Genomic DNA, 40,471 nt, shown 5'->3' with positions numbered 1-40,471 from the left:
GATATTTGGGGCCAAGATGAGGGAGAGAAGGCAGTCCGTAACCTGTTTCATTCTCCCAACAAAAAGGTAGGAGAGCGTTGGTCAGTTACGATAGACGACAATGGGACTCCCCGAGAGGCTGAGTTGGAGTTAACCTTTGTTGCAAAACAAAGGGATGGAAGTATTGTTCATTGCTATTGCCTTTTCCTTTCAGGAGAGAGCCGTCCCCTTCTCGTATACTGTTATGCAGATCACCCTTTTAGACTTGAAGATGAGCTCTATCCCATTGGCGGGACTTTTACTGGCATAGGATGGTGTGATGTCCCACTGAAGGATGCAAATATTGATGGGTATCGAGGCTATGTAGCTCCGGACGGTACAGTCTACGAAACTGATTGGTGGAAGAGAAATCCTTTTCATGATATCGGTATAGATGGTGTATATCATCGTCCGTTGGCTTTGCCGGTTGTTCAGAACCCAGAGGGATGGTACCGCTATGATCGCCTGTCTGGAGTCGCAGTCAGCGAAGTTTCGGGACAATTGTATTTGTACGGCATGGATGGGCGATTGGTCCGTATGGGTTATGGTCAGGTTTCTACCTTGGGCCTTCCGACTGGCATATATGTCTTGAAGTCAATGGATAACCCCCATCGCTATGCAAAAATATTGGTTGAATAGGGCAATGAAGCGAAAATTATGAATAGATACAGATTTATTATTCTCCTACTGGGTTGCTTGTGTTGTTTTTGGGTGATTGACCCGGCACATTCCCAGCAACCTGAGGAGCATTTCTCTTGTGAAATAGAGGGATCTAATTCTGATATTCTACACTCTTCTGCATTGTTGAGATCGGGTACTTTTCCTGATGCATTGGCAGGACAGGCAGATATGAGTTTTGTTGGGAATAGAGAGATCCGAGTGGTATTTCATTTTGTAAACTCTATATCATCCCCCACTCCAAAAAATTTTAGAGCAGTTGCTCCTCCCGGCGAGATAGATGGATATGAATACAGCAGAAGAATTCTTGCTCTGGCAAATACCGGAGATAATGCTACTATGAATCTCCCTTTGGGGAATCAGACCCCGGTATTACCTCCACGCTACCGTTTAGTTTTGTCAGGAGTTTATTTTCATGAAGAAGATAACCCTGACGGAGGTTTTTTTGGCAAATATGATGTTTGTTCAGGGGAGGTCGTTAATGTATATTTTGTTCCCAGAAAAGGGAAGAATAATCGTACTGGGGTTGCTAATATGGAGGGGCCTTATCGTCGTGCACATATTTATGGTGCATATGAGCGATATGCTTCCGATCTCCCGTTTGAGCAAATGGGAGAGAAGGTGTATGGTTATGCAGTCTATGCTTGGGCCCTTATGCATGAGGTTGGGCATAATTTGGGATTACATCATACAGTTCTTTATTCCGGAGGACAAAAGCCTCCGAAATTTGACCAATATGGGAATGTGATAGAGATAGAGGATTATTGTGAGGATACCCCAACTTGGCGAGAAGTTGTGCAATCCTGTGATACTATCGGGTTGGATAAGTGGGCTCCTCCTTTTGGTAGCTGTGCCACAAACAATATGATGGATTACAATGGTTTTTTTGTTCTCACACCGGAACAGATTAATCGAATTCACTATGGATTGCAGACGATAACAAAAAGTTATTTGACAACTTCCTTCAAGACAGAGCATAAGGAGTTTGGCAGTACGGATGGCCCCAGTAATACTGTTGTATCAAAGAAAATTACCATTCCTCGCGGAGCTTCGATTTCCGTGGGAAAGGGAGAAAATTTGATTTTGAATGCAAGGGAAGTGGAGATAAATGGAGCGATTGATATCGGGGAAGGAGGGTGGTTTGAAATACAACCATCACCTATATCCTCGAAATGATTAAATCAGTCTGTATGGCGGTGCATTAGAATACGCAAACTGCTGTGTTACTTGCGACATCCGGCTTCGGTTACGTACTTTCACGGTATGCCTCCTTTAGCCCCAGTCTTAGTACCTTGCATCTTGCGTATTCTGACGCACCCAAACAGGGCTGTGGCAAAGCTGATTTTGCCACAGCCCTGTTTTTTTAGTCGTTGAGACTCTTGCTTTACACCGCACTCGCTGCGTTATTTTTCTACATTCGGGCTTAATCATGACAAGTACATTTTCTGAACTCTCAGTCTCAAATCCGGACAGAGAGTAGGAGAGGAGCGAGTTGTAAATTATAGTTTAATTGAGAGGCCTATTTGTACCCCTCAAAGACGGGTTTTTTAGGGGGAAAATAGGGCAGTGGATACCTATTGAAAAATATCTGGGGAGGGAGCGAAAATTCTCTCCTGAGAGAATTTTTGTTTTCTCCTGTGTTAGCAAAATTTCTCTGAGGAGAGAAATTTGACCCCCTCAGAATGCCGATGAATAGGGCATTTCGGAGAGGCTGTTTTTGACCCTTTTGGAGGATCTGTTCGTTAGTCTTGGTGGAGAGAACTCATGCTTGCCTATCTTAGATTATCTTTGTGGATATTAACAGCCGAGTCGAGCAATCGGCTTCGGCATATAGAGACCTGATCATTTATGCATCACTTAGTAACGATAGATCGGTTGAGTGCTGCCGATATAGAGCGGATCCTGGATCGAGCACGTTTGTTTGAAGCGAATCCCAATCGGTCGCTACTTGAGGGAAAGGTAGTAGCCACACTTTTTTTTGAACCCTCCACTCGTACCCGACTTAGTTTTGAGACGGCTGTCAATCGCTTGGGAGGCCGGGTCATCGGTTTCTCGGATGCCAGTTCGTCCAGTACATCCAAGGGAGAGAGTCTCAAGGATACTATTTCTATGGTGTCTAACTATGCCGATTTGATTATTATGCGGCACTTTCTGGAAGGAGCAGCTTTCTATGCCAGTGAGCTGAACCGGGCTCCGATCGTCAATGCCGGTGATGGGGCTAATCAACACCCCTCACAGACCTTGTTGGATCTCTATACGATTCGCCAAACACAGGGCACGCTTTACGACCACACTGTGGTGATGGTGGGAGATCTAAAGTATGGCCGCACGATCCATTCCCTGATTTCCGGCTTGTCTTCATACAGACCGCATTTCATCTTCGTGGCTCCGGAAGAATTGGCTTTGCCGGAGGAGTATCGCGAGTATTGCCGGCAGCACGATCTCCCTTTCGAAGAGACAGACCAGTTTACCCCCGAATTGATAGCCAAGGCCGATATTCTCTATATGACACGTGTGCAGCGTGAACGTTTTGTAGACATGGAAGAGTACGAGAGGGTAAAAGATGTCTATACCCTTACGGCCGATATGCTCCATTTGGCCAAACCTCATATGCGAGTGTTGCATCCCCTGCCGAGGGTCAATGAGATAGCGACCGATGTCGATGATACCCCTCATGCCTACTATGTACAGCAGGCTCGGAATGGGCTTTTCGTGCGGCAGAGTATTATATGCGAAGTGCTGGGCATCGAAGTAAACAACTAATAGCTACCCGACATAGCAATGAAAAAAGAAAAATTTTTGGTCGCAGCCATTCAGAATGGTACTGTGATCGATCATATCCCTACCGAAAAGCTCTTTTCGGTGGCTGCCATGCTCAGGCTGCACGAGATTGCTACACCGGTCACGTTGGGCAATAATTTGCCGAGTGCTACACTGGGCTCGAAAGGAGTGATCAAGATTTCTGACCGGTTTTTTAGCGAAGAGGAGCTTAGTCGTATCGCTATCTTGGCCCCGAATGTACATCTGAATGTGATACGGGAATTTGAGGTGGTGGAGAAACGTCCGATCCCATTGCCGGAGAATATAGTAGGTCTGGTACGTTGCCCCAATAGCAAGTGTATTACCAACCACGAACCTATGCGCACGCACTTCCTTGTTGTCGACTCCGATACTGAGATTTTGCAGTGTAAGTATTGTGGTCGTAAGATTCATCCGTCACAGATAGAATTATTATGAGTAGACAGGATTGGAAGCCGGGTACATTGCTCTATCCTCTCCCGGCTGCCTTGGTTAGCTGCGGAGACAGCCCGGAGAATTACAATTTGATCACGGTCTCTTGGACTGGTACGATATGCAGCACTCCTCCCATGTGCTATATCAGTGTTCGCAAGGAGCGTCATTCTCATGCGATCCTTTCAGCAACGGGAGAGTTTGGATTAAATCTTACCAATCGAGCTATGGCCAAGGCTACGGATTGGTGTGGAGTGCGTTCCGGAAAAGACTATGACAAGTTTGCTGAGACCGGTCTTCAGCCGGAAAAGGGTAAGCTGATTTCAGCCCCTCTTGTGGCTGAGAGCCCGTTGAGTCTGGAATGTAAGATCCGGCAGGTACTGGAGCTGGGCAGCCATGATATGTTTTTGGCCGATGTGGTGAATGTGAGAGTCGATCCCCGTTACTTAGACCCCGAGAGCGGAGCTTTCGATATGCAGGCTGCAGATTTGCTGGTTTATGCCCATGGCGAATATTTTGCTTTGGGGGATTTTATCGGTTACTTCGGCTGGTCTGTGAAAAAAACTCCCGGAGCTCCACAGCGCAGATACGGGCGCAAAGGATGATGCCTCCGCCTTGCTGAGAGCAAGGATTTGCAGGGAAGAATGAACCTTTATCAGGTGTATATTGTATTGTATTGAGATTAATTAAGAGTTTACTTGGAAGATGAATAGAAATCGTATAGTTGTTTTAGTGCTTGTTCTGTTCCTGCTATTGCTTGGAATATCTACCTATATGAGCTATAACAGGATGGTCGATTTGCAAGAAAAGGTAGAGAGGGATTGGTCTCAAGTGCAAAATGTATATCAGCGACGTGCCGACTTGATCGTCAATTTGGCCAAGGTTGTTAAGTCTTATGCTACTCATGAGCAGGAAACACTCCGTCAGGTGACAGAGGCGAGAGCTTCCGCCACAGCAATGACAGTCGATGCCTCCAATCTCACACCGGAAGCCTTGATGCAGTTTCAGGCTGCGCAGGATGGTCTCTCTCAGGCTCTGGGGCGATTGATGGTGATACGAGAGAATTACCCCACATTGAAAGCCGATGCACAGTACAATACATTGATGATTCAACTGGAAGGCACAGAGAACCGGATCACAGTCGAGCGCAAGCGTTTCAACGAAACAGCACAAACCTATAACACGGCAATACGTCGTTTCCCCACTACAATCATCGCTTCTATGTTCGGGTTTGAAAAGCGTCCGTACTTTGAGGCAAAGACCGGCACTGATGTAGCCCCGGACTTAGATTTGTAACCTTGCTTCTCTTTTCTTTTACTTCTATGTTGTTTGCCCCTTCGGGTGACCTCTGTTGTCATACCTTCTCTCGGTTGCGTTTCCTCTTATTGACTTGTCTTTTTGTTTGGGTAAGTCTATTCTCTCTTTCGGCCGGCATACAGCCCTCGCAGGTGCCGAATGTACAGCTATCGGAGAGAAATCGCCATGTGGTCGATATGTCCGGTACGCTTTCTGCAGGAGAGTTTGCACAGCTGGATAGAGCTTGTGTCGCCCTTCGAGAGACCTATGGTCTGGAAGTGGCTGTCGTATTACTTGATGCGATAGATCATGAGAATTATACAATCAATACGTTCTCCAATGAGCTTTATCAACTTTGGAAGCTTGGCAGTAGAGAAGATGATTTTGGTTTATTGATTGTATCGGAGATGAAGGGGGAGAATGGCACACGAGATTTTCGCATAGAGACCGGATATGGAGCCGAGCCTTATATCCCCGATGCTCTGGCGATGCGTATTGCCAGGTCTGAGATTTTCCCACGTTTCAGAGAAGGGCGTGTGACTGAGGGGCTTTTGGCCGGTTTGAATGCCATAGATGCCGAGCTATCGAGAGTCGGTTACCAGAAAGGGCAAGACAGGAAGCAAACTCTTTCCTCAAACTCAGTAGAAGGCGCAGCTTATTTGAATGGATCCATTGCCCTTGCGGTATATCTCTTGCTATCTCTCTTGCTTTATATACGTTCAATCTCTATTGTCAAGCAATTCTCGATGGCACAGATTGGCCGGAGAAATTCTTTGACCTTGTTTCGAGCCTCAGCCGTATCTCCAGATGTTTTCCTGTTTTTCTTGCCGGCTTGGCCTTTTTACTTGTATTGGTACAAGAAGAAGGAAAAAGAATTGATGTCTTTGGCTATTTCCTGCCCCCATTGTGGGGCGCAAGGAAGCTCGGATAGCTCGGCTGTGGTATTGGATGAAGGGCAGATTCGGGAGAAAGCTCTTGGAACAGCCGGTCACAGAACTTTTCACTGCAATACCTGCGGATATAGTGCAGTGGAAAGTATCCCAATAAGCAGGGAGGTCGAGCGTTGCCCCAGTTGTCATTATTACACAGCTTTGCCGGTGAGATCTCGAGTACAAGATGATAGTAAAGCTCGAATGTCTGCTTCTGTGCGAAAGATGCGTTGCGAGCATTGCTTCTATGAATATGAGCGGACTGTTTCCTCTCAGGGCCGGACAGAAGTCAAGTCTTTTGCAGGAGGCTTTTGGGGCGGTTTTGTTTACATCCTTATTGCCATATTACAGGCCTTGATGTTGGGAGGCAGAGGAGGACGAGGTGGAGGCTCTGGCTCGTCTGGTCGAGGAGGCTGGGGTGGCGGTTCTTCCGGTGGCGGTGGATTTTCTGATAAATGGTGATCGTTTCTGTTGAATACAGCAGCAAAGACGTACTATACCTAAAAAAATACCCCTGAGAGTTTAGAAGAAAACTCTCAGGGGTATTTCTTTTTCGGCTCTTCTCACCTACTTCTTTCGAATGAAGGTAATGCTGGATTTGCCTTCTGGCCCATCGCCGGTGAGTACTAGTACATCTCCAGATAAACTGTAATTCGTGGCCATTTCAAGGCAAGAAAAGAGTGCAAATTCGTAGGATATTTTGTCACATCCCACTTTGGTGGAAACGATTTCCCCGAACTTGATTTTTCCTTCCTTTATTTCTTTTGTGTCTAGGTTGCAAGAGAAACGATTGCAAATACCGATCCCTCCGGCTATTTTTTTCTTGGCTTCGATATTCAGGGTAAGCTGGTCGTGAACAGGCTCTATAGCTTCACCATTCATATTGACTACCTGCCAATTCCCATCAATCTTTTGGTCACAAGATTTACGGCATCCACATTGGGTAGTCAGTAAGATTGTTGTCAGCAGAAGCAGAGACAGTGATACGATTTTTTTCATGTTCATAAGATTGTCGTTATTATGGTTAGTCGATGTTGATGTGTTCGGCCTTGATGTCGTCCGAGAGAAAAACGGAGGCTAAGTCTTTGAATTTGTCGCAGCTCTCCGTTGTTAGATAACGAATACTGCCGTTTCGGCTCAATCGCTTATCCATCTCCGGGTGTCGCTCCAGATAGTCGGTCAGAGACTTGGCTACGATCTCTCCTTGAGGTACTAGCTTTATCGTGGGGGTAAGCAGTCGCTTCATCTTTGGGATTAGGAGGGGATAGTGAGTACAGCCAAGTATGATGGTGTCTATAGAATCGTCCTTGGCAATGAGCTGTTCCAGATGTTTGCGTACAAAGTAGTCGGCTCCAGGGCTTTCGCTTTCTCCTGTCTCCACCAGAGGAACCCACAGGGGGCAGGCTTCTTCGGTCACTTTTACATCGGGGAATAGTTTGTTGATTTCTATTTGGTAGGAATGAGAGGATACAGTCCCTTGTGTAGCCAATACGCCTACGTGTCCGCCCACGGATAGTTTTTCGATAACCTCTACAGTGGGGCGAATTACCCCAAGTACTCTGCGACTGGAATCTCCAGATTGTGGCAAATCCAGCTGCTGTATAGTTCGAAGAGCTTTGGCAGAGGCTGTGTTGCAAGCCAGAATTACTAGGGGACAACCGAGATCGAAGAGCGTATCCACTGCTTGTTTGGTGAATTTGTACACCACCTCACAGGAGCGACTCCCATATGGGGAACGTGCATTATCGCCCAAATAAACGTAGTCATATTCCGGCAGCAACTTGCGTATTTCGTTGAGGATCGTCAGGCCACCGTAGCCGGAATCGAATATGCCGATAGGAGTCTTATTCATAGATTGAAGTATATACTGAGAATTCGTTGTTTGTTGTTTTGGTATTTTCCCCCAAAGATACAACATAATTTGCTCCTTCGAGGGTCTCGTTCATCTAGATATGGAGGAGCAATGCCGGAAAAGGTTCCCCAATGTTTCGCATTGCTTCGTTATCTCTAAGAGTGGTTTGCCAGCTTGTTCCCCACTTGTTTATTTGTTTCCTTTGCAGAGCGTAAGAGATTTGTGTAGTATTTAGTTCGGTCAGTCTTTTTATTCTAACTGATGACCGTATCCTCTCAGCAAGTATATATAAGCAGTTTTTATATTCTCCGTTATGAACACTAATTTTTCTATTTCCTCAGATTTCCCGAATGGTAGTGGCGCATATGACTTCGATTTTCGTGTGTACACATTCAAGGAATTGGCCTCTATCTATTACCCTGATTCATCACCCTGCCAGGCCAGTCGCAATTTGTCTCGATTTATTCATGGAGATCCGGCTTTGCTTGCCGAATTAGAGGCATGTGGCCTTTACAAAGGCAAGCATCATTTGTCGCCACGTATGGTCAGTTGCATTGTTCGTTATATGGGTGTGCCGGCGGAATTTTATAGATGTATGAAGAACTTGTATGGTCGTTGAATAATTCCTTTTCGAGTAGTCTTCAATAGCCGTTTTGATGCAGTCGAGAGGAAAACAATAGGAGTATTGGACTTATTTACGAACCTGCTATCGAAGGAGCTATTTCAGCTACCTTTGCGAAAGTAAAAGCAGTGAAATATGGGTACAGCCAAATCTGAACAGGACAAATACAAATCCTACACAGCCGCAATGGGGCGACTTGAAGAGATCGTACAGCGAATAGAGCATCAAAGCCCTGATGTAGACGAACTGACTGCTTTGGTGGCAGAAGCTGTAGATATCGTCAAATATTGTCGCAATAAACTGACTTCCGCGGATAAGAAATTGGAAGAACTGATTTCTAAATTGGAGTAGGAGAGGGTTATATAATGGGGAAGTGGAAGACCACTATGCCGGTCTATGCCGTCATTACAGCAGCAGGTAAGGGATTGCGTATGGGAGGAGACTTGCCCAAGCAGTTTCTCTCTGTTGATGGACGGAGTATATTGAGCCGTACGATAGATTGTTTCGCTCCTTACGCAGATGAGATCGTTGTTACACTGAACAAGGAAGCTTTGGCTCTTTGGGAGTCGATTGTTTCTGAGGAGTCGGGTGCTGTGCCTACTCACCGTATTGTGATTGGAGGCGAGACTCGCTTCCAATCGATCAAAAATGCTTTGCAAACAATTCCAGACGAAGCTCTGGTTGCAATTCACGATGGAGTGAGGCCTTATGTTGCTCCTGTTACGATAGAAAACTGTTTGTTGGCAGCACAGTCGGCCAATGCTGCCATACCAGTACAGCCTGTAGTTGAAAGTTTGCGCTTACTCGAACCGGACGGAAAAAGTCGGGCTGTGGATCGATCCTGTTATGTGAGTGTGCAGACCCCTCAATGCTTTTGGGCAGATCGGATCAAAAAGGCTTATTGCTGCCCATATCGCAGCGATTTTACCGATGATGCATCGGTCTACGAGGCTCTGTATGGAGTTGGAAGTGTAGTCGTCGTCGAGGGCAATTGGCAGAATATCAAAATTACCCGGCCTGGGGATTTACTTTTCAGGCCGTGGGTGAAAGATCGGTGAAAGAAAAACAATACACTTTTCAGTGTATCATTACCAGTCGGATCCCTTGCTGATTGGGAGCTTCCCAAACGAAACCGATATGCCGAGAAAGGATCCCCTCTGCCAATAGCAAGGTTCGTAGTCGGTTGGCTCTCTGGTTGAGAAAACTGTCCGTTTGCTTACCATTGGATTTGATGAGAATAAAGTTGCAGCGAGCTTGCCGGTATGCCAAGCCTATCACAGCAATCATTTGGCGAGAATCTTCCGATGGTTCGATGTCTTTATCGGAAGTATAGGTAATATCTTCCACCCATTGGCGAGCCACTGGTTTTAGGAAACTTCCATAAGGTATTTCTTGCTCTTTTTCTTCATAGGGGAGGTCATTGCTTCGTCTGTAAATCATTTCGTTGAAAAGCACACGTATAGACTGGCTAATCTCAGCTCTTATACTATCTTTTTTCAGATTACTTGGTAGTTGCTTTTCTACGATTTGGTCGAGCAATTGCAAAACTTGACTTTCGTAAAGCATCAGTGAATGTGATGGGACAACAGTTTGTGTTTGGGTTCGTTGCTCGGTTTTTTTTCTCCGTTTTGTCTTTTGTTGGCACTCGGCTTGTGTTGGGAAAAGGAACAAGGCTCCCAGCAGTAAAATCCAGAGAAAAGATTTGTCAGTCAAGCGTATATAATTCTTCATGTGGCAAATTTAGTCATTCGCCCTCATTCTCTCCTTCTCATAAGAGGAGTTTTTTGTAACTCTCATGTAGCTCTATTGGGGTCGGTTCCTTGTTTTCTTACGAAGAAGCAGGAGGGAAAAGAGGGGTGAGGAGCTTTTTGTACCTTTAAGGCGGTAAAATTGAAAACGATATAATGGAAGCACTCATAAATCCTCCTATCGAGCAGGTGGAGGTATATATAGCCAACCTTGATTTGTACAAGAAGATCCCATTGGGGTTACCTCTGAAAAATATCGCAGATGAGTTTGAGGAACAATTAGGATTTAAGCCGATCAATGTACAGGTCAATCACCGTACACAGGAGCTCACGTGGCGTTGCTACCATTCTGTGGACATTGAGTTTGTGGGCATATCCAAGGAAAGTGGTATGCGCACTTACGAGCGTACGCTCTCATTTGTTATGGCTAAGGCATTGAATGATCTTATGCCCTCGGCCAAGCTCTATATTGAGCATGCACTCTCCAAAGGTTACTATTGTCGCATTGACACAGAGCAGAAGATCACCGAAGAGGCTATCGAGCGCCTGAAAACAAAAATGTGGAGTCTTATAGAGCGAGATTTGCCATTTCGCCTTAAGACAGAGCGTACCGAGCGTGTTGCAGCGATATTTAGAGAGAGGGGATTGATAGACAAGGCCGAATTGATAGAATCTACTGGTGATCCTTATACTTCCTATCACGAATTGGACGGTTATCCCAACTATTTCTACGGCTGTTTGGCTCCAAGTACAGGCTACATACATCTCTTTGATCTTATCCCATGGATGGATGATGGTTTGCTGCTGCAGGTTCCACGTCGGGATGACACTAGTATGTTGCAGCAACCAGTGCCTCAGCCAATGATGAAAGATGTTATCCATAAGCATGACAAGCTGCTGGATATGACTCATTGTAAGTATGTGGGAAGTCTTAATGGAGTTATAGATAGAGGGCGGACGGCCACGTTGGTGCAAGTTTCCGAAGCAATGCAGGAAAAAGAGATTGCGGGTATAGCTGCCGATATAGCCAAGCGTTACCAGTCTGGTGTGCGTGTGATACTTATTTCCGGTCCTTCCTCTTCGGGTAAAACCACTTTTTGCAAAAGACTGCAAATCCAGCTGATTACAAACTACATTCGCCCTCACGGCCTTTCTCTGGACGACTATTTTGTTGATCGCGATAAAACTCCGAGAGATGAAAGAGGAGAGTATGATTTTGAGGATATTCATGCCTTAGATTTGGAACTTTTAGGCCAGCATATCTCTCAAATCCTTTCGGGAGAGGAAGTCTCTTTGCCTTCTTTTGACTTTACTACTGGCAAGCGAGTCTATCGTGGCAATACCATACAGATCAAAGACGGAGATCTGTTGGTAATGGAAGGAATTCATGCCCTCAATCCGGAGTTGCTCCCCTCGATACCTTCTTCTGCCACTTACAAGATTTACGTGAGTGCCCTTACGAATATCGCACTCGATGCGCACAACAGGATCCCTAGTACAGACAATCGTCTTTTACGACGTATCGTGAGGGATTATAAGTACCGGGCCTATTCGGCCATTGACACAATACGTCGCTGGCCTTCGGTGAGGGCGGGGGAGGAGAAGTGGGTTTTCCCATATCAGGAGAATGCGCATGTGATGTTTAATAGTGCCATGGTCTACGAATTAGCTGTACTCAAGCCCTTGGCAGAGCAAATCCTTCGTCAGGTACCACGCAATGTGCCGGAGTTTGTCGAGGCTACCAGGCTTCTTCGTTTCTTATCCTATTTCCACTATCTACCTATGCAAATATTGCCGGATGACTCTCTCTTGAGGGAGTTTGTCGGCGGAAGTATATTCGATTACTAACCCTCGTATCTTCAGCCCCATGAGCAAAAAGAATAGGAGAGATCGGCTTGGTGTCGTGTATAGCACAGCTGATAATTATGGCTATTGCTACGAGGAGGAAGAAATTCTTGATACTCTTCCGGCCGATGAGCAGAAACTACGGGTTTCATTGGATAAAAAGCAGCGCAAGGGGAAAGAAGTTACCCTCGTGAGTGGTTTTGTGGGCACAGACGATGATTTGCAGGAATTGGGGCGCAAGCTCAGGCAGTCTTGTGGTGTGGGCGGCTCGGCTAAGGATGGGCAAATTTTGGTACAGGGAGACCAACGACAGAAAGTTGCAGATCTCCTATCTCGTCTTGGGTATAAGTTGGTTAAAGTAATTTGAGGGCTCTATTCTCTCTTTTTTTTCGAGTAAAAGTAAGTCGTATTACGCGAAGCTGTGTCAGAATGCAAAATCTGGCACAGCTTTTTTATATACTCGTCTTATTTCATTCTTTATTGAATCGTATTTACCTTTGCGAGGCCTTTTTGTTTTTATACAACCCTAGATGTATCTGCAATGTGTCCATCTGTGAATTTTATGAAACCAATGAGTCGTACTTTTCTTTTTTGCCTATTATTATTCCTCCTGCTCTTTGCTCCATTTGGCAGTTTGGCACAGCAGAGAGGTAAGGTGAGCTTAAGCGGTTATATATCTGATGCTCAGACTGGAGAGACTCTCATCGGGGCGACGATTTTTCATCAGGCGTCAGCTACCGGTACTGTGAGTAATAATGCCGGCTTTTATAGTTTGGGTCTGACTCCGGGTGAGGTACGTATTTCTTTCTCTTATGTAGGGTATGCTCCTGTCGATACAACTATATCTTTGAATGCCAACCTACAGTTGGATATTCGTCTTTTCCCCGGTAAAGAATTGCAAGAAGTGGTTGTGACAGGGGATAAGAGGACTGAATTTGCCGGGTTGGAAACTGGGCGCACACGGCTCTCCATGGAAGATCTATCTCGCACTCCCAGTTTTGTGGGGGAGACTGACCTGATCAAATATGCTCAACTCTTACCTGGGATCGCCCGGGGGTATGAAGGATTCTCCGGTCTTGTAGTGCGCGGAGGAAACGAGGATGAGAATTTGTATCTCATAGATGGTAATCCATTATACAGCGTCAATCACCTTGGAGGCTTATTCTCTACATTTAATCCCGATGCTGTCAAGACAGCGAGTATTTACAAGGGAAGTTTTCCAGCTCGATTTGGGGGACGACTCAGTTCTGTATTAGATGTGCATACCAAGGATGGGCATATGAAAGAATATCATGGTTTGATGTCTATTGGCCTTATTTCTTCACGAGCCAATTTTGAAGGCCCTATCATCAGAAACCGAACTTCCTTCAGTGTCGCAGTTCGACGCACTTACGCAGATTTGATTCAACGCTTGTTTCCTCTGGAGCGTAAGCAAGAAACGGGGAAATCGGGAGACTTGCTGGTGACGAATACAGAGGTATCTAACCTGTATTATTTCTATGATTTCAATGTTAAAATCAATCATAAGATCAATAATAGCCATCGGCTTTTCCTTACGATTTATAGAGGTGATGATGTTTTTACTACCGAGGATATTAATTCTGAATCCTACCATAAGCCTAATGGCAACAAGGCTCAGTCTGCCTACACGAGGGAGGAGAGATTCTCATCTCTTTTTAAGTGGGGAAATCAGTTGGCCGCTTTGGGTTGGAATTGGGTTCTCTCTCCCGATCTTTTTGCTCATACCACGGCTTCCTATAGTCATTACCGATCGGATTTAAGCATGAATATGAAAACCAAGTCCAAGGATGGAGACAATCAGACAAGTAGCTCATTGGACTACAGCTTGGATAGCGGTATCAAAGATCTTCGTTTGACTTCGGATTTTGAATTTCGTCGCTGGTCTCGGCAATATATCCGGTTTGGAGGGGGAATTAGCCAGCATTTTTTCTATCCTAATGTTGAGAAAATACAGACTCTTGGCTTTCAGGATATGGAAAATGCTCCCTTGTTGGGATTGAAGCGAGGAGAGCGGATCGATGCACGAGAGTACTCTTTTTATGCCGAAGATGAGATTATCCTTACGCATTCTTTATCTGCCAACATAGGAGGTCGTTTGTCTTTACTATCAGTGAAAGACAAACTCTATTTCAGCCCGGAACCGAGACTTTCGTTGAGACAGCAAATGTCTGACAATTGGAGCATCAAGGCTTCTTATGCCGAGATGAGCCAATACGCTCGCTTGCTTCAGGGAGGATTTTTGTCTATGCCAACAGACCTATGGGTTCCTTCTACAGACAGAATTCCTCCGATGAGATCGTATCAGGGATCCTTAGGGTTGTATTGGCAGAAGAATAGCTACGAGGCCTCTCTTGAGGGGTATTACAAGTATATGTCCAACTTTCTGGCTTACCGTGACGGGGATGGAGTTTTCCTCGGGCAAGGTGACTGGCGAGATCGGGTGGCTCTGGGCAATGGACGAGCCTATGGAGCTGAATTGTTGTTGCGTAAGAATACCGGTCGTCTCTCCGGCTGGCTCTCTTATACCCTTTCTTGGGCGGATCGTATCTTCCCTGGAAAAGAGGTGAACCTTGGCAATAGGTATTTCGATAAGTTCGACAACAGGCATCGGTTTAATGCCTGCTTGATCTATAAGCTTAGTCCCAAGGTCGATCTGTCGGCCGTTTGGGTCTTTTCTTCTGGCAACCGGGTAACGATTCCAGTTCAGGAGTACATAGATATCAATGGAAATGTTCAGCAGTATATTCGTGAGCGAAACAACTTCAAAATGCCGGACTATCATCGTCTTGATTTGGGCCTGAACATCTATCGCCCCAAAGCTTCGGGACGCATGGGTATTTGGAATATAAGTGTCTACAATGCTTATCAACACCACAATTCTTTTCTAATACTCAAGGTTAAGAAAGGAGATGATGGCAAGGTAAAAGCTGTTTCTATCAGTCCCTTTATTTTCAACCTATCTGTCTCTTATACCTTTAAGTTCTAATCCTATGAATACGATGAAACGTACAAGTATATCCAAGCTATTGTTTGCGGAAAAATTGTTTTTATTACTCCTCGTATGGAGCATGAGCAGTTGTATTATCAAGGATATTGACATCGATTTAAGTGAGGACCATCCCCATAGAGTCATTGTAAATGGAATATTGGAGGCTGGCAAATACCCGGAACTACTTGTTATGCACACCATGCGTAAGGATGACCCGGGTTCTTCCATGGCAGAAGGAGAGTTCCCTTTCCGTGTTTCTGAAGCTGAAGTGACTTTACATATAAATGGCCGATTGGTTGAAAAGAGAAAATTGGATTCAAGCAACGAGTTGAAAAAACAAGATACGTATATGCTGTCGTCACCTTCTCTCATTCAGCACAAACCTCTTTTTTACCGAGGACCGGATATCCTTAATCCTGGAGATCAAGTTAAAATAGAGGTGTCAGTACCTGGTTATCCTGATGCCAGAGTAAATCAAACGGTGCCCCTGAAAGCTAATCTGGAACCAGTGTCAGTATTGGAGATAAGAGACAAAAACAATTATTTCAAGCACTTCCAAAAAGATCCGGACGAGAAAGGTGATTACCGTTATTTGAGTTATTGTCTCCGGTACGAAGATCCCAAGCCTGCTGCTCTCCAATACTATGGTATCGCAGCCAGAATGTTCTGGCCGGAAGATCTGTCCGTAGAGTTTTATTCACCCATTTGGCCGGGTGTGGATCCTGTTTTCGGGAAGCGTTGTGTAGACTTTTTCCGTGGAGCTTATGGACGATATCGTTCTGTGGAGGCATACCCCTTGGTTATCCCTTATTTTTCCAACTACGATTTGCCATCGGGTTCTCGCAATTTATGTTTTCTCACACCTATTCTTCCGGAGGGTATGAGACATCGGTTTACCCTGTATACGATAGACGAAATGTATTTTCGCTATGCTTCAATGCATTACGGGCTTGAAGATTGGGTTGACAAGGGCGATTCTTCTCTTTTTGATCCTGATGATTCTTTCCTCGTCGAGAAAACACCTTCCCTCTCCAATGTGGAAGGAGGAAGCGGTTTGGTTTTGGCACGTACAGCAATGACAGTAGAATTATAGTAGAGCCTGTGCAATAATTCCTATGTGCCGTCTTGAAGGGACCGTTGATATATCCTAAAAAAAGGAAAGCCCTGAAAAGCGGCCTTCTTATGCCCTCTCCTCAATTAAATAGGAGCTCCTGGAAGGATCGAAAATCTCTTGAGAGAGCAAATGCTAACTTTTGTATTAGCAAAAGGTATCTCCTCAAGAGATGGTTTTAGCTTTCTCCTCACTGCATTCCTATCAATAGTCTCTCTTTCGCCCTGATTTTGATGAATGAAAATAGAAGACAGATTAATATTGGATTGATATATTTAGGATAAAAAATTTGTGTATATGCTCCTCGTTTACGATATTTGTATCGCAAAGGGGAGCTCAAAGAAATGAGTTACTCGTGTTGTTGGGCCTTGCTGCCTGTATCCGAGTAGGCATGGATATTGCCAATCGGGATCGATGAGATATTAGGTGATGCCTGTGTGTGTTAAAGGAACAAAGTACGAGACTAGATAAAGTTTTTTTGAGAAAGAAAGATTGAGAGAGTATTGTTTTAAAGGCCTATTCGAAACTATTTAGTTTTGATGCAGCACAATAAAGTGAAAAGGATATGATTAAAAAAACTGTATTTTTCCTGCTACTTATGGCCTCCGTTGTTGGGGTCTCAGCACAGAAGGTCGCTATCAAGAACAACCTTGCGTATGACCTGACTGCTACGCCAAACTTGTCTCTTGAGGTGGGCCTAAGCCCGAAGGTAACATTCGACTTGACGGGAGGATTCAACCCGTTCAAAATGAAAAAGGTACTTGATAATGACATGCAGTGGAGGCACTGGCTGATTCAGCCGGAGTTTAGATACTGGTTCTGTGAACGCTTCAATGGCACTTTTGTGGGTCTGCACGGTCTCGGTGGTCAGATGAACTTCGGTGGTATCCAATGGCCCTTGGGTTATCTGACATCCAACTACATCTGGGACAAGAACCCTGAGAAGAACGAGCACGGACAATTTGTTCCTGGCAAGGATCCAGATCCTTTTAAGGATGCAGACAAGTATCGCTATCAAGGCTGGTATGTTGGAGCAGGTCTGAGCGTTGGTTATCAGTGGATTTTGAGTAATCACTGGAACTTTGAGGCCAGTATCGGTGGTGGTTATGTGCACCTCTTCTATGACAAGAGTGAATGTAAGGATTGTGGCGCAAAGCTCTACCGCAATCAGGAGGCTGACTATTTTGGTCTGACACGTGCTACACTATCTATTGTGTACCTCTTCCGTTAAATGACACCAGTCCCGTATTTTCGGGAAGGAATGAAAGATTAACTACAAACAACAAAGGATATGAAACAACTGAAAATGATGCTGGTTGCATTCTTGGCTTTCAGTGCCGGTGCAGTAGCTCAGAATATCACATATAACAACATTACTGTCTCCAACGAAGAAGGAGTGGTGTCTCTGCATACAGAAGTAGATCTCTCTCAATTGGAATGCAAAAGTCAGCAGATGCTGCTCGTAACTCCGGTATTGGTAGCTCCCAATGGAATGCAGGAGAAAGCGTTTAAACCACTGGCTGTATGTGGAGCCAAGAGAGCAAAAGCTCTGAAGCGCCAGATTGCACTTCGCAATGCAAGAGAATCAGTGAAGGATGCTCAAATAGTAAGGCGTGAGAAAGGCAAAGGTCAGGCTGTTACCATGTACGACCGTATCCCTTACGAGCCGTGGATGGTCAATGCTAATTTGGTGGTACGCGAAGAGATGACCGGCTGTGCCGAGTGTCCTGTTGGAATGAATGAGCGTGACCTTGTAAAGCGTCCTCTCTTCGATCCTTCTAAGTGTAACTACCTGCTCTCTCCTGTATGTGAGCTGGGTGGTGAGCGCACCAGAGATGCTGTAGCCAAGGCCTACATTAACTTCATTGTAGACCGTTCAGAGATCAATCCTGATTACATGAACAACAAGGCTGAGTTGGCTAAGATCGATGAGTTGATCTCTAAGATTAAGAAAGACCGCAGCCTGTCTATCCAGAGCATGGAAATCGTGGGTAACGCTTCTCCCGAAGCACGTGTAGAATACAACCAAAAGTTGTCCGAGCGCAGAGCTAAGTCCTTGGCTACGTATCTGAAAGGAAAATATGGCGATGCAATCCCTGGTAATATCTCTACTAAGGGGAACGGTGAAGACTGGGCTACTGTGCGTGAAGAAGTACAGAACAGCGATCTTAAGAACCGTAATCAAATAATCGCTGTAATTGATGGCGACTATCCTAATGAAGATGCTCGTGACCAAGCTTTGGCTCAGCAAGCCAACTATGCTAAGGTGCTCAAGAACATCTTCCCGATGAGCCGCAGAAATGACGTGCAAATCCGATTCACTGCTAAGCCTTATTCAGTAGAAGAAGCTCGTGAGGTATACAAGGAAAATCCTCAACTCTTGAGCGAACCTGAAATCTACCGCTTGGCTATGGCTTATCCTGAAAATAGCATGGAGCGTACCAATATTTTGAGAAGAGCTGTAGAGGTTTATCCCAATAGTGCTGCTGCTCGTGTGAACCTTGCTGTAGAAGCTATTAACAAGGGTATGTCTAATGATGCCGTTAGCTTGCTTTTGCCAGTAGCTGGCCAGAAAGGTGTAAATGGTGTACTTGGTGTTGCTTATGCTCGTCTCGGTATGTATGACAAGGCTGCCGACTGCTTCAACAAGGCCGCTCAGGAAGGCGATGCAAACGCCAATAAAAATCTGGATATGCTCATGGGGCGATAAACCGCTCTCTTGATATTCCAAAATAGATAGATTTCGGATAAACCGAACCACCTCGCAACAGTGTATAACTGATTTGCGAGGTGGTTTTCTTTTTTGTGAAAGTTGCAAGTCTCTGTTTGGTGAGCTTCTTTCTTTTAGTCTGTTCTTAATCGCTTACCACTATCTGGAGACTACCGAGCTCTGTAGCTCTGGCTCAATATTATTACTTTCATTCAATTATGAAATATGTATCCCTTAGTCTCACCTCTCAGTGCTTCGCCATTGTTGTGTTCTACCGAGTTTAGTAGAGAGATTAGGCGATACGGAGCCACAAGATATTCGCCATTGCTATGTTTTATCAAGTCCAGTAGAGAGATTAAGCGATACGGCTCCACAAGGTGCTTCGCCATTACCATGTTCTTATCACGTCAGGCGAAGTCTGCTGAAGCAATCCTATTGAGTAGTTTGTGTAACTGACTCATCCGGCTTTTGTGTGTACTTTTGTATTCGCTTGTTGAGCCCTCTGTCGTGTGGCTTTTGCCTACACAGGGTTCTATTGTGAGGGCTTTTGTGCCCGACAAACCGATACAACGAAAAAAGAATATGGGATTTACAGACGAGATAGCCAGACGACGCACTTTTGCAATTATCAGTCACCCTGACGCAGGTAAGACAACTCTTACAGAGAAATTGTTGCTCTTTGGAGGGGCCATACATGTGGCTGGAGCCGTCAAAAGCAACAAAATAAAAAAGACGGCTACCAGTGACTGGATGGAGATAGAGAAACAGCGTGGTATATCGGTGGCTACCTCAGTGATGGGTTTTAACTATGCCGATCACAAGATCAATATCTTGGATACTCCCGGTCACCAGGATTTTGCCGAAGATACTTTCCGTACCCTTACTGCTGTAGATTCGGTGATTATTGTGGTAGACTGTGCCAAGGGGGTAGAGGTACAGACTCGTCGCCTTATGGAAGTTTGCCGTATGCGTAAGACTCCTGTGATGATCTTTGTAAATAAATTGGATAGAGAGGGGCAGGATGCTTTCGATTTGCTGGATGAATTGGAGGAAGAATTGCAAATAGCGGTTCGTCCACTCTCCTGGCCGATTGGCATTGGAAAAACCTTCAAAGGGGTTTATAATATGTACCGTTCGGAGCTGAATTTATTTAGACCGGATAAGCAACTTGTTACCGAACGTATCACTTTTGATTCCCTCGAAGATCCAGAACTGGATAAGCAAATATCTCCAGCTCTGGGACAAAAGCTTAGGGAGGATTTGGAGCTTTTGAGTGGCGTTTATCCGGAGTTTGATCTTGAGTCTTATTTGGCTGGAGAGTTGGCTCCTGTTTTTTTTGGATCTGCCCTCAATAACTTTGGTGTCAAAGAGTTGCTGGATTGCTTTATTGAAATAGCTCCTGCTCCACGTCCCGTTCAGGCTTTGGAGCGGACCGTGGAGCCTACTGAGAAAGACTTCTCCGGCTTTGTTTTCAAGATACACGCCAATATGGATCCCAATCATCGCTCTTGTATAGCTTTCGTGAAGGTTTGCTCTGGTCGCTTCGAACGCAATAGCTATTACAAGCACATGCGTCTGGACAAGCAATTGCGTTTTAGCAGCCCCACGGCGTTTATGGCACAGAAAAAAGAGATTTTGGATGAGGCTTATGCTGGAGACATTGTAGGCCTGCCCGATACGGGAAATTTCAAGATTGGCGATACTCTCACATCCGGTGAAAATCTGCACTTCCGAGGTTTGCCGAGTTTTTCACCCGAATTATTTAAGTATATAGAGAATGATGATCCCATGAAGCAGAAACAATTGCAAAAGGGGATTGATCAGCTGATGGGCGAAGGGGTAGCTCAGTTGTTTACAAACCAGTTCAATGGTCGAAAAATCATTGGTACGGTAGGGCAATTGCAATTTGAAGTCATACAATACCGATTGTTGCACGAATATGGTGCCAGTTGCAAGTGGCAGCCGCTTAGCCTATATAAGGCTTGTTGGATAGAGAGTGATAAGCCTCAGGCTTTGGAACAATTCAAGAAGCGCAAGGTACAATATATGGCATACGACATTGAGGGTAGGGATGTCTTCTTGGCAGACTCTGCCTATGTCTTGCAGATGGCCCGACAGGATTTCCCTGATATACGCTTCCACTTTACATCGGAGTTCTGAAAATATAGATCCAACTCCTTTTAGAAAACTGTTGCTCCAGCCGCAGATAGCAAGAGACCCTTCCGAGAATATGCTTAAAGGGAAAGCCCTTCGCAATCATTTTGAGATTGTGAAGGGCTTTCTTTTTCCCTACCCAGGAATATGGATTTACCCAGTCAGGAAATTGCTGTCACATCCTCAAGGGGAGCCATCTGCCCCCTCTGAGGATTGGAGCGGTTTTAGTTATTTACGACTATTTCATAATCACTGAAGTAGCCATCCAGATTCTTCACTGAGATGGTCTCGGCAGAAGCCACTTTGTTGGATTTGAAACTTCTGGAGAAACTTTGAGAATCAGGCATATGAGTAAAGAGACATTCGTAGAAGACCTTGCCTCCTTCTATTCCGAAAATCAATCCTTCAGGCTTGGAGGGATAGAAATTCTCTGTATAGAACCGAATGCGTATGGGCAGATAGGCCTGATGGAACTCTACCGGAAACTTGATATCTACCTTGAGCGATTCTCCCTGTCCTGCCTGAACATTGACATTTACACGGTGATTGACTGCTTGAGTGCTGTTGGCAGAAAACTCTCTATAGTCGAATTTTTTTCTGACATGGATCTTCACCAGACGCTTCAATTCCGGATTGTCATTTACAGAGATTACCAATTCTGATTTGAGAGCTTCGAAACCGGGTGTATTGAGCTGCATTGTCACTTTGCCCATGGCATCTACTTGAGCATTGCTTATCGCATTCCCGGAGTGATTCACCACGATGCGATCATTAGCTTTCACATTGCTATTTTGGTCGGGATAGTAGTCCACTTGGAAAGAGGCATTGGCTTCGCCATTGGTGAACAGGAATTCTGTCTTTTCGGCTTCCAACCGTCCTTTGCCATCGGAGAAAGATGGGTAGAGTTGTACTTCCTCGGAGAGACTGATATTGTTGGCTGCAGCTCCGTTGAGAGCTCCCTCCAGTGTATTGTAGCCCTCCGTCCACACTTCGTTGATCTTAACCTTGTAGAGATGGTTGCGTATTAGGTCATAGCGTTTCTTGTCTGCCGAGCGCACAAAGTCAATCTTGTAATACGAATCCTGTCCGCTTCCGTTGTATCTTGCCTTTACAATCAGGCAGGATATTTTTCGATTGGCCGGGCTGGCATTCTTTCTTTCATAACCATAGAGAGGAGTGCCGGGACTGACAAATGAGCTCTCGGTAAACGCCACACCTGCGGGCTCTGTGACTGTCCCTTCCGTAAATTCGCCTGTGTGGGGATCGAAGGGAGACAAAGTGCCTTTGTCCCACGTTTGATACAGAGCAAATGTTGCACCAGCAAGCTTCGGAGTATTGACTACGAGCTCGAACTTAACCTTATTTCTTAACAAAGCTATCGTACCCAAGTCTTGACCTGCCGTAACGGCCGGATATGTTTTGTGTGCCCACATGCGAATTTCTTCTCCTTGCACATTCAAGGCTGGTAGCATCTCCTTTTCATCCTTTCCAATCCAATTCTCGGGGTTGGTAAGCGTGTAGTTGGCAATGAAGTGTATGCTCCTGCTTTTGTCCGAGCGATTGATATTCACAGTGAAGCGATTGGTCGTTGCTTCTTTTTGGGCAACTGACCGCTGGAGGAATAACCCATTTTCATTGAATACCCACAGCTCCAGTGTATTGATAGTGTTTTCGTCCACTGCACGCATGGTGCTGAACTCCGGCATATCTACCGTAAAGGAAACCCTGGCATCATCCTCCGGCCCGAAAGACTCTCTTTCTTCGGACGAACATCCTACCCAAATGAGCGGTAGGAGAAGCATGTATATAAACTTTTTCATAGCAAATATTCCTTTGTCTTTAGAGGGGGGCTGTATTACATATTCTCTTTCACGTCTCTCACACAACGTACGTGAGCTTGATGAGTTGTAGCATTACCAGTCCCATTCCTTATTTTCGTGGTTGTTCCGGAAGCGTTCCAATAATACCTGCCAGTCATGATGGATTGTACAGCTCCTTGAGGAGTGTTTTGTAGTTTATCGACCAATTGGATTTCTGCATCCGTTGGTAAACGCCAATCGTCAAGAACCTTCCCTCCTCGTGTCTCTGTGTAGGAAGCACAAACGTGTAAGGCGTAAGAATTTTGTGGGGAGTCGTAATATACCAAATACCCGTTGTCATGAGTTTCCTTATACTTCATACGAACGGTGGCTCCCAGTTGGGAGGCCAACTCAAAGGAGGGAGAAATCATTTTCTTTGTAGCTTCGTCAGAAAGAGTTATGTGTGGATCTGTATGTTTTGGATCATAGGTGGGAGAGATTAGCCCCTTTTTCTTATAGAAAGTTTTGGTTTCCACTGGTGGAAATCCGAGTATCATCTCTCCAGAGGGGATGAGCGACACAATGTGGTATATGGCCTTGTTGTTCAAGTTGGGTGCCAAAGTACCATCGGGCCTCCAACTTGATTTTTCACCCCAGGTGAAGAGGATATACTCGGCCGGGAATTGTATTACCACAATCTTTTCCATCAAACCGGGGACTCCATTGAATACATGCACCTCAAATTTTTTGGGGACATTGTTCTTCGGTAGTTTACTCTTGATTTTAATCTTACTCCCATCGAATGATACTTCCGGATACATCTCATTTTCGGGAGGGATTGGATCATGGTGCTCTACTCCATTTTTATCCACGAAGGAATAGTGAGGATCTTGGATTACCGCTGTTATGGGTATTTTGGATGTGACATAGGAGACTTCGTACGTCTCGATCTTACTCATCGTCACATTGTGCTCAGCAACCAGCAGATATTCAGTAGCCGGCAATCCAAACTCATCCTCGTTTTTCTCCCACTCCTTTACTGATAGTTCTCCATGTATGGATACCGGCTCTTCTTCTGCGCTACCACCCAGTACCTCTATCTTGGTGTTGATTTCGTAGATACAGTTGCTTTTGAGCTTTTTGTCCGAAGCATCGATGGGGATAGTGTAGTAACTGTCTACCTCTTCACTCGGGTTGTTTTGTTTTTTGAATCGGGCGTGAATCTTTACCTCCGGCTTCAGGGAATTATCGTTGTCCCAAGAGGAGAAGTAAGAATAGTAGTGCGGTTTCCTTCCTACTGCTAATGGGCGGTATTCACTATCCTTGTACTCTGCTGTGTTAGGTACCTCTTCGGCATCAAGATAAGCCTTAGTAACGATATTGTGAGCCTTCGCTTCAAGAGAACCGTCTACCAGATCATATCCGTCCACCCCGATTGAGGTGAGATTTACACGCAGCTTGGAGGCCAGCCTTTTTACCTGCACTTCTCCGAGTACTTTCCCTTCGAGGGTAGACATATCAATGTTCTTGGCCGTTGAGCCATACATTACGAAATCGTTCAGGATGTTTGCCTCTATGCTTTTCTCTACGAGGAGATGTTTCAGATCATTCTCACTCTCAGGAATGGAAGCCGGTTCGATATTGACTAACAAATGGATGTTGAAAGTCTTACTTCCGTCGAACTTGCTTTGTACATCCTGTGGTACGGGTATCATGTAGCGGCTTTGCTCTGCATTGAACAGAGAAGTACAGTTGACATCCCATACGAGCTGGTGGGTTGCATTGTCGTAGACAGCGAGCTGGAGGGAGGATACTTTATTCTCATTTAGAGCATCATCTCCCGGCTCCGTACCGGCTCTGACAACGTTGTTCTCTCCGATCCGAATTTGCAGGCTGAGAGTCTCTATATTTTCTTGTCCCTTCCTTACCAGCTCTTCCTGATTACATCCCTGCCAAATCATTAGGAATGCTAGCACAAGTAAGTAAGAGAATGCGAATCTTGTCTTCATATCTAAAATCTTCATCTTTATATATAGTTACCTCTGGATGATAGAGATGCTCGCCGGGTTTGTATGTGCACCGTTAAGCACTTTGTTGCCTCCTACTGCGAATGACAAGGTTGTTCTGCGTACTCCGCCACCGGGGGCTTTGAGTGGAAGGATCTTAAGGGAATATTCGGTTTCTCCATCGGCATCTCCTTCTGAGACGAAGTCTCCCTCTTCTTTGAAGCCGAAGTCCAAACCGTTGGAGAGCGTTGCCTTCCAGCGAGAATGAGTGGCAGCCTTGATCTTGACTCTAAGTACCAGAGGTGAGCTTTGCGACACTTCTTGCTCTTCTGTGAGTGCACTCTCCGGATCTATCGACACAAGGTAGGGCTTTACAAAGTCGAAATTTACATCCTCCACATTCCACGGCAACACCTTCGTACTTAGCAGTAACACATTGGTTTCTCCCAACTTGCTTATTGTGGCAGAAACTTTGTAGTGATGGTTGCGCAGGATGGAATAGTGGTGATCTGCCGAGGTTGTCTCGTCGTTGATATAGGCTCTATAAGTGGTCGGGATACCGTTAAAGAGAGCTTTTACTTCCAGTCTGGAAGCTCTATCGGTTGTATCTGCTACAATGATCCCGGGGTTTTCGTACACGTATATGCAGCCGTTGTCCATCACACTTTGAAACTCTCCCGTGAGAGAAAGATGTGTGCCATTGTAGTTTTTCTCCCAATTCCAAAGCCCTAAAGCAGGATCATAGGCTCCCAATGGACTCGCAGCGAAGAGCGTCCCCGTCTTGGCGTTGCGCTGTATTGCCAATGAGGTGATTGCTACTTCGTCTGTGTTGCTGTTGGTTTCTTTCTTGATTTCAAGGGAGATCTTAGCCACAACACGTTGAAGAGTTACACTTATCGAGGAAGAATTGTCCTCGGCAATTGTTACTCCAGTTTGCTTGCCCGTCATCAAGAGAGGAATCTCTTGTGTTTGTGCTGTCTCTATGGGTTGAATTGCATTCAAATCGGAATAGAAGAGGACATCATCCAACTGTGGTGTGATAGCTGCGGGTTCGTTCGCTATCACGTAAATAGTGCGATCGCTGCCCACATGGGCTTTGATCGTCATAGTTTCGCTCAGCTCAGCCGCTTTGAAATGCTTTTGGACATCAAGTCCTGCAGGACTGAAGACCATAATCCTCAGACTTGTGATGCGAGCATCATCGGCAAAGAGTCCTCCTCCGTCTCTCAACTCTATCCCGGAAATACGGAGAGAGAGATTTCCTTCTTTGTCACTGCCTCCGATAGACGCTTCCTTGTTGCACGCAACTCCGATCCACAAAAATCCCAGAAGCAGGATCAGAGCAGAAATGCTGTATGTGAATGTATTCTTGATCATAGCGTATAAGAGGTGTTCCTCCTTAATAATTTAGTATTCAACAAATTGGTATACTTCATTCCATGGAGTAACAACTACCTCCACGCTTATATTAGCTCTCAGGTCAATGATGATGTTCAGCAATCGACCTACTTCGGGGAGAAATTCTTTCCCGTCCGAACCTTTTGAGAATGTGCGCTCCTTGTTCCCATTTACCATGAGATCCAGATTGAGCAATTTGTTTTCTGCCGTGGGGTAAATTCCCACTATGGGTGTTTCAAAGTTTCCATTGCTGTCCACATTTCCCGGGAGCTTATACTTGACAAGTTTTCCCATCAAGTCCGATACTAGCTTGTAGGTATCCGGTGTTTCCCCAATCACAGGTCCTGTGGTGGCCGGATCCGGTGCAGTCGTTTTGCCTGCCAGCCATCTTTCGTAGCCACGTATAAGCACATGTACTTGAGCTGTGCGCCTGCGAATATCCAGTGTTTTTCCCTCTGTTTCTTCTACATCTCCATACTCCACCTCTGTCTCCAGCGATCCGGAGAGAAGATCCGGAGCAGTCTCTGCCATGCCCCCTTCGGATGCGAGTTGGAAAGATATGTCTGCGATGCTCTTGACATCGTTTGTTTGCGACCACATACGGTCATTCGGGTTTGCCCATGCGACAAAAGTCAATTTCTTGGGACCAAAATATCGGATATATACAGGGGTGCGTGCAGCTATTTCTTCGCCGGAACGCTCGATACGTTCTACGAGTTTTCCGGACTCGTCAAAGACAAACAAGACGACACGCTGCACGTCCCCGGATTCGGTAATATCCCTCTCGTCAATATCAAGAGCTCTGATATATAACTGGAAAGGTCGAGGACAATCCGAGAGGTCCTCCTCAATACAACAACCAATAAAGCATCCCGATATCAGAAAAAACAATATCGGCATGATTAATTTCTTTGCGTCTGTCATAACGAATACGTGAATTTGGTTCGGTAGTTTGCAATGGCCTGTTATTGAGTCTTAGTCATAATCCGAGGCCTGCGTTTCCTACTCAGGTTAGTAGAGAGGGGGAGGGAGGAGATCCTCCCTCTTTCCCCTCTTGAGATTACATTCTAAATAGCTCCGCCAGTTCTCCAAGGGTGATTCCTATTCTCTTAATTCATAGATAGTTCCCTTGGATAGGCTTCGGTAAGAGATTACCAAACGACTTTCTGAGTCACTTCGTTCCAAGCCTGAACCTTACATGTAACACTCAGATTAGCATCTTTAGCTACAGGGTTTTCTGGAGTGTTTGTACCGGGACCATTGATATCTACTTCCATGAAGTACTTGTGGTTGCGTTCAACTCCCTTTTTCTCGCTGTTCCCTTCGATCTTGGTCGTCTTGCCAAGCTCTCTGTTGATTATAACAGGATAGAATGTTGTGTGATCTGTTTCTGAAACAATCCACTTCATTTCTGCAGCGATTTTAGCTTCTTCCGCACTCAGTTTATTTCCCTGTGCATTTTTTAAGGTGCCCTTGAAACAAAGGATAGTAGGATATTTAACATCCTCTTCTTTGTTTGACAGCAGATAGAAACCCGCTTTTTTCAGCAATTCATCAGTAGCCTCATTTACACCATAAGGCATTGAAAAAACCATTGTAAGGAAGTCCTTTACCTCGTATGTGGCAGGAGTATAGGTACCCGCAGGAACATTTTCGCCGAAGTAAAATCCAGCAGTTGCCAAAGTCAGATCTTCCCCAAAGATTTTGGACTCTTTCTTTGCTACAAGAGCCATTACGGTACTTAGTTCTACAGAGAATTTCTTCTTGAAAGCATCAGAGAATTCTGTATCCACCTTTTTTACTTTCACTGCAGCATGTACGTGGGCCAGATTAGCCTCAACATCATTCTCAGGATCGTTTCCCTCTTTCAAAACCTTTTTAACCTCTGCTGTCATCATCAAATGGTCTGCAGTTGCAGACGGAATTCCTCCTTCCAGATTGCATGTCAGATCCTTAGCTTCCTCCAAGGTGAGGTCTTCAAAGGCAAGTGTCCCCTTGTTGGCAACCACGAGGATGGTGTGCTCTCCTGTAGTACACTTGATGTCTTCTGCTTTCCATTCTGCCCCCACGAGCTGAGCCGCTTTGCAGGCTTCCTGGATTCCGGCTGCATTGTACACGAGCACTGTGGCGTCAGAAATTTTTTGCTCATTCGCCGGATCTTCTGCTACTGCGCGCATGGCCGGAGTAGCCTGAATTGTTACACTTACTGAAGCATCTTTTGCATCCGCAAGACCGTTGAAAGTCTCATTTTTGTTACAAGCCAACAACGCCAAAGCGGCCAATCCACTCAAGAAAAACTTTGTTGTTTTCATCTTCTTTTTGTTTTTAGTTGAACAATTAGTTAGTTATATTCTCTTTTTCTTTTACAAATACCTCCCGTGCGATGTCAGTCCTTTCGGACACCCTTTCAATGTTTCTCCGTTGTTATTTTCTCTGTACCGAAAATGTGACCTCGCAAAACGAGGCCTTTCCCTTTTTTGATTTCCTTATTTCCTTGTTTCTATCTGTTGGGGTGCAATGTCACCAACCCTGCCTTCTCTTTATCCAATAAGGATCGAAAATGCACAATTGAAACCTTTTACCAACCCCACGTCACCTCCTGCAGTAAAGAAGGTGTCTGCACACTTGTGTTTGGTTTTTACGTATTCCGATACTCTCTCTCGGAGATGCGATCACTCACTCGTTTATCCCTTCAATCTCCTTCTCTCATACGGAATACTACTGCAAATGTAGAGATATTTGGTATATATTCCAAGCCCTTTTTTGTTTTTTTGCCTCATATATTTACTTTCGAATGCAAGTTGTTAATACAAAGGATGTTAAGAAGTGAGGGTAGATAACAAAGAGTAATATTCCATACGATAAATAGAAGAGAGTGGTGTAAAAATAGCATTGAAAAAAGGTATTTGATGAAAAAGAAAATGCCTCGGCGTATGTATTACCCGTCAGTAGAACAAGAACCCGGCCGAGGTGGGCTCGGTAGGGTAGATTAGGTTATACAATATTCCTCGTACCTACTGTTTCCTATATATTATAATAAGGTGTAGTTGCTTCCACGCAATACATGCAATAGTCACAACTGGGTTGATACAATTTTCTATTTATTGGCGTATTAATTTGTATTTGTTTTGTGATTTATACGTAAACTTTTTGTCGCCTTTTTAGGGTCAAAAAGAGACTCATTTGGCCTTGTCTTTTCTCTCTTATTTGCTTCCTATGGGAGCCGTTTTTTTATGACACGGGAGAGAAAGAAAATTCTCTCCTGAGAGAAATTTTGCTAACGCAGGAGAGAATAAATTTTTTCACAGGAGAGAATTTTGACCCTCCCAGAATGCCGATGAATAGAGCATTTTGAGAAGTGGATTTCGAGAGTACGAAAGGGAGGATATTAGCTCGGAGATTTGGGCCTTTTTCTCTCGAATTTTCTCGTTTAGAGCCAAGATTGGATTTTACAAAACATGTCGGTTTTTGTCTCTGAAACAGTTCCTCAAAAAAGAAGTCGGGCACCCTATTGCCATAGCAAACAGGATGCCCGACTTCTGCAGGAGAGATGTTATGATTAGCGCATCAGCTTGATCACAGAGTGCCCTTCTATGTGCAGTAATACCGCGAGCCCTGCATGGGGAGCGGGGACGAAGAACTGCCCTTGTTGGGTCTTAGATCGTGTGAGCAACTCTCCACTAACTGTACAAGTCGTATAGTTGAGACCTGCAGCGAACCCCTCTACAAGCCACCCATCGGATACCTTGTATATTCTATAGTTGCTATGCTCAATGGTCTCTATCCTGGTGTCGATGCTACCTTTGATGTGCTTAAAAATCTTCCAACCATCTGCTTGGGAATATGCATCCACGGCATCGGGTTTTACGTGCAAGGTGGCTTCGTCTAAGAAAACAATATCGGAGAAAGCATCGGCCTCAATGTCGGCAGGCTTGCTGTCATAGGCAAAGACACGTTTGATACTCTGGCATTTCTCAAATGCTCCTTTCCCGATTGTGCAACCATCGGGGATATGGATCTCTTCAAGTAAGTTGCAGATACCGAACACCCCCTTTCCAAGGCTTTTGAGCGTAGGAATGTGTGGGAAGAGAAGCAATGAACGTCCATAGTAGAAAGCCGAATCTCCGACAGACTCCAATCCGGGACTAACATTCTCTTCGTATCCTACAGAAGCAAGAACAGGGTTGAATGCCAATGCTTGAGCTTCTATTTTACGCAAAGATGCCGGTAATTTTATCCCCTTCACAGCCGGATGATACGACAGAGCGAGACGACCGATCGTTTGCAGACCTTCTGGCAATTTGATTGCAGCTTCTTCACCCTCGATAGGACGAGTGGGGAAGAAGAGCAGAGTAGCTCCATCTTGTGTATAGAGAGCTCCATCTACCGATTTGAGAGCCGTATTGTCTATTGCCACGGTTACATTTTTCAGTAAGGGGCAGGTCGCGAAAGCTCCTGGCATGATACCAAGTGCAGAGGCAATGATTTGGTAGGTATCTCCCTCTCGTCCGGCCGGATAGGCTATCAGAAGAGTCTTTTCTTTGTTGTAGAGAACTCCGTCTTCTGCTGTGAAATGAGGATTCTCAGCCGGTACTTCGAACTGCCGTAGAGCTGTGGCATAGAGGAAAGCTTGTTCTCCTATATACTTCAGATCCTTGTTCAGCGTCAAGGAGGTCATTTTGTTAGCCCCTTCGAAAGCCTTGGCGTCTATGTGGGTCACCTCGCCGGGCAAGATAGCGGCACCCTCGGGGTTCCAGGAGATCAGGTGGCCTTTTTGGATCACGGGAGCATCCGGATCCGGTTCGCCACTTTGGCTGCACAGTACATTAACCTCTATATCACTGGAGAGACTCTCTACTACATAGGTAAGCTCTCTGTGTCCACTTACCGTTTCTGAATTGAGTTGCCATTCCTCAACCTTGTTTGCTCCGATAGGGTGGGCTGTAAAGATGATTTTACTGCCTTTGGGGAGGGCATCTCCTGATTCGAATGAAGAGCCATCTTGCAGAGCCGCTGTAAGGGTGCCGTTGTCAGTGTTGAAGGAGCTGAATTTGACGATGAAATGATCCGTCATTCGGTCGAAGTTTACCGCTATATCAAGCCCGTCTTCGGCTTTGCACTCATAGGTTGTTTTGCCATTTTGCCCCGATATTACTTCATAGCTTATTTGAGAGCCTTCACCGACTTCTTTCGACCAGTCTGTCACGCGATACCCTCTTCTGGGCGAAGCCGTGAACTTCAGATTGCTGTTCAGCGGCACCTTTTCTCCATAAGGGACATTGATGCCCCCATCTCGGGAGCAGGAGATCGTTCCCTGGCTGGGAGCCAAACTACGGTAGAAGATATAGCAACCTTCGTCTTTCTTGCGGAAAGTTACATTTAGATTGATGTCCTCTGTTACCGATGCGATCTCGTACATATTGTTCTCTACACTCGAGCTGATATCCGTGCCATTCAGAGTCCAGCTTGCTACATAGTAGTCGAAGAAAGGAATAGCCTTGAAAGTAATCGTTGAGCCGGTGGGCAAGGTCTGTCCCGACACCACAGCTACAGCCCCGGTTGTCCAGCTCTCTACTTTCCCTCCATCGGAGTTGAAAGAGTAAGTAATAGTTACGTTTGTTATAACCGAAGGAGCACCGACAATGATCTTTGTTTTTCTGAGTTCTTTGCTCAGTCGTGTTTTCACTTCTTCGGAAGCTACATACAGGGTTGTGCTTTCTTTGTCATTGAAAGCTCCGTTGAATCCCTTGAAATTGGGACTCAGATGTATGTCCATTACTCTCAAAGAGCCAACACCGTTCATGGTAATGAAGCTGTTGTTTTCTACCTCTTCGAGCTTTGGTACTATCAGCTCTGCCAGCGAGCTGCAGCCGTTGAGCGATTTGTCTCCTAAGACGGTAGCCTCCGGCAGGGTCACTTTTGTCAGTCGAGAACAGCCGAACATGGCCGACTCTCCAACTTTTTTGCATCGCCCATCGAGAGTCAGCTGTTCAATACCTCCCGCCACTGCAACTAATACACCGTCCGTTTTGCGGATCAGTGCATTTTCGGAGGTATAGAAACCTTCGGCTCCGGCCTCTATTTGCAGGTTTTTGAGCATTGTGCAGTTGGTAAATGGATTTGCACCAGTGCTGGCAAGCGATTTGCCCAGAGATACGTTCGTCATGGCCGAACAGTTGGCAAATGCTCGTTTCTCCAGTTTGGTGATCGCAGGGAGGGCCAAAGCCTCCAAAGAAGAACAGGCATCGAAAGCCTCTTCTGCAATTTCGGTCACTTTCGGAGCCATTATGCTCACAATGCCAGTACATCCCTTGAATGCATTTTTTCCGATTTTGACTACGTTCTTGAAGTCTATCGAAGTGATTGCTGTGTTGCTTATCGGATCGGTGTCTCCCCAGCCATCGGGATCGGGTTCGCCCGGTGTGTAGAAGCAGTTTTCTGCAATCTCGGTTACATCCTCGGGAATTGTAATACTCCCACTTGCGTCTGCCCAGGAAATCAATTTGCCGTTCTCTATCTTTTGGGCAAATACATTCGATAGCGGTAGTGCCTGCAATACAATTGCAAATACTACCCATTTGAAAATCCTTTTCATTTGCATTTTATTTCTTGTTTGAAAAGGAGGGGTCGGGACCCCTCTGCCAACGAAGGTACAAACCTTAATGAGACTGTTGCTCCTTGATCCCGAAATATGCATTATCCTTCTCTCTTATAAATTAGAGACAAAAATGTACCTTTGAGAGAAGTTATAATCGATTATCATTTCTCTAATTGTCATCATGCCTACACCAGAATTTCGATATCAAAAGCCATTTGAGATGGCTACAGACAAGACCGAGTATTATCTCCTGACGAACGAGTATGTCTCCGTCCGCCCCTTTGCCGGGAAGGATATGCTCTGTGTGGATCCTGAAGGATTACGTTTGCTGGCACGTCAGGCCTTTCATGATGTTTCTTTTTTTCTCAGGAAAGAGCATCAGAGACAAGTTGCTTCGATCCTTTCCGATCCCGAAGCCAGTGAAAACGATAAATTTGTTGCTCTTACTATGTTGCGCAATGCAGAAGTCTCTGCCAAGGGACAACTGCCGTTTTGTCAGGATACGGGTACAGCTATTGTCTTGGGCAAAAAGGGGCAGAACGTCTATACCGGAGGTGGAGATGAAGCTGCTATTTCGCATGGGATATACGATACTTATACGACAGATAACTTGCGCTATTCGCAGAATGCTCCCCTTGATATGTACCGAGAGGTCAATACGGGTTGTAACCTGCCTGCTCAGATAGATCTCATGGCAGTGGATGGCGAGGAATATAATTTTCTTTGCATTGCCAAGGGAGGAGGATCGGCGAATAAGACTTTCCTTTATCAGGAGACAAAGGCCCTGCTTAACCCGGATCGGTTGCTCCCTTTCCTCGTGGAAAAGATGGCCTCACTTGGCACGGCTGCCTGTCCTCCTTACCATATAGCCTTTGTGATTGGTGGCACCTCTGCCGAAGCGAACCTCAAAACCGTAAAGCTGGCTTCGGCCAAGTATTATGATGAGCTTCCCACCGAGGGTAATGCCTTAGGGAGAGCTTTTCGTGATGTGGAGCTGGAGCAAAAAGTGTTGGCCGCAGCTGCTAAACTTGGCTATGGAGCGCAGTTTGGAGGTAAATATTATGCTCATGATGTTCGGATTATCCGTTTGCCGAGGCATGGAGCCAGTTGCCCCGTGGGAATGGGAGTGAGCTGTTCGGCAGACCGTAACATCAAGGCTAAAATCAATCGGGAGGGGATATGGATCGAGAAGTTGGAGACCAACCCGGCAGCACTTATCCCGGAGGAATATAGACAGGGGATGGAAGGGCAGGTAGTGAAGATTGATCTCAACAGGCCGATGAGTGAAATTTTGGCCGAGCTGGATCGCTATCCTGTGTCTACTCGTCTTTCTCTCAGTGGTACCATTATTGTTGGTCGAGATATTGCTCATGCCAAGCTGAGAGAGCGTATAGAGCGAGGCGAAGGATTGCCGGACTACATCAAGAATCACCCAATTTATTATGCTGGTCCGGCCAAGACTCCCAAGGGGATGCCTTCCGGCTCTTTTGGCCCGACCACAGCAGGGCGCATGGACTCTTATGTAGATCTTTTCCAGTCTCACGGAGGCTCGATGATTATGATAGCCAAGGGAAATCGATCTGAGGTTGTCACAAATGCCTGTCATAAGTACGGAGGCTTCTATTTGGGGAGTATAGGCGGTCCGGCAGCTGTTTTGGCGGAAAACAGTATCCGAAAGGTGGAATGCCTCGAATATCCCGAATTGGGTATGGAGGCCATTTGGAAGATAGAGGTAAAAGATTTTCCTGCCTTTATCCTTGTGGATAACAAAGGGAATGATTTTTTCGCTGAGATCCGGAGCCGTTGTGCCAATTGTGCCATAGGAAGGTAGCTATCGGCAGACACAACCCTCTCTTGTCTCTATAAATACTGTAGATGAGGCCTACTTTTGGGCCGTATTTTATTCGGACAGAGAGGGAGGAGTCTCGCTTGTTACAACAGGAACGATGGATGAAGAATGGTGCCGGAAGGTATATGCGCAGATTAATTCTTCTACCTTTCTTTGCAAGGTTATTGCGTAATACGGCAGTCGCTGTGCTGTTCATTGACGTTCAGGTTTGGTCTCATACCCAAGTGCTTCCCTTACCTCGAGAGCATCAAAGCCCTGCGATTGCCATCATCCTGCAAAGCCCGGCAAGAAGCTGTTTGGGTAGTTTGGGAGAGTCTGTACAACGGTCTCTTCGTGTGATTTAGGTTTTTATTAAAAGATACACAGCTTATGATGAAAAGAAAGCTCATCAATCCGTTGTCACGGATTACGAAAAGAAAGCCCAATGCTACATTGATGCTCTTTGTCGCTGCTGTATTGGCAGTGATTGTGGCTAATAGCCCATGGAGTCGGTTTTATTATGAGTTGCTCAACTATCCCGTATTGTTGCAAATAGGCAACTACAGCGTTTTTTCGCATAATGGCGAGACCATGAGCTTGTTGGAGTTTGTAAATGATGCCCTGATGGCAATCTTCTTCTTTGTTGTCGGCTTGGAGATAAAGCAAGAGATGTTAGTCGGGGAGCTGAGTAGTTTTCGCAAAGCCGTCCTTCCCATTGTAGGGGCCTTCGGTGGTATGATTTTTCCGGTACTTTTTTACCTCTCCGTTTGTCATACAGGCGATGAGATACATGGAGCCGCTATTCCTATGGCTACGGATATTGCCTTTGCTTTGGCTGCTTTGGCTGCTTTGGGAGCACGAGTGCCTACCAGTCTCAAAGCATTCTTGACGGCCTTGGCCGTGGTGGATGACATAGGGGGTATCATCGTGATCGCTATCTTCTATTCGGGGCATATTTCCTTCCTGCTGTTGGGAGTAGCTTTGGCTATACTTGTATTGATGTTTGTATTGGGAAAAATGGGAGTGACACACAAGGCTTTCTATTATCTCTGTGGAATCGTCGTTTGGACTCTCTTTGTCGGTAGTGGCGTGCATGCTACTATTGCCGGCGTCTTGCTGGCTTTCACAATCCCGGCACACTCAAAAGTCAATATGCACAACCTTCGCTCAGAGATGCGAGTCCTATTCAACCTGATGCCTGATGGAGAACGCACCAATAGAGATGTTACTATGCTGAGTCGTGACCAGATCAGTATCATTTCTTCGATGAAAAAGAAGGCTGCCAAGGCTATCTCTCCGGTACAGGAAATGGAGTCGGACTTTTCTCCCTTCGTGAACTTCTTTGTTCTGCCACTGTTTGCTTTCGTCAATGCAGGGGTGGTACTCGGAGGCGTAACTGCAGAGGGAATGTTTGGAGTACCCTTGGCTATCGTACTGGGTTTGTTTGTCGGCAAGACTTTGGGGATATTCTCTTTCACAGCCCTTTTCATCAAATCCGGTCTCGGATGTATGCCTAAGGGAATGACTTATCACAACCTGCTTGCTCTTTCCATGCTTGGAGGTATCGGCTTTACTGTGGCTCTTTTCTTGGCTTCTCTGTCGTTTGGCGATGTCCATCCGGAGTTGTTCAACGAGGCTAAAATGGGTATCTTCTCTGGTTCGATTTTGTCGGGGATTTGTGGATACTTCTGGCTACGCTATGTCTTATCTAAGGAGCATAAAGCCGGGATAATATAGGGTTGGAATTTGTTTTTAGTAGGATTTTCAATGGACGAGGTTTTCGAGAACCTCCGATCAGGAGAAGTACATTGGTGTTTTTGTATTGAAGGTTAAATTTTTATAGTTAAGAATATGATTGAAAGGGTATTCACTAAGCTCTCCCTTATCTCTGCCGTGGCAATCATGCTGGCAGTTCCATTTTCTGCGTTGGCGCAAGAGAAAACTATCAAAAGGAAGGTCGCAATAGGTAGATTCTCTAACGAGACACAGTATTCCAAAGGGCTTTTCTACGACAAGGACAATGATCCCATGCGAAAACAGGCCTTGGATATTTTATCATCCAAACTCGCAGCCAGTGGGAAATTTGTCCTTTTGGAAAGAGATGATCTTGATGTCCTCGTGGCAGAGGCTGGAGAGGGGATGAACAAGATTGGTGCCGATTACATTATTCTTGGTTCGATAACGGAGTATGGTAGAAAGGTAGAAGGACAACAGAAGATTTTCTCCTCAACCAAGACTCAAACAGTGGAAGCGGGAGTAAGCGTTCGTCTTGTAGAAGTTGCAACAGGCCTGATTGTTTATTCTGATGAGGCCAAAGGATTTGCAGAGACCACCACTAAGCAGACCCTTGGTATTGGTGGCACTGCCGGCTTTGATGCTACGCTTAGTGATAAAGCAATTTCTGGAGCTCTCAGTCAATTGGTCGAAAACATTATCAATAAGTGCATGGATAAGCCGTGGAGGTCATATATCCTCTCTGTTGATGAAGGTTCTTATATCATTTCGGGTGGTATATCACAAGGATTGTCTGCCGGAGATGTCTTTAATGTTTATAAGAGAGGCCGAGTGGTTAAGAATCCTCAAAACGGACTCTCCGTTGAACTCCCTGGACAAAAAGTTGGTGTTGTTTCTGTGCTCTCTTCGTATGGCGAAACTCCAGAGACGGAAATTTCTTTCTGTTCTTATAAAGGGGGAGCTATAGATGTTGAGAATCTTGGTAAGTATTATATCTCAGACAAATAAGGATCGTATATGAAGAAATTTATTGTCGCAACTATTGTAGCTCTGTTGTTTACAGGCTGTGGAGTAGGTTCGTATTCCATTTCTTCGGGCAAGGCAGATGAGGGAATGCTCTCATTTGTCAGTGCTCGTAAAACACCTATAACCGTTACAGTTGATAATAAAACATTCAATGTTAGTACTGTCAAGGGCAAGGCCTGGCACAAGGACCGAAACATCAAGAAGACTGCCCGAAATACAATCTTCTTGACTCCCGGTCAACATGATGTCATTGTTGTCGCAAAAGGTTCCAAAGTTTATCACAAGAGAGTTTTCATTTCCACACAAGAACACAAAGTGATTGAGTTGTGAAACAATTGTTTATCTCTTTGCTGGCAGTAGTACTCCTTTCCTCTTGTGGTGTTACAAACTCCCTGTATTATTGGGGTGGAGTGCAAGGAGGAACGACTGTCTATGAACACTTGGCCTACCAGTCGTATGACAAACAGACTCCAAAGAGTATCTGTAATCTTATCACTGTGTATGAGAATATGGTGAAAAAGCCCGGAGGTGTTAGGCAAGTTCCTCCTCCCGGTATTTGCGCTGAATACGGGTATCTTCTTCTTCAACAGGAAACAGCTTCTATATTTCTCAACAATGCTACGGCATCTCAGAAACGCCTCTTTAAGACCGATGATTATGATGCTCTGTTTCAGGAAAGGGGTAGAGAGATGCTACAGAAGGAGATAGAGCTGTATCCGGAATCTGCAAAATTCATTGGACCATTGATCAAAAAACTTGTGAGATAACATGAAAAGATTAATCTCCATCATTATTCTTGCAGTGTTTGTGAGTTCCTGTGGATTAGGAAAGCAGATGACACGCGAGTCGCAATATGCCTCCTTGTATGAGAATATGCCTGCAACTATTCTTGTCATGCCTCCCATTAATAATAGCTCCAATGTTGAGGCCAAAGATTTGCTGTATACATCCATAAGTCGTCCTCTTGTGGAAGCCGGATACTATGTGATTTCACCCCTTCTTGCAATGGATGTTCTTAAGTCAGAGAGTGCTTATGATGCAGAACTTTTCATAGATAAGCCACTGACAATGTTTAGGGACTATTTTGGTGCTGACGCAGTGGTTTTCTCTCAAATTGATGATTGGACTAAGCGAGGATTGGGAATTGAAACAAAGATTCGATACATCATTAAGTCTACAATTACGAACGAAATACTATTTGACCGTAGTTGTGATCTTTATCTTGATCTTCAGCAAAATTCTGGAACAGGTAGTACATTCAGTGCTTTTGTAGATCTTGTAGCATCCGTCATTGTTACTGCAACAACCGACCATATTGTAGCTGCAAGAAAGGCAAACTACTATATCTTCAAGGATGTGCCTCATGGGAAATATAGCCCCTTGTATCTGAAAGATAAGGATGTAGTAGTCGAGGATAAAGATGTCAAGAAAAGGGTCAAATAGAACTCTTGTGCAATTCCATTATGCCTTGTTCTCTTATCTTGCAGATCCTGTAATAGATCCCTTTGACACCTTGTTTGGGTGAAATAATAAGAGTATGGGAAGGGCAAGTGTTCCGAAATATCTACCCTCTGAAAGATGCTTGTTAGCTTGAAAAAGCTCCTTGTATGTGAGACTTGATGACAAAAGTTTGGTAGTATCAATATAATTGCTACCTTTGCAGCGCATTTGATCGCGGAGTGGAGCAGTGGTAGCTCGTTGGGCTCATAACCCAAAGGTCGTAAGTTCGAGTCTTGCCTCCGCAACTAAATAAGGACCACCATAAGATTTTAGGATCTTTATGGTGGTCTTTTTATCTAATAGCTGAGAGCTTTCCCTTTGAGACTATTGCATAAAGAGAGATTGCTAACTACCTCCTAATGGTTTGTTTGGGCTATCTTTGCGAGGCAGTGCGGAGTGGGTTTGTGAGGATATTGTAGCAAGGCTCACGGCTTTTGGGCAACTTTTGACTTCGGCTGTTTGTTGCTACAGGAAAAGAAGTGTAATTCGCAATCGAGTCTGATGATAAAAAAACAAAACAAACCATCTCCTCCAAAAGGAGGCAGGGGGTTCAATCCAATCTGGATATACGTGGGCATATTTGCTGCCTTGATTGCTTTCTGGGCTATATCCGGAGAGATGAATAGGTACAGCAAAGAGTTGAGTTGGAATGAATTTCAAGCCATTGCCAAGCGGCAAGCATTCAGCAAAGTATCTGTGGATAGAACAACCAACTCTGCGGAGGCAGTTGTACGCCCTCAAATGGTGGATAGTGTTTTCCAACCTGGAGATTTCCCGGCTCGAACTGTGAGTAATCAGAATCGAGAATATGTAGTACGTACGATTATTCCTTCGGTAGATAAATTCTCCGATTTTTGCGATGAGAACCACTTGGAAGCGGAGATCTCCTATGTAGAGAAAGGTTTTAGCCTGTGGTCTATCTTACTCAATTTTGGCCCATTCCTCTTGTTGATTCTCTTTTGGATCTGGATGATGCGTCGCATGAATTCCGGTGGAGGAGCCGGTGGTGGAGGTGTGTTCAGTGTGGGTAAGTCAAAGGCCCAGCTCTACGATAAGACGGGTGTGAATGTATCTTTTGCCGATGTTGCCGGTCTCAAAGAAGCTAAGCAGGAGGTTGAGGAAATTGTGCATTTCTTGAAAAATCCGAGCAAATACACCGAGTTGGGGGGGAAGATACCCAAAGGAGCTTTGCTGGTAGGCCCTCCGGGTACGGGCAAGACCTTGCTGGCCAAGGCAGTGGCAGGAGAGGCGCATGTTCCATTCTTCTCTATGTCCGGATCGGACTTTGTAGAGATGTTTGTCGGTGTAGGAGCCTCTCGTGTAAGAGATCTTTTTAAGCAGGCCAAGGAGAAAGCCCCTTGTATCATCTTTATAGATG

General features: G+C 45.3%; 34 protein-coding genes and 1 tRNA gene (1 of these 35 running past the window's edge). 25 read left to right on the top strand and 10 right to left on the bottom strand.

The window, feature by feature from the left end:
• The 7 genes from B5D48_RS09115 to B5D48_RS05800 all read left to right on the top strand — a co-directional run.
• Positions 1-657 (top strand): hypothetical protein (locus B5D48_RS09115; RefSeq protein ID WP_200805329.1); only part of this gene is annotated, 657 nt, incomplete at its 5' end.
• Positions 658-675: 18 nt separating this feature from the next.
• Positions 676-1,872 (top strand): zinc metalloprotease, encoded by a 1,197-nt coding sequence (locus B5D48_RS05825; RefSeq protein ID WP_023937291.1) that lies wholly within the window; start codon positions 676-678, stop codon positions 1,870-1,872.
• A 672-nt stretch (positions 1,873-2,544) separates the two neighbouring features.
• A complete protein-coding gene (gene pyrB / locus B5D48_RS05820; protein WP_023938370.1) occupies positions 2,545-3,459 on the top strand; it encodes an aspartate carbamoyltransferase in 915 nt (304 codons plus the stop codon).
• Positions 3,460-3,477: 18 nt separating this feature from the next.
• Complete coding sequence (locus tag B5D48_RS05815) at positions 3,478-3,933, top strand: aspartate carbamoyltransferase regulatory subunit (RefSeq protein ID WP_023938368.1); 456 nt, start codon at positions 3,478-3,480, stop codon at positions 3,931-3,933.
• Positions 3,930-4,532, top strand: a complete 603-nt coding sequence (locus B5D48_RS05810; RefSeq protein ID WP_023938366.1) for a flavin reductase family protein — start codon at positions 3,930-3,932, stop codon at positions 4,530-4,532. The genes B5D48_RS05815 and B5D48_RS05810 overlap by 4 nt, the downstream gene beginning before the upstream one ends.
• Positions 4,533-4,632: 100 nt before the next feature.
• Positions 4,633-5,223, top strand: a complete 591-nt coding sequence (locus B5D48_RS05805; protein ID WP_023938364.1) for a LemA family protein — start codon at positions 4,633-4,635, stop codon at positions 5,221-5,223.
• A 26-nt stretch (positions 5,224-5,249) separates the two neighbouring features.
• Entirely contained in the window at positions 5,250-6,614 is a 1,365-nt protein-coding gene (locus tag B5D48_RS05800; RefSeq protein ID WP_023940378.1) for a TPM domain-containing protein, read from the top strand.
• Positions 6,615-6,719: 105 nt separating this feature from the next.
• On the opposite strand, the gene B5D48_RS05795 is transcribed toward B5D48_RS05800, so the two are convergent.
• Both B5D48_RS05795 and murI read right to left on the bottom strand, forming a co-directional pair.
• Positions 6,720-7,157, bottom strand: a complete 438-nt coding sequence (locus B5D48_RS05795) for an META domain-containing protein (RefSeq protein ID WP_023935710.1) — start codon at positions 7,155-7,157, stop codon at positions 6,720-6,722.
• A gap of 19 nt (positions 7,158-7,176) precedes the next feature.
• Positions 7,177-8,004 (bottom strand): glutamate racemase, encoded by an 828-nt coding sequence (murI, locus tag B5D48_RS05790; protein WP_042120075.1) that lies wholly within the window; start codon positions 8,002-8,004, stop codon positions 7,177-7,179.
• Positions 8,005-8,317: 313 nt separating this feature from the next.
• Here murI and B5D48_RS05785 point away from each other — a divergent pair, with 313 nt between their 5' ends.
• From B5D48_RS05785 to B5D48_RS05775, 3 genes are all read left to right on the top strand, one after another.
• Positions 8,318-8,623 carry a DUF4248 domain-containing protein gene (locus tag B5D48_RS05785; protein ID WP_023935713.1) on the top strand — a complete coding sequence of 102 codons (306 nt, stop codon included), beginning with the start codon at positions 8,318-8,320 and terminating at the stop codon, positions 8,621-8,623.
• Positions 8,624-8,761: 138 nt separating this feature from the next.
• On the top strand, positions 8,762-8,977 hold the full coding sequence (gene xseB, locus B5D48_RS05780; RefSeq protein WP_023935715.1) for an exodeoxyribonuclease VII small subunit: 216 nt from the start codon (positions 8,762-8,764) through the stop codon (positions 8,975-8,977).
• Positions 8,978-8,991: 14 nt separating this feature from the next.
• A complete protein-coding gene (locus B5D48_RS05775; RefSeq protein WP_023935717.1) occupies positions 8,992-9,684 on the top strand; it encodes an IspD/TarI family cytidylyltransferase in 693 nt (230 codons plus the stop codon).
• A gap of 19 nt (positions 9,685-9,703) precedes the next feature.
• Here B5D48_RS05775 and B5D48_RS05770 read toward each other — a convergent pair whose 3' ends face one another.
• Positions 9,704-10,357: a hypothetical protein gene (locus B5D48_RS05770; RefSeq protein WP_023935719.1), complete on the bottom strand. Its 654-nt coding sequence runs from the start codon at positions 10,355-10,357 to the stop codon at positions 9,704-9,706.
• Between the two features lie 173 nt (positions 10,358-10,530).
• Here B5D48_RS05770 and B5D48_RS05765 point away from each other — a divergent pair, with 173 nt between their 5' ends.
• From B5D48_RS05765 to B5D48_RS05740, 6 genes are all read left to right on the top strand, one after another.
• Positions 10,531-12,222, top strand: a complete 1,692-nt coding sequence (locus B5D48_RS05765; RefSeq protein WP_023935723.1) for a nucleoside kinase — start codon at positions 10,531-10,533, stop codon at positions 12,220-12,222.
• 19 nt (positions 12,223-12,241) lie between these two features.
• A complete protein-coding gene (locus B5D48_RS05760) occupies positions 12,242-12,586 on the top strand; it encodes a translation initiation factor (RefSeq protein WP_023935725.1) in 345 nt (114 codons plus the stop codon).
• Between the two features lie 204 nt (positions 12,587-12,790).
• Complete coding sequence (locus B5D48_RS05755; RefSeq protein WP_158441701.1) at positions 12,791-15,226, top strand: TonB-dependent receptor; 2,436 nt, start codon at positions 12,791-12,793, stop codon at positions 15,224-15,226.
• 13 nt (positions 15,227-15,239) lie between these two features.
• Positions 15,240-16,322 carry a DUF4249 family protein gene (locus B5D48_RS05750; RefSeq protein ID WP_036890283.1) on the top strand — a complete coding sequence of 361 codons (1,083 nt, stop codon included), beginning with the start codon at positions 15,240-15,242 and terminating at the stop codon, positions 16,320-16,322.
• A 583-nt stretch (positions 16,323-16,905) separates the two neighbouring features.
• Positions 16,906-17,571, top strand: a complete 666-nt coding sequence (locus B5D48_RS05745; RefSeq protein ID WP_042120076.1) for a DUF3575 domain-containing protein — start codon at positions 16,906-16,908, stop codon at positions 17,569-17,571.
• A gap of 60 nt (positions 17,572-17,631) precedes the next feature.
• Complete coding sequence (locus B5D48_RS05740) at positions 17,632-19,050, top strand: DUF3868 domain-containing protein (protein WP_023935733.1); 1,419 nt, start codon at positions 17,632-17,634, stop codon at positions 19,048-19,050.
• A 212-nt stretch (positions 19,051-19,262) separates the two neighbouring features.
• Here B5D48_RS05740 and B5D48_RS09110 read toward each other — a convergent pair whose 3' ends face one another.
• The gene (locus B5D48_RS09110; protein ID WP_023935735.1) at positions 19,263-19,439 is read right to left on the bottom strand and encodes a hypothetical protein; all 177 of its coding nucleotides are present in this window, start codon (positions 19,437-19,439) and stop codon (positions 19,263-19,265) included.
• 193 nt (positions 19,440-19,632) lie between these two features.
• Here B5D48_RS09110 and B5D48_RS05730 point away from each other — a divergent pair, with 193 nt between their 5' ends.
• Entirely contained in the window at positions 19,633-21,210 is a 1,578-nt protein-coding gene (locus tag B5D48_RS05730; RefSeq protein WP_036888517.1) for a peptide chain release factor 3, read from the top strand.
• Between the two features lie 218 nt (positions 21,211-21,428).
• Here B5D48_RS05730 and B5D48_RS05725 read toward each other — a convergent pair whose 3' ends face one another.
• The 6 genes from B5D48_RS05725 to B5D48_RS05695 all read right to left on the bottom strand — a co-directional run bounded on the left by B5D48_RS05725 (position 21,429) and on the right by B5D48_RS05695 (position 33,002).
• The gene (locus B5D48_RS05725) at positions 21,429-23,024 is read right to left on the bottom strand and encodes a hypothetical protein (RefSeq protein ID WP_023935739.1); all 1,596 of its coding nucleotides are present in this window, start codon (positions 23,022-23,024) and stop codon (positions 21,429-21,431) included.
• A 35-nt stretch (positions 23,025-23,059) separates the two neighbouring features.
• Positions 23,060-25,012 carry a fimbrial tip adhesin FimD gene (gene fimD, locus B5D48_RS05720; RefSeq protein WP_042120084.1) on the bottom strand — a complete coding sequence of 651 codons (1,953 nt, stop codon included), beginning with the start codon at positions 25,010-25,012 and terminating at the stop codon, positions 23,060-23,062.
• Positions 25,013-25,039: 27 nt separating this feature from the next.
• Positions 25,040-26,386, bottom strand: coding sequence for a fimbrial protein (locus tag B5D48_RS05715; protein WP_023935742.1), 1,347 nt, complete (start codon positions 26,384-26,386; stop codon positions 25,040-25,042).
• 30 nt (positions 26,387-26,416) lie between these two features.
• Complete coding sequence (locus B5D48_RS05710) at positions 26,417-27,307, bottom strand: FimB/Mfa2 family fimbrial subunit (protein ID WP_023935744.1); 891 nt, start codon at positions 27,305-27,307, stop codon at positions 26,417-26,419.
• 251 nt (positions 27,308-27,558) lie between these two features.
• Positions 27,559-28,719, bottom strand: a complete 1,161-nt coding sequence (locus tag B5D48_RS05705; protein ID WP_023935746.1) for a fimbrial protein — start codon at positions 28,717-28,719, stop codon at positions 27,559-27,561.
• Between the two features lie 1,247 nt (positions 28,720-29,966).
• Positions 29,967-33,002, bottom strand: coding sequence for a leucine-rich repeat domain-containing protein (locus B5D48_RS05695; protein ID WP_158441702.1), 3,036 nt, complete (start codon positions 33,000-33,002; stop codon positions 29,967-29,969).
• 184 nt (positions 33,003-33,186) lie between these two features.
• Between B5D48_RS05695 and B5D48_RS05690 the strand changes: the two genes are divergently transcribed.
• The 8 genes from B5D48_RS05690 to ftsH all read left to right on the top strand — a co-directional run.
• Positions 33,187-34,836, top strand: coding sequence for a fumarate hydratase (locus tag B5D48_RS05690; RefSeq protein ID WP_042120077.1), 1,650 nt, complete (start codon positions 33,187-33,189; stop codon positions 34,834-34,836).
• Positions 34,837-35,223: 387 nt separating this feature from the next.
• Positions 35,224-36,570 carry a Na+/H+ antiporter NhaA gene (gene nhaA / locus B5D48_RS05680; RefSeq protein WP_023935755.1) on the top strand — a complete coding sequence of 449 codons (1,347 nt, stop codon included), beginning with the start codon at positions 35,224-35,226 and terminating at the stop codon, positions 36,568-36,570.
• Positions 36,571-36,684: 114 nt separating this feature from the next.
• Entirely contained in the window at positions 36,685-37,575 is an 891-nt protein-coding gene (locus B5D48_RS05675; RefSeq protein ID WP_023935757.1) for a CsgG/HfaB family protein, read from the top strand.
• A gap of 9 nt (positions 37,576-37,584) precedes the next feature.
• Positions 37,585-37,923 carry a hypothetical protein gene (locus tag B5D48_RS05670; protein WP_023935759.1) on the top strand — a complete coding sequence of 113 codons (339 nt, stop codon included), beginning with the start codon at positions 37,585-37,587 and terminating at the stop codon, positions 37,921-37,923.
• Positions 37,920-38,360 carry a DUF4810 domain-containing protein gene (locus B5D48_RS05665; protein ID WP_036888526.1) on the top strand — a complete coding sequence of 147 codons (441 nt, stop codon included), beginning with the start codon at positions 37,920-37,922 and terminating at the stop codon, positions 38,358-38,360. The genes B5D48_RS05670 and B5D48_RS05665 overlap by 4 nt, the downstream gene beginning before the upstream one ends.
• A gap of 1 nt (position 38,361) precedes the next feature.
• Positions 38,362-39,036 carry a GNA1162 family protein gene (locus B5D48_RS05660; protein ID WP_023935763.1) on the top strand — a complete coding sequence of 225 codons (675 nt, stop codon included), beginning with the start codon at positions 38,362-38,364 and terminating at the stop codon, positions 39,034-39,036.
• Between the two features lie 230 nt (positions 39,037-39,266).
• Positions 39,267-39,338, top strand: a tRNA-Met gene (locus B5D48_RS05655).
• A gap of 256 nt (positions 39,339-39,594) precedes the next feature.
• Positions 39,595-40,471, top strand: partial view of an ATP-dependent zinc metalloprotease FtsH gene (gene ftsH, locus B5D48_RS05650; protein WP_042120078.1) — the start only. The gene runs 1,127 nt beyond the window's last position; only the first 877 of its 2,004 coding nucleotides appear in the window; it begins with the start codon at positions 39,595-39,597; its stop codon lies off the right edge, out of view.

It is taken from the genome of Porphyromonas crevioricanis, from assembly GCF_900167225.1.
In the GTDB taxonomy this organism is placed as follows: domain Bacteria; phylum Bacteroidota; class Bacteroidia; order Bacteroidales; family Porphyromonadaceae; genus Porphyromonas; species Porphyromonas crevioricanis.
The sequence above is the reverse complement of the archived record's forward strand: the minus strand, read 5'-3'. Positions and strand labels throughout refer to the sequence as shown.

Bases quoted from the DNA above. Each gene is read 5' to 3' on its own strand.
- B5D48_RS05825 (WP_023937291.1), top strand. From the start codon at position 676: ATGAATAGATACAGATTTATTATTCTCCTACTGGGTTGCTTGTGTTGT.
- pyrB (WP_023938370.1), top strand. From the start codon at position 2,545: ATGCATCACTTAGTAACGATAGATCGGTTGAGTGCTGCCGATATAGAG.
- B5D48_RS05815 (WP_023938368.1), top strand. From the start codon at position 3,478: ATGAAAAAAGAAAAATTTTTGGTCGCAGCCATTCAGAATGGTACTGTG.
- B5D48_RS05810 (WP_023938366.1), top strand. From the start codon at position 3,930: ATGAGTAGACAGGATTGGAAGCCGGGTACATTGCTCTATCCTCTCCCG.
- B5D48_RS05805 (WP_023938364.1), top strand. From the start codon at position 4,633: ATGAATAGAAATCGTATAGTTGTTTTAGTGCTTGTTCTGTTCCTGCTA.
- B5D48_RS05800 (WP_023940378.1), top strand. From the start codon at position 5,250: ATGTTGTTTGCCCCTTCGGGTGACCTCTGTTGTCATACCTTCTCTCGG.
- B5D48_RS05795 (WP_023935710.1), bottom strand. From the start codon at position 7,157: ATGAACATGAAAAAAATCGTATCACTGTCTCTGCTTCTGCTGACAACA.
- murI (WP_042120075.1), bottom strand. From the start codon at position 8,004: ATGAATAAGACTCCTATCGGCATATTCGATTCCGGCTACGGTGGCCTG.
- B5D48_RS05785 (WP_023935713.1), top strand. From the start codon at position 8,318: ATGAACACTAATTTTTCTATTTCCTCAGATTTCCCGAATGGTAGTGGC.
- xseB (WP_023935715.1), top strand. From the start codon at position 8,762: ATGGGTACAGCCAAATCTGAACAGGACAAATACAAATCCTACACAGCC.
- B5D48_RS05775 (WP_023935717.1), top strand. From the start codon at position 8,992: ATGGGGAAGTGGAAGACCACTATGCCGGTCTATGCCGTCATTACAGCA.
- B5D48_RS05770 (WP_023935719.1), bottom strand. From the start codon at position 10,357: ATGAAGAATTATATACGCTTGACTGACAAATCTTTTCTCTGGATTTTA.
- B5D48_RS05765 (WP_023935723.1), top strand. From the start codon at position 10,531: ATGGAAGCACTCATAAATCCTCCTATCGAGCAGGTGGAGGTATATATA.
- B5D48_RS05760 (WP_023935725.1), top strand. From the start codon at position 12,242: ATGAGCAAAAAGAATAGGAGAGATCGGCTTGGTGTCGTGTATAGCACA.
- B5D48_RS05755 (WP_158441701.1), top strand. From the start codon at position 12,791: ATGAGTCGTACTTTTCTTTTTTGCCTATTATTATTCCTCCTGCTCTTT.
- B5D48_RS05750 (WP_036890283.1), top strand. From the start codon at position 15,240: ATGAAACGTACAAGTATATCCAAGCTATTGTTTGCGGAAAAATTGTTT.
- B5D48_RS05745 (WP_042120076.1), top strand. From the start codon at position 16,906: ATGATTAAAAAAACTGTATTTTTCCTGCTACTTATGGCCTCCGTTGTT.
- B5D48_RS05740 (WP_023935733.1), top strand. From the start codon at position 17,632: ATGAAACAACTGAAAATGATGCTGGTTGCATTCTTGGCTTTCAGTGCC.
- B5D48_RS09110 (WP_023935735.1), bottom strand. From the start codon at position 19,439: ATGGCGAAGCACCTTGTGGAGCCGTATCGCTTAATCTCTCTACTGGAC.
- B5D48_RS05730 (WP_036888517.1), top strand. From the start codon at position 19,633: ATGGGATTTACAGACGAGATAGCCAGACGACGCACTTTTGCAATTATC.
- B5D48_RS05725 (WP_023935739.1), bottom strand. From the start codon at position 23,024: ATGAAAAAGTTTATATACATGCTTCTCCTACCGCTCATTTGGGTAGGA.
- fimD (WP_042120084.1), bottom strand. From the start codon at position 25,012: ATGAAGACAAGATTCGCATTCTCTTACTTACTTGTGCTAGCATTCCTA.
- B5D48_RS05715 (WP_023935742.1), bottom strand. From the start codon at position 26,386: ATGATCAAGAATACATTCACATACAGCATTTCTGCTCTGATCCTGCTT.
- B5D48_RS05710 (WP_023935744.1), bottom strand. From the start codon at position 27,307: ATGCCGATATTGTTTTTTCTGATATCGGGATGCTTTATTGGTTGTTGT.
- B5D48_RS05705 (WP_023935746.1), bottom strand. From the start codon at position 28,719: ATGAAAACAACAAAGTTTTTCTTGAGTGGATTGGCCGCTTTGGCGTTG.
- B5D48_RS05695 (WP_158441702.1), bottom strand. From the start codon at position 33,002: ATGAAAAGGATTTTCAAATGGGTAGTATTTGCAATTGTATTGCAGGCA.
- B5D48_RS05690 (WP_042120077.1), top strand. From the start codon at position 33,187: ATGCCTACACCAGAATTTCGATATCAAAAGCCATTTGAGATGGCTACA.
- nhaA (WP_023935755.1), top strand. From the start codon at position 35,224: ATGATGAAAAGAAAGCTCATCAATCCGTTGTCACGGATTACGAAAAGA.
- B5D48_RS05675 (WP_023935757.1), top strand. From the start codon at position 36,685: ATGATTGAAAGGGTATTCACTAAGCTCTCCCTTATCTCTGCCGTGGCA.
- B5D48_RS05670 (WP_023935759.1), top strand. From the start codon at position 37,585: ATGAAGAAATTTATTGTCGCAACTATTGTAGCTCTGTTGTTTACAGGC.
- B5D48_RS05660 (WP_023935763.1), top strand. From the start codon at position 38,362: ATGAAAAGATTAATCTCCATCATTATTCTTGCAGTGTTTGTGAGTTCC.